Source organism: Spartinivicinus ruber, assembly GCF_011009015.1.
Taxonomy (GTDB): domain Bacteria; phylum Pseudomonadota; class Gammaproteobacteria; order Pseudomonadales; family Zooshikellaceae; genus Spartinivicinus; species Spartinivicinus ruber.
Genome location: NZ_CP048878.1, coordinates 1,462,258 through 1,519,928, shown reverse-complemented (window position 1 = coordinate 1,519,928; position 57,671 = coordinate 1,462,258). Strand labels below are relative to the sequence as shown.

Sequence of the window (57,671 nt, the reverse complement as noted above, 5' to 3'; positions counted from 1 at the left end):
CTAAGCAAACTTACTCTTTAACTATTGATGGAGTCAATGGAAGTCAAACCCATGAAACATCCCCCAACATAGTAAGTACAACAAAAGCAAACACTACAAAAGAAGGCTTAACTAATACAGAAGTAGTGCGTTCATCTGAAAAGAAGCAGGCCCCACTGATTTCCTCAGAGCACAACACTGTAAAAGCAGGTGTAGTTAAACACAATTCAGTACCTCAAACTCCGACCAACTCCACATTTAAAGAAGAGGGTGATTTACCCCCCACTATTGACTTAAGTAAGCCTTCTGACAACACAGAAAAACACTTGTTAGCTGTCAGCGCTGTTGGCACACTTGAAGCGACTGAACGCTCCATATCAGCCGAACAACACAGCAGCACTCAGCTTCTTGAAGATAAAAAACGATCCCATACGGTTAGAAAGGGGGAGTCACTTTCAACTATTTTTAAAAGGCTTGGCTTCAGTAGCTCAACCCTTTATAAAATTGTTTCGAGCAGTGAAGAGGCTAAACAGCTAGCTAACATAATGCCTGGTCAACAACTGGAATTTTTCGTTAGTCCTAGTGGAGAGCTTAAACAGGTTAAATATACCCGCAGCAACCTCGAAAGTTTAATAATTACTAAGGCTGATGATGCTTATAAAACTGAGGAAATTATCCGCAAGCCAGCTATTCGGCAAAAGATTTTAGCAGGGACAATCAACTCCTCTCTTTTTAATGCCAGCCAAAAAGCTGGTTTACCTCATCGCCTAACTATGCAGCTAGCCAATATTTTTGCCTGGGATATTGATTTTGCATTGGATATTCGCAAAGGAGACCACTTCAAAGTCATTATTGAAGAAAAATTTTTGGATGGTAAAAAAATTGGCGTTGGTAATATCCTGGCAGCAGAATTCACCAATCGTGGAGAAACTTTTAAAGCTATTCGTTATACTGACTCAAATAACCACGCTAGCTACTATACGCCTGACGGCTTAAGTATGAGAAAAGCTTTCATTCGTACTCCAGTTGCATTCAGCCGAATTAGCTCTCGTTTTAACCCCGGTAGACGACACCCAATACTAAACAAAATTCGCTCACATAAAGGGGTTGATTATGCGGCACCAACGGGAACTCCCATAAAAGCAAGCGGGGATGGTAAAGTGTATTTTGCTGGCAGAAAAGGTGGTTATGGTCGTGCAGTTATTCTACAACATGGCCAACGCTACAAAACCTTATACGGCCATATGAGCAGAATCAAAAAAGGAATTAGGAACGGGACTAGAGTCAAGCAAGGACAAGTGATTGGCTACGTAGGGCAATCTGGGTTAGCTACTGGACCTCACTTGCACTATGAGTTCCGTGTTAATGGGGTTCACAAAAACCCCTTAACTGTAAAATTTCCAAAAGCACTGCCTATTGCCAAAAAAGAGCGCTCTCGGTTTATTCTAGTTGCCCAGCAAATTCTAGCTAAATTGGAAAATGGTCGCTCAGGGTCAATAATTGCATTACAAAAATAATGATGACACCTCATCCTAACTATTATATTGGAATCATCTCAGGTACCAGCATGGATGCTGTAGATGCCGCAATAGTTTGCTTTGATCCAGAGTTTAAACTAGTAGCCACCCAAGAGATTCCGATTGGCGAACAATTAAAACAGCAAATTGCTCAGCTGGCCGATAGCAGTCTCATTCGCATTAAAGACCTAGCACAAATAGATATTGAGCTAGGTTTATTATTTGCCCAAGCCAGTTTATCACTTATTGAAAAATGCCAGATACCCTGTAAGCAAATTAAAGCTATTGGCTGTCATGGCCAAACCATACGTCATTACCCAGAGCTTGGTTTTAGCTGGCAGATTGGCGACCCCAATATTATCGCAGAGAAAACTAGTATCACTACAGTTGCTGACTTTCGTCGACGTGACCTAGCTGCAGGCGGCGAAGGTGCTCCTTTAGTACCAGCCTTTCATGCGAGTATTTTTCGCAACTATCAAACCGATCGGGTCATTGCCAATCTCGGTGGCATTGCCAATATTACGACCTTACCTAAAGACAACTCTCAACCTGTATTAGGATTCGATACTGGCCCTGCAAATGGTTTGTGCGACCTTTGGGTAAAAAAACACCTAGATCAATCTTATGATAAATCAGGGAATTGGGCTTCAAAAGGAAAGGTAAACTTGCCACTGTTAGAATCAATGCTAACTGAAAAGTATTTTCAGCAACCACCACCCAAAAGCACAGGACGAGAGTTATTTAACCTAGAGTGGCTTGAGCAGCACTTAAAAGGCTATCATGATGTGACTGCAAATGACGTACAAACAACGTTAGTTGAATTAACAGCTATCAGTTTAACTCAAGCCATTACTTCCTATGGGTTTAAAACAGGTGAGCTTTACCTGTGTGGCGGCGGTGCCTTTAATGAATACCTAACTTGCCGTATCAAGCACCACCTCCCTAGTTATCTCGTTACCACTACAGAAAAATTAGGCTTAAATCCTGCCTGGGTTGAAGCTGCTGCTTTTGCTTGGCTAGCGAAACAAGCTTTAACCAAACAACCAGGTAACTTATCAACAGTCACCAATGCTGCAGGACCAAGAGTTCTTGGTGCTATTTACCCTGGATGAGCTACTAGGTGGCAAAACTCAGTAAAAAAGATTAGAGAAGAGTTACATAAAACCTGCAGAACAGCAGGTTTTTTTATTTAAATAGAAAAAGATGAACCACAACCACAAGTAGTTGTAGCATTAGGGTTATTTACTACAAATTGAGACCCTTGCAAACCTTCAATGTAGTCAACCTCTGCACCAACTAAATACTGAAAGCTCAGAGCATCAACAACGAGCCTCACTCCATCGCGCTCTATTTGAGTATCATCATCAGCAATATCTTCATCAAAAGTAAAACCATACTGAAACCCCGAGCAGCCACCACCTGTAACAAAGACACGTAGCTTTAACTGTTCGTTGCCTTCTTCTTCAATTAGACTTTTTACTTTTGCTGCAGCATTGGCCGTAAAGGTCAAAGGGATGCCAGGATCAAAAGTCTCTGCTGTCATTTCCACTCCAGTCAGACAAATCACTTCTGGGTAACCATTATCCAAGTAACCAAGTAATTTGGTCAACTACAAAATTGCTATACGTACTACCCAACCCTACACCTACATACAGTGCCAAGAGCACTTGCGAGCCTACCTCTTTAGCCAGTTGACTCCAGCGCCGCTTTTGCCTGTTGCTTTAATGCTGCAGATGAAGCTGCCTGATCTTTTTTGCTAGTGACTACAGGCTTTTCTTTTTCTTTACTACGCCGCTCAGCAAGTTTAGTGGGTTTATGCTCCAGCTTGCCGTTGACTTGAGCACCCATCACCATTTCTACGCGGTTATAATAAACATTGCCCTCAATGAGCGCTTTGCTGGCTAACTCTAATTTATCACTGGCAAATACATCACCATGCACTTTCCCATTGATAACCACACTGGGTGCTCTAATTTCGCCATCAATTACGCCACTCTCAGCTAAGCGAATTTCACCTTCAGTGGAAGTGACATTACCTTTAATAATGCCTTCTACCTGCAACATGCCAGTAAAGGTAATATCACCCGTCACCGTCGTACAGCTCGCTATCAAGGTGGTATGTCCGTGTTTCTCAACACTGATTTTTCTTGGTTTAGCCTTGCCCCACATTTAACTGGGTCTCCGTATCAATCCACTTAACTCTTTTCGTTACCGTTTTTACTTTAGGTGCCTTTGACTGACCTGTAATTAATACATATTCAGGTTTAAAGCCAGCAGGCAAATCCATCACACCGAAACGGTCATCGGGTCCTGGGATATTCTGAAAATACTTAAAGCCTAGTTTTATATTTTGTTGTGAGATATCAGTTGAAACACTTTTTAGTGCTATTTTGTGCGCTTTACCTGACTGCTTACCTACAATAGTAATGTTGACGTGGCCATGAAGCGTTGCACTATTTTCTGCCACCTGAGTGACCAGCACCTTATATTGATAACGACGCGGATGCTGGGTGGGCTTAAGGATAAACCTTTCAATTTGCAGCCCTTTGTCCTCACTTTCTGGTGACATGATTTTTTTATAAAAAGCCAGACCCTGCTCTTGAGCAAGCTTGTCATTTTCCAACTGACGAATCTGCTCTTTAAGCGCTTTAACCAGCTCCTGATCAACCTGCTTCTCTCTCTGCAGTGATGCTTCCTGCTGTCTAAGTTGGGAAAGTTCTTGACGCTGCTCTTGCTCTGTCAGCCTGAGCCGATCCCTTTCGGCTATTACATCCTGCTGAGAACCAGTGCCTACAAACGCACCCAACACATAGCATGAAGCTGCAACCGCAAATAACAACAACCAATATAAAATACGCTGAAAAACCCGTTGTACAGGATGGTATGGCACTACAATTAGCTTTTCCTGCTTCGACCCTTTAACTGCGGCCATTAAACTCTCCCACTCTTTACGGCATTAACCCTGGCACGAGCAAACTTTGTGCCTCCTCAATGCCCAGCATAATATTCATATTTTGGATAGCTTGGCCAGCAGCGCCTTTTACCAAGTTATCAATAGCTGACAAAACTACCACAATTTCACCATTTTGTGGCCGATGTACTGCCATTCTACAGGTATTCGTACCTTTTACCGAGCGGGTATGAGGGTGTTCACCTTGGGGTAACACATCAACAAAAGGCTCATCCGCAAAGCGCTTTTCATAAAGAGCCTGTAGGTCAACTTGCTTATCCATCACCCTTATATATAAGGTAGCATGAATGCCACGAATCATTGGCGTCAGATGCGGCACAAAAGTTAACCCTATAGGCTTATCCTGCGCAGCCCGTTGTAGCCCTTGAGTTATTTCAGGCAAGTGGCGATGACCAGAGACGCCGTAAGCAGTCATATTCTCACTCGCCTCACATAACAGCGAACCTACTTTTGCCCCTCTACCAGCGCCACTGACTCCAGACTTTACATCGGCAATTAAGTAGTCAGTATCTGCTAGGTCTTGTTCAATTAACGGTAAAAGTCCAAGTTGCACAGCCGTTGGGTAGCAGCCAGGGTTTGCTACTAATTGGGCTTGCTTGATGAGCTTTCGGTTTACTTCAGGTAGCCCATAAACAGCTTGTTTTAACACCTCAGGGCAAGCATGGGGACAACCATACCATTGTTCCCACACTACAGGATCTTGTAGACGAAAATCAGCCGCTAAGTCTACTACCTTAATACCTTCTTTCAATAGTTCAGGCACTAGCTTCATTGCCACCCCATTCGGAGTAGCAAAAAATACCAGGTCACACTCTGCTAGTGTTTCAATGGAGGGGTTGGTAAAGCTCAGGTCAACAAAGCCTCTTAAACTCGGAAACATGTCCTCAACAGCAATGCCTTGTTCCGAGCGAGACGTAATTACATGCAACTTTACTTGTGGATGACTGACCAACAAACGCATTAACTCAGCGCCAGTGTAGCCAGTGCCTCCAACCAAACCAATCTTATACACCCCATCAACCTCATATTACGAAATGGATGAATGGTTGGCATGATATAGCCTACAGCAGAATTTTAAAGTATTTTCTGACAACAGGTTTCGTATGCAAAACCAATTAGGAATTCAAATAACAGCCAGCCTCTTGGCAACTACTGCGATTAGCTCAGTGACTTTACTTTATTTATGAATCAACAGCCGCTACCTCAAAGACTATTACAACGATTTCGTCACCAATTAGCAAATGTCGATGCCCTTCCTCAATTGGCCATTCTCGGTTTCGCCGCTGGTTTATTCACAGGGATTGTCATTGTACTTTTTCGCGCAGCAGTAGAGTTCCCATTAAGCTTGTTATTACCTTTTAAAGACCACGAAAATTTTGAAGGAATAGGGCCATTATGGAGAATCCTACTTCCTTGCATTGGCGTAGTTGTATTAGTACTAGTGTTTTCACGTATAGCAACTCAACATCGCAAAGTAGGCATTGCTCATGTGATTGAACGCCTGGGTTTTCATCAAGGCCACTTACCTTGGAAAAACTTCACCAACCAATTTATTGGTGGTGTCATCACCTTAATGTCAGGACAATCCTGTGGCCGTGAAGGCCCTGCCGTTCATTTGGGAGCATCAGGCAGCAGCTTAATTGGTCAGTGGTTAAAGCTTCCTAACAATAGTATTCGCACTCTTGTTGGCTGTGGCAGTGCCGCTGCTATTGCAGCCTGTTTTAATACACCTATGGCTGGAGTAATCTTTGCCATGGAAGTTATCATGATGGAGTACACTATCATTGGCTTTACTCCAGTCATAATCGCTTCAGTTACTGCAGCGGTAGTATCGCAGGCAGTTTATGGTGCCGAGCCAGCATTTATTGTACCCCAGCTACAAATGGGCTCATTAACAGAATTACCCTTAATGATTACGGAAGCAGTAGTGATTGGCTCTCTTGCTGCTGCTTTTATTTGGCTGGTACGATTTTTTTCTCGATTGAAATTTAGCTGGTGGCAAAAATTTCTTGCGGTTGGTTTAGCTACTGGAGCTATTGGTTTTTATATTCCGGAAGTATTAGGTATTGGTTACGACACTGTTAATGAAATTTTAGTTGGCAACCTTAGCTGGCAGTTACTTCTATTATTACTGCCGTGCAAGTTAATTATAACTGCTGCTGCTTGCGGTGCTGGCATACCTGGAGGCATCATCGGCCCTTCTTTGTTAGTAGGTGCTACATTTGGCGCTTTAACTGGGCTTGCGAGTTTTACCTTATTTCCATCAAATACAGCTAGCGAAGGGTTTTATGCCATGCTAGGCATGGGAGCTATGATGGGGGCAGTTTTACAAGCACCTTTAGCGGCACTAATTGCTGTACTAGAACTAACTCAAAATCCAAATATTATCTTGCCTGCCATGCTTATTATCGTGGTTGCTAACTTAACCAGCAGTGAAATATTTAAACAGCCTTCAATCTTTACTGCCTTACTAAAAGAGCAAGGGGTAGATCCCACCAGTGATCCACTCAGCCAAGCCTTACGGCGCATTGGCGTAGCCAGTATGATGGATCGGCGCTTTGTTCGCTTGCCAAGACATTGTAGTTACGATGATGCTTGCCATGCATTAGACAGCAAGCCTGTATGGATAGTTATTGACGATAAACAACCACGCGCTATTTTACTTGCTGCAGATCTAGCTCGCTATTTAGAGGCCAAACGGACCAATAAGACAGATGAAGCAACTGATCAGGTTGACGAAGAAGCCCCTTTATTAGATTTACTTGGCCTACCTGGCCAACGAAAAGATATCGCTCCACTTTACATTCAAGCGACTTTACAAGAGGCCCGAGAAAAGCTCCGACAAACAGGGGTTGAGGCACTGTATATTCAAAATGTTGGTGCACCACTGATTTCCCCCATTAATGGCATCTTAACCAAAGAAGATATCGAGCGTTATTATCACTTGCGAAAATAGCCTACAGGAGATGAATTAAATGTTATATCTAGGCATTAAAGCCTTTCATATTATTGCGATGGTCTGCTGGTTTGCTGGCCTGTTTTACTTACCAAGACTATTTGTATATCACGCTATGTCTAAAGACCAAACCAGTATTGACCGCTTTAAAGTTATGGAACGGAAACTATATCGGGGCATCACCACACCAGCTATGATTGCAACTGTATTGCTTGGCATCTGGTTATTAACCTTCAACTTCCAGGGGTTTATGTCAGTGGGTTGGATGCACACCAAACTAACACTGGTTATTTTACTGATTATATATCACTTCACTTGCGGCTACTTTGTGAAGCAATTTCGCGAAGATAAGAACCATAAAAATCATATCTTTTTTCGTTTTTTTAATGAAGCTCCAGTATTACTACTCATCGGGATTGTCTTGCTGGTAGAGATGCAACCTTTTTAATATTCCAAAAAAGTAAAGCGAGCAACGCTCGCTTTACATGATGACTAATTGAAACACACAGCTTAAAGACCCTTCAGCACTTGTCGGGCATCATTGTAATTTGGATTAATTGAAATAGCTCTTTGCAAAAAAAACTTGGCTTTTTCTGCTTGCTCTAACTTTTGATAAATCACCCCCAATTGATAATGTATCTCCGCATTATCATCCTCTTGTCCAATAAACTGCTTGATTAAATTCAATGCTTCTTCAAACTTACCTTGCGCCTGATAAATCCAAGCTAACGTCTGCCTAAATATCAACTTGTGAGGTGCTAGTAAAATCGCTTGCCTTGCCCATTCCTCCGCTTTAACTAGCTGATTTTTTTTCATGGTTAATTTTGCCAGATTGTTATATACCTCTGCCTCTGTTGGCCGAATAGCAACTATTTTCTGGTATGCATTAATTGCTTGCGTGTCTGCCCCTAACTGCTCATGCAATGAGGCTATTTTCATCCAAGCTGTCGATAAGTCATCTTGCAAAGTTATTGCCTGATGGTATGCGGAAAGCGCTTTGGTATATTGTTTTTTCTTTCTGAATAAGTCCCCCAACAAAATATATGCTGGTGCAAACCCTGGCTGATAATCTAATAACTTATCCAGAAACTGTTGTGCTTTGTTTAAATTCCCTTCTGCCATAGCAATATGTCCCATTGCAAGCCACGACTGTGCATACCAAGGTGCAATAATTGCGGCCTGCAAGAAGTGTAGCTTAGCTTTATCTAACTGATTGTCATTAATATAAGCAACTGCTAAGGCATAATGCACCTGCCCATGATCAGGCTTGATTGCTAATGCTTTCTTATAAGAGTCAATTGCCAGGTCTGCCCGCTTAAATACTTTTATATACAGGTCAGCCGCATCGACATAAGCAGGAAAATAATCGGGATCTAAATACTGCGCTAATAAAAATTCTTTCAGACTCATCTGAAAGTCATGTACATAAAAATAATAACGGCCAAGCGCCGCATGCGCGGCCGCCAAATCGGGTGAGTCAGCTAATACATTATCAATGGCTGCCTTTGCCCGTTTGATGTCACTTTGACCAAAATAGCGCTCTGCCTGCCATAAATAAAAGCCATTTACGACATCATCGTAGTATGCTTTATTATCCTCAGATTCAAATAGATCCGCTTTACTTGAATCAGGTGGTACTTCAATATCATGAGAAAAACTAACTAGCGTATCTAGAGTGGAATTAGAATAACCTGCAGCAAAAGGACTTAAGAAAGAAATTAACAATAAGCTGATGTACTTATTAACTGCCATAGCAAACCCTCTTTTAATAAGGGAGCTCCCTGCCACTTCAAACTCCAAACTGACGAATACGGATAACCCCATTGAAATCAGGTCTGGAAATAATTGACTTATTCCAAACTTAAGAGGGTAATGCAGCTATTACACCAATTACTTTATTGATGCTATTTTCAACAGTTCATTACTAAGGTTTAATCGCTGGAAGTGATTTTTGTAAAGAAAAATAACGGTTAAATAAGAATAAATCGCAAAGGAAGTTTTTTTATATCAAAACTAATTAACTTCCTGACTGATTGCTAATAAGGGCGACTGTGTTTATAGTCGATTTATAATAATCGCTTTATTATCAGTGCTAATAGAGAAAAATCACTTGTATTAATATCAGACAGTTTTGGTACTTCAAATCAACTAATCAGCTGTAGGCTCTTCCTCCTTCGGGGCTTCATTATGAATATATCTCCACCCATTATCTGCGTAAGACCAGGCAGAACCATTAATCGCACTAAACCTAAAAATAACTAAACCACTATCTGAATCTGTTAGCGAAAGTCGGTAACTTGCTTGCTTATAGATATTTTTAGCACCAGTTTCTTTCATCTGCTGCCAGTACTCACCATTAAAGAACCAACTGTCGCCAGTATAAGTATCAAGCTTTAACGCTATTGGCCTGCCGTCTTTAGTTGAACTTGCTGTATAAATCTGAAACCTCCCAATATTATCATTTCCCCAACAAACAGGCACAATAATCAACCAACCCAACAGTAGCACCCATAAGCGCTTAGTCATCCGCCTTCACCTTCCAAAGTAAGTTAATGAATATAAAGAAGAGTTGCTATTAATGATGTGCATCTTAATGCAAAGAAACCATCGCGAATAATACGTATGCCTTTAACAAAAAGATCGACCTTATTTCCAAACTGGCATGCATTACCTTTCCCCAAGAAATACAGTTTTTGGTTTACACTTAAGCTGTAACAAATTACTTATCTTATAAAGAATGATAGATAACCATTTGGAAAGCGAATACCCTCAACATACTGTCAAACGATATTAATGACAAACCATTCACCCCAACAAACAGCCACAGCCATAAACCCAGATGTCGTCACTGATGAACCATCAAGTCATAAACCTGAAGTGATTGCCGAACTTTATGATGTTGGCCTAACCGATGCGTGCCACATTCTTGAACAACTAGACTATGATTTACTCAGCATGAAACAAATTCCTACTGATAAGGCATTAGAAAATGCCAAAAATATTCGCGTTCTCTGGTTTATTTGTTGTTACATAGCAAGTGTATTGTTTTTGTTTGCCTTGTTGGGGTTCTTTCCTAGGTGGACAGGTGGCCTCTTAGGCGCAGTTTTATTTCTATTAGGCCTAACTTATATAGATAATTTACTCCCCCTGATACCAGGAGCAAACCGCTTCATCTTACTCACCACAAAAAGAAAGCAACTTGAGCTTGAACTAAAGAAATACATTAAGACTATTGAGGGAAGCCTTGGCTATATCCATTTACTCCAACCACTCAGTTGCTTTAATTCAAGCATGGAAAAGCATTATTTTAAGCGGCTGTGTGCTGCTTCTGAGCAACATCTCTTAATGAAACATTTAATTAACTACAAAGAGTTTCAGTTATATTATCAGTATCTTATCGAAGCCTTAGCGGCTAACGAAAAGCGAAAAGCCTGGTTAAAAAAACACCCTGAACCCAACCAAACCAATAATAAGCCAAATGATTTTGCAGCATAGCCTGGCTAGTGCATAATGTAATTATTTCAATTTGCTAACACCGTTCTATTATTAGCCCACTCTCTTAAATATTGAACATCCTCAGCCATTACTACGGATAATGGACTTGTGGCCTTAATTGCAGCCACCAAATGATGCATCTGTAATTGTTGTTGCTCTGCCGCTGCTGAATAGAATGCTCCAACTACAGCCTGCTCAATTTCTGCACCAGAGAAGCCTTCGGTAATATTAGCCAGCATTTCTATATCAAACTCCTGGCAATCTTGATCCCGCTTAGACAGGTGTATTTCAAAAATAGTCCGCCTTATTTTTGCATCAGGCAAATCAACAAAAAATATCTCATCCATGCGTCCCTTTCGAACTAGCTCAGGAGGCAGCTGAGAAATATCATTAGAAGTCGCCACAATAAATACTTTAGTAGTGCGCTCCGCCATCCAGGTAAGTAAAGTACCCAACACCCGCCGCGAAGTACCTTGGTCATTTAACCCAGTAGCAATACCTTTTTCAATCTCATCCATCCACAACACACAAGGTGACATTAAGTCTGCTAATTTAAGGGCTTCGCGTAAATTACGTTCTGTTTCGCCAAAATACTTATTATATAAAGCCCCAAAATCCAGCCGTAGCAGTGGCACTCCCCACACCCCTGCTACGGCCTTAGCAGCCAAACTTTTACCACTCCCTTGAATGCCTAACAACATCACTCCTTTTGGCGGGTCTAACGCTTTATCATCTTCTAAAAATGCCTTTTGCCGATCCCGTAACCATTGCTTGAAGTTTTCCAACCCTCCTACCTCAGAGAATTTAGCAGTGTCATATTCAAAACTTAAAATCCCCTCCATATCCATCAAAGTAAATTTAGCTTTATTGACTTCTGGCAAGTCATCAACTGTAATTGCACCGCCATCAAAAATAACACTACGAGCCAACTGCCTAGCTTCTCCTGCTGACAGCCCTCTTAGATTAGCCACTAGTTTTTTCAGGGTTTTATTATCAGTTTTAACCTTTTGCCCACGATGCTTATTCGACCAGTTGGCTGCTTCCTCACGCACAATATTCAGGAGTTGGTCATCTGAAGGTAATGCAAGCTCAAAATGGGCACCGTAGCGTTTAAGTTCAGGAGGAAGCTCAAGACGGTGACTTAAAAACACGACTGTATGCTTTAACTTGTCGTATTGGAGTGCAATTTCTTTAAGCAGCCGGATATTTTTCGGCTCATCCACCAAGTAAGGGTGAAAGTCACATAGCACATACAGCCCAGGTTCAGGTGATTGCTTAATTAACTGTAATGCCGCTTCTGGCTTATCAAAACCCTGATCCTGATCAAGATCAATGCCGAAACCTAGTCGCTGCATCCCAGTCGTAATAGACCAAGAGAATAATGCTAACTGTCGCTTAATCGCGAGCCGTGTCATCATCTGTAGGACCCGAGGCTCTTCATAGGACTCTATCACTACTAATGGGATTCCTGAGTCAAGTACCAAACAAAGGTCATGGATATCGGTTTTCAAGGGCCCCTCCCAACACAGCATGCATGGTCACTCTTAACAATACACATAACAATACACAACAGTTGCGTTTCCAAGTGACTGTCGTAAACTGCAGCTCTAGCACAGTTATGATTAGCAACAGCAAGGAGCAACATAGTGGATTGTTTATTCTGCAAAATTGCAGCAGGGGAAATCCCCTCCAATAAAGTATATGAAGACGAACAGATATATGCATTTCATGACATTAATCCAGGGGCTCCTACGCACTTTTTAATTATACCTAAACAACATATTGCTACGCTTAATGAGGCAAGCACAGAACACCAGACATTGCTTGGGCATATGCAGCTCATGGCGAGTAAACTGTGCAAAGAAATGGGGCTGGCAGAAGAGGGCTATCGCACTGTGATTAATTGCAATAAGCAGGCAGGCCAGACTATATTTCATATCCATTTGCATGTTTTAGGCGGTCGAGCCTTGCGCTGGCCTCCCGGTTAAACACTAACAATAGGAAAGCAGTAGTATGTCCAAAGACACAAGGCGACTATCCATTCTTGATAAACTTATCAGCCAGTCTGATCAAGTGTTACGCACTCTTAGCCGACATGCTCACCAGCCCTCTCGCTCATCACCAGGTAATAAAGCCAAGGAGGAAATCCTTTCTGAACCGGAGCAGCGTCATGCAGCGGGCTTGATGCGGGTCAACCATACAGGTGAGGTTTGTGCCCAGGCCCTTTATCAAGGACAGGGGCTTACCGCTAAGTTACCTAATGTTAGAGAAGAAATGGAGCAAGCAGCTCAAGAAGAAGTCGACCACCTTGCTTGGTGTGAAGAGCGATTAGAGCAACTCAATAGCCGACCAAGTTTACTCAACCCTGTTTGGTATGGCTTATCTTTTTCTATTGGCGCACTTGCAGGTGTGGTTGGAGACAAATGGAGTTTAGGGTTTGTAGCCGCAACAGAAAACCAAGTCTGCAAACATCTTTCAGGACACCTTCAATCGTTACCAGCTCAAGATGCTAAAAGCCGTGCTATTGTTGAGCAAATGTTGGTTGATGAAGCCATACACGAAGAAAAAGCCCTAGCAGCAGGTGGTTTTGATTTTCCAAAACCAGTAAAGCTATTTATGACTTCTGCTTCTAAATTTATGACAAAAACTGCTTATCATATTTAAATGACAACTTTGCAATTTCTATTTTCACTTTTTAGTTAAAAATTTTACTGTCTACTAGCTAAGCATCTAAATAATTAAACTTAGATGCTTGTTGTTATCATTTAAGTTCAATCATCTGTTTGAATTTCATAGTCATGACTAATTTCAACTCCCGCTTTACTCAGCATAATTGATGCTGAGCAGTATTTTTCTGCAGACAACTGCACAGCACGTTTGACATGAGCCTCTTTAAGATCTTTGCCCTTAACTACAAAATGCAAATGAATTTTACTGAATACTGCTGGCACAGCATCAACTCGCTCAGCATTAATATCAACGTAACAATCAGTTACCTGCTGCTTCGATTTTTGTAATATCGTCATTACATCAAACGAAGAACAGCCACCAACACCTAATAGCAGCATCTCCATTGGACGAATACCTAAATTGCGTCCACCCTGGTCCGGAGGCCCATCCATAACGGCTGTATGACCACTAGCAGACTCACCCAAGAACATTACTCCATCAATCCATCTTACTTTTGCTTGCATTCTGTTACCTTAACGTACTACTTTTGATAATAAAGAGATTGAAAGAACCACTTAAAAATTCATCCATATTTAGTAAAGTGTTAAGTTTCACGGCAAAGAAATGATCTATCTCCGCAAAAAGATGGACGAACATCATAATTTAAACACTTAACCTTTAATCAAACTAGAACAAAACGAATTTTGTGGTAATAATGAAAACTAAAAATAATAGGATGTTATTGATAATTTTTTTGGACCCGCTATATGGTTGCAATTACCCCAACACCAAAGATTAAAGATTTAGACAAGTTTCTTTCACTATGCCACCGTCGGCGTTACAGTGCGAAAAGCACTATTATTTACGCAGGTGACAGTAGTGATTCTTTATACTACATCGTTAAAGGCTCAGTCACTATCCTCATTGAGGATGATGATGGTCGGGATATTATTATTGCCTACCTCAATGAAGGAGACTTCTTTGGCGAGATGGGCTTATTCCTTGACGAAAAAGATAGCTCACGAAGCGCCTGGGTTAGAGCTAAAACAGAGTGTGAAGTCGCAGAAATCAGTTACAGCAAATTCCGCGAATACTGCGATGATGACCCAGAAATGCTGTTTGCTATTGGTAAGCAAATCGCTAGCCGCCTCAGAAATACCACTCGTAAAGTGGGCGACTTAGCTTTCTTGGATGTAACTGGACGCGTTGCTCGCACTTTACTTGACTTATGTAAAGAACCTGATGCGATGACTCACCCAGACGGCATGCAAATCAAAATTACTCGCCAAGAAATTGGTCGTATCGTCGGCTGTTCTCGAGAAATGGTTGGCCGAGTATTAAAAACTCTCGAAGAGCAAGGCTTAGTGTCAGTAAAAGGAAAGACAATGGTGGTCTACGGCACCCGTTAGCACAAAGCCAGCGTGTATAAAACCAACATCCTATCAGTAAAAAAGGCGACAATGTCGCCTTTTTATTTTTGTATAATCAACTACCTGCGTAAACAGCAACGTTAGATAATAAACAGTGGAAAAATTGTCAATTTATTCCACAGGCAAGATCACTAACTAAATAATTTTTTTAACTGCTCTCCAGGCTCATCAGCACGCATAAACGTCTCACCAACCAAAAATGCATAGACATTGTGATCCAGCATGGCTTTAACATCATTAACTGTGTGAATACCGCTTTCTGTAACAACCAAGCGATCAGCTGACAACTGTTTTAACAGTTCAAAAGTAGTATCTAAGCTGACATCAAATGTATGCAAGTTACGGTTATTAATCCCCAACAAAAACTCTCCAGACAGCTGTAGCGCTCTTGCTAGTTCATCTGCATCATGCACTTCCACCAGCACATCTAAGCCCAGCTTTTGCGCAAGCCGATTGAGCCCCTCAAGCTGTTCATTATTAAGTGCTGACACAATCAGTAAAATACAGTCTGCCCCGAGCCAGCGAGCTTCATAAACCTGATAGGGATCAATGATAAAATCTTTCCGCAATACCGGTAGATCACAAGCAGCTTTTGCTTGTTGTAAATAGCTATCGTGGCCCTGAAAAAAATCCTGGTCAGTTAATACCGATAAACAAGTAGCCCCACCTTGCTGATAGCTTGTTGCAATGGCTGATGGGCTAAAGTTCTCTCGCAAAACCCCTTTACTAGGAGATGCTTTTTTGATCTCCGCAATCACTGCTGGCTGTTTAGCCTTCACTTTTGCTTCAATAGCCGCTTTGAAACCACGACACTCTGAAGCATCACCAGCCAGCTCGATTAACTGCTCAAGTGACTTCTTTTGCAAACGTTCTGAAACCTCCTCAGCTTTACGAGCAAGGATTTTTTTTAACACAGTCGGTGTATTCATTAATTACTCATCATCCTTCTGGGTTGCATAACGGGTGAAGCTTGCAAGCTCAGCCATTTTTTCTTTAGCTAGGCCACTGTAAATAGCGTCTTGCGCATCCTTCACTCCTTCAGCTAAGTAATCCGCCAAGCCTGAAACATAAATAGCAGCACCTGCATTTAATGCAATAATATCTGCTGCCTTGCCAGCATTAGGGCCTTTTTGCTTACCCAATGCATCCTGAATCAGTGCATAGCTTTCTTCTGGGCCAGCCACTTCCAAGCCAATCAAGCTTTGGCTGTTAATCCCAAAGTCTTCAGGCTTAATCGTATATTCCTCCACTTCACCATTTTTTAGTTCAGCTACATAAGTTTGATTAGCAATTGAAATTTCGTCCAAGCCATCAGCCGAATGCACTACCATTACATGCTCGCTTCCCAAACGTTTCATCACACTGGCCATATGTTTAGCCAGGGGTTTGCTAAATACCCCGATTACCTGCCGCGTCACTTTAGCAGGATTGGTCATTGGCCCTAGCATATTAAACAGGGTGCGAACCCCCATTTCTTTTCGTGGACCAATCGCATACTTCATAGCACCGTGATGTAAAGGGGCAAACATAAAGCCAAGGCCAACATGCTCAACAGCACGAGCAATTTGCTCACTGGTCAGCTCTAACTGAATTCCCGCAGCCTCCAGCAAATCAGCACTACCTGATTTACCTGAAACCGAGCGATTGCCATGCTTAGCTACATGACCACCTGCTGCAGCAACCACAAAAGCAGCTGCAGTAGACACATTAAAGATATTAGCGCCGTCACCACCTGTGCCACAGGTGTCAACTAAATTTTCTACCTCAATCTCAACAGGAGAGACCAGCTCTCGCATAACCTGAGCGGCTCCAGTAATTTCATCTATGCTTTCGCTTTTCATGCGCAGCCCCACCAAAAAGGCGGCAATTTGCGCATCAGTTGCCTGCCCAGTCATGATTTGCCGCATGACCAAGACCATCTCTTCGGTACTTAAATCACGATGATCAATCACCGTCGCTATTGCTTGCTTAATATCCATAATGCGTACCTCAGCAGGTCTGTTGCAGGAAGTTATTCAACAGTTCATGTCCCTGTCTAGTCATAATTGACTCTGGGTGAAACTGAACCCCTTCAATGGCCAGCAATTTATGCCGGACTCCCATGATCTCCTCCAGCTCACCTTGTTCAGTTTCAGTCCAGGCAGTTACTTCAAGACAGTCTGGTAATGAGTCAGCTTCTAACACTAGGGAGTGATAGCGAGTTGCTTGTAATGGATTTTTCAGCCCCTGAAACACCCCTTTATTAGCATGTTTTACTGGTGAAACTTTACCATGCATTACTTGCTTAGCACGTATTACCTTGCCACCAAATACCTGACCAATGCTTTGATGGCCTAGACAAACTCCTAAGATGGGTAGCTTTCCTGCAAAGTGTTCAATAACAGCCATTGAAACACCAGCCTCATTGGGTGTACAAGGCCCAGGCGAGATCACAATTCTTTCTGGATTCAGTTGTTCGATATCAGCTAGTGAAATTTCATCATTTCGATACACCTGAACGTCTGCACCAAGCTCAGCCAAATATTGGACGATGTTGTAGGTAAAAGAGTCGTAATTATCAATCATCAATAACATTGCATACCCCCAATTATTCCACTAAACCTTTTTCGGCCATTGCTACTGCACTAAACATGGCACGCCCTTTATTGAGGGTTTCTTTCCATTCAAGGTTTGGATCTGAGTCAGCTACCACCCCTGCCCCTGCCTGGATATATAAATGCTGATCTTTTATCACTGCGGTACGAATCGCAATGGCGGTATCCATATTGCCATGCCAGGATAAATATCCTACTGCACCCCCATAGACACCTCGCTTAGTAGTCTCTAGCTCATCAATTATCTCCATTGCTCGGACTTTTGGGGCACCACTTAACGTTCCAGCAGGCAGGGTAGCTTTGAGGACATCCAATGCCGATAACTCTGGTTTCACCTGCCCAATTACATTGGAAACAATGTGCATCACATGAGAGTAACGCTCAATCACCATTTGGTCAGTGAGCTTAACTGTGCCTGTTTGAGCAACCCGCCCAACATCATTCCGACCTAAATCAATCAGCATAAGGTGTTCAGCTAATTCTTTAGGATCAGCTAATAGCTCTTTCTCTAATGCTAAATCCTGCTCTTCCGTTTTTCCTCGCTTGCGAGTACCTGCAATTGGCCTAACGGTAACCTGCCCCTTTTCTACATGGGCCAAAATTTCTGGGGAGGAGCCCACTATATGAAACTCTCCCAAATCGAGATAATACATATAAGGCGAAGGGTTTAAACAACGCAAGGCACGATATAAGTTTAAGGGCGGTGACTTAAATGGCACACTCATTCTTTGGGAAAGCACGACCTGCATTGAATCGCCAGCTAAGATATATTCTTTAATTTTCTCAACTGAGGCCTCGAATTTTTCCTGACCAACTGATGATTTAAAGTCAGACTCAGTTACTTCTCGCTGCTGCTCCGAAACTGGTGCAGTAAAAGATTTAGAGTGCAGAGATTCCACAAGCTCAGCTAAGCGTTGCTTCGCTGCATTAAAACTATCTGGCTGGGCTGGATCAGCCATTACCACAAACAAAATTTTGCCCGTTAAGTTGTCAAAAATAACCACTTCCTCGGACAACATAAGAAATATATCAGGCGTATTCAACTCATCAGTTGGAGTGGACTGCTGTAGTTTGGGCTCGATATAACGCACAGTATCGTAAGCAAAATAGCCAACCAAACCACCAAAAAACCTTGGTAAGCCTGGCAATATTGGCACTTTAAACTGCGCTTGATAATTTGCGATATAATCCAGTGGATGCGGCTCTTGTCGGGTCTCAACTACCTGGCCATTAACAAAGCGTTTAACCTCAAAGCCATTGACAAGAATTTGTTCTTTGGCAGGCAGGCCAATTATGGAGTAACGCCCCCACTTTTCGCCCCCTTGGACAGATTCTAATAAATAACTAAAGGGCTGATTGGCAAGCTTTAAATAGGTGCTAAGTGGTGTATCAAGATCAGCCAGCACCTCATGGGTGACAGGAATACGGTTGTAGCCTGCCGTTACTAGGCTGGAAAATTGCTCCGGGGTCATACTGCCTCCTATTGTTAAACACGGTGATCAGTCTGCTGCGTTAAACAAGCCACCAATTACGCCATCGCCAGCTATGTACAATCTCAATAGTCATAGTTAGACGTGGTTTAACAATAAAGCCGTTATGACTCACGTGTGTCTCCAGTTCACTAGTAAAAAGTCAATTAACTATCTTTTGTTTGCTAAATAGTTATCAAGTCAGTTATCGTCTTGTTAACACCTATATAAGCAACCTAATCAGCTACTTAGGTTATTTCACAGAAGTAGCTAATTCGTTCCATCATACCCTATTAAAGTACTCAGCTAGAAGCAACAAAAAATTAAAGTACGATCAAGCAGTTACCTGAGATAACTCTGCACGCATAGTATCTATAACTGCCTTATAATCTGGTGCATTAAAAATAGCCGACCCAGCAACAAAGGTATCCGCACCCGCCTCTGCTATTTCACGAATATTGCCAGTAGATACGCCACCATCAATTTCCAAGCGAATGTCTAAACCACTTGCATCAATTAGCTGACGAGCCTGACGAAGCTTGTTAAGGGTTTGTGGTATGAATTTTTGCCCACCAAATCCTGGGTTAACCGACATTAGCAGCACCATATCCACTTTATCGATAACATACTCCAGGTGATCTAATCGAGTGGCAGGATTAAATACCAAACCCGCCTTACAACCACCTGCTTTAATCATTTGCAACGAGCGATCAATATGCTCCGAAGCTTCAGGGTGAAATGTAATATAGCTTGCTCCTGCCTCAATAAAATCACCAATAATGCGATCAACAGGCTTCACCATTAGATGGACATCAATTGGCGCCTTAATGCCATAATCGCGCAAAGCTTTACATACCATTGGACCTATAGTCAGATTAGGTACATAGTGATTATCCATCACATCAAAATGCACCATATCTGCGCCAGCAGCTAACACTTGGTCCACTTCTTCACCTAAACGGGCAAAATCAGCAGACAGAATGCTCGGTGCAATCAAAAAGTCTTTCATTAGTTAAGTTTCCAGGCAAATCAACATAGCGAGTTAATTTTAACTGATACTCAACTAGAATTCATGGAAGATAAAAAATACCCTGCTACTTCATAGCTATTTGCATTTATGGCAGCTTAAATTGAATGAATAAATCGAGCTAATCAGTGTTTGGAAAATTTTTTTGGATTGCTGTTTTTATACCACTCTGTTTTTTTGCAGAAGTAACACGTTTTTGCCTAGCTCAACAACAAACAAATGAGTCCACCGAAAGCCAAACGGAAACAACGCCCTCTCCAAAAACAGAAGAGCAAGACAGCACAACCAATCCTGCACCTAACCAACCAATTAAACGACCCAGCCTACCAACAATAGAACAGTTTCAAGTTCAGTCTTTAAAAGAGCAGTTACCCAGCGATGAGATATTAATGCTCCCAAAAGAGGAGGAAGGAAAGTCCTTTTTAGCTGCTTATTTGCGAGAAAATACAGGTTCTCCTAAAGGAGGAATACTAATAATCCCCGCAGAGGGGCAGCATGTTAACTGGCCAAAAGCTATCCTAACACTACGTAAAAAGCTACCTGATGCTGGCTGGCATACCTTAGCTATAATGCCTATCGTCAGTGAGCCACCCTCACCACCAAAAAGAACATTTTTGCCCAAAGGTAGCGTCACCTTAGCTTCTGACCAGCAGCAAGGCTCCACCAAACCAGAAGCAACCGAGCAGTCAGAAGAGAAAGCAAAGGAAAAAGAGAGTTCCTCTGCTGACACAAAGGAAAATGATCAAACTACAGACAAACTAGCTGACAATGAAAAGCAACCAGAAGATACTAATAAGCCGGAGGAAACAGCTCCCCCCCCTAAAGCTTCAAAAGAAACCAAGCAAGATCACCCCACTCAAACCTATGACCCCATTCAAGATATGTATAACCGAACTAGCCAAGGACTTGCCCATTTTGCTAAGCAAGGCTTACTATTTCAGGTACTCATTGGACAAGGAGAAGGCGCTCATTGGGCACTGGCATTTTTAGCAGAGCAAAAACCAGAAAATGTGCACGCCCTTATCTTGCTGAACCCTGCTCCTAGTCAAAGCTTAAAAGCTACTGTTCCCCAACTGTTGGAAAAAACCGCTGTGCTCACCCTGGACATTTATATTACACAGTTTCCAGGCCCCTCACCGGAAGCAAAGGAGCGAGTTGCAGCTGCCCATCGAGGTAAAAATTACAACTATTTCCAGTACCATCTGCCTGCTGTACCAGGCAGCCAAGATACGACCAATGACTGGTTATTAAAACGAGTAAAAAGCTGGTTAAAGCGACGAGCTAAAACAACTGAGCTGTCAACGAAAAAGAAAAATAAAGAATAACTGACACCACTAAAAACACTTAAGAGTTAATAGTTTTCCGGTGATTTTTGATCAAATCATAAGCCATCTGAATTTCCTGGGTTTTTTCTTTAGCCAGTTGCACCATTTCCCCAGGCAATCCCTTGGCTAATAATTTATCTGGATGGTGCTGACTCATTAACCGGCGATAAGCCTTCTTTAAAGTTTTGTCATCAGCTGTTGGGCTTACCCCCATCACGGCATAAGCATTATCAACCCGTTTACCTAGCGAATTCTTGTTACGCCGTTGATAAAACTGCTGCTGCGCTAAAAACCTTTGATGAATAAGCTTTAGCTTTAACGGGCTGATTTTTAGCACAGCAGCCGCCTCTTCAAGTACTTGCCATTCAGATGTGGTAATAACACCATCAGAATAGGCTGCTTGAAGCTGCAGCTCAATAAACATATCCAGCAGACTGTGATTACCTTTTAGCTGATATGCAAACTCTGCTAATGCTTGTTGAACAGCCTGACTATCAGCATTTTTACCTTGATTAAACAAAGCGATAGCTGCCTTGCGCTGTTCTTGACTCAAACGCATGTTGGCCATAATAGATGATGCTTGCTGGATTTCCCGCTCTGATACTCTGCCATCTGCTTTTGCCAACTTACCCATCACCAAAAATGTCGCTTTAAAGAAAGCTGTTTGAACCTGTTGTGAGTGCCCTTGCTGGTAAGTGGCAGAGCCTTCTGTAGAGCCTTGCTTTCCCCCTTGCAATACCTGCCAGTTAGTTTGCCGACTAAATACCCATACCAAACCACCCAGCATTAATGCACCTAGCCAGCCACCGTAGCGCCAGCCAACTAGTAACGCGATAAATAAACCAACCCAACGAAACATTTACAGTTTTTCTCTATCACTCTTGTTCTCAGCTGCTGCTTTTTTTAGCTGCAATCACTTATTTTTTACTCCTGAAACGAGCCAGAGCCAGCTAAATCATGCTCTAGCTGCCCGAGTCGCTCAGGCGTACCCACATCCAGCCAATAGCCTTTATATTGTTCACCTGATACTAGGCCCTGTTTAATTGCAGCCTCTAATATAGGCGCCAGAGGCCATTTAGCTTGCGGTAATTCTTTAAATAATGCCGGACTCAACACACTTATGCCAGCAAAAGTAAAGCGCTGGCTATTACAATCAAATCCCACCTGCCCATCAACCAGCGAAAAGTCACCTGTTGGGTTATGAGCTGGATTATCTACCAATATTAAGTGGGCTAATTCGCTCTCAGGTAAATACAGTTGCTCCAAAGGGTAATCACACCAAATATCACCATTAATCACAATAAAAGGATTATCTCCCAATAATGGTAAGGCATGGGCAATGCCACCAGCAGTTTCTAGAGGCTCTGGCTCATGAGAGTAACTAATACTCACCCCCCAGTGGCTACCATCTTTTAATTTGGCCTCAATTTGTTCCCCCAGATAAGCATGATTAATCACCAGCTGGTTTATCCCTGCTGCTGCAAGTCGCTCAAGATGATATTCAATCAATGGTTTACCTAAAACAGGTAACAGCGGCTTTGGGGTTTTTAAAGTAAGTGGCCGCATCCGGGTGCCTAGCCCAGCAGCTAAAATCATGGCATTCATGAGATAACAAGGGGCTCCTGGTATACATCAGGTTTAAACCAAGGCTGTGTAGCTATACGCGGCAGTAGAGTTTTTTCAAACAACTGCTGAAGTTCAGTAAACTCATCATAGAGCGCTAATACCTCCATAACATAAGCCAGCACTAGTGATAAATCATCAAGGTAACGGCTTTTTTTATCTCGAAGCGTTAGTCTGGCAAACAGACCCAACACTTTAAGATGGCGTTGCAAGCCAATCCAGTCAAACCACTTAATCACTTGTGAAAGTGGATAAGGTTGCAATAATGGCAGTTGCGGTATCGTTTTTTCCAGCCAGATTAACACCTGTTGTCTTGGCCAACGAATATAGCAATCTTTAAATAATGAGGCTAAATCATAACAGGCAGGCCCCCAAACCATTCCTTGAAAATCAATCACCGCCAACTGCTGCTGCCAGATCATTAAATTACGGCTATGGTAATCTCTATGAACACAAGTAAAGGGTTGATTTAACGCTTCTTTCACGATTTTCTGCTTAGCTAGACTAATGACATCAACAGCGGCTTTATCCAAAGAAATATTGAGTAAATTCTCGATAAACCACGGCTCCAGCAAATCCACTTCTCGTTGCAAAAAAGCTTCATCATAATGAGGAATGGCCAGTTCTCCTGGCAACTGATCTACCTGAAATTTAGCCATTTCAGTTATTGCCTGCTGATATAAGTCAGTTGCTGATGATAAATTCAATTGATCCAACAGCAGAATGTCACCTAAATCTTCTAGCAGTAAAAAACCGTTAGAAATATCACTTGCATAAACCTTTGGCACTTTTACATTTTTTTTAAGTAAATACTCAGCAAAATAGATAAATGCTTTACAGTCTTCAAACTCGGGCGGCGCATCAACGGCAATTAGCGTACAATTAGAAGCAGGCTGAATGCGGTAATATTTCCGAAAACTTGCATCACCGTATAATAAAACAAGTGGTACTTGATGATTTTGATGATGCCAGTTAAATTGGCTCTCGATGGTCGGCAACACCTGATTAAGCCAAACTGAAAGCATTTGCCGCCTATTATTCATACAGCCTTTTTACCATTTACAAATTTACTAGTGATTGTTAATTAATCTTATTCGTAGACCAAGTTTAGAAAACAAAATCTACAACTCAGGTCTCAAATATAGAATAATTTGTGCACAGGGTAGCCTACATTACCTCGCATAGATTATTATGCTTCGGTTTTTTGTTGTTTATTATTTTAAGCACTTATAAACTCGACGGTTATTTCCTTGAATTGCACCACTGAGCAATCTTATCCGACAGGAAGCCTGGACTGAATAGCGATGGCAGTAAAAAAGTTACAATTCACAAACAACTTACATTGGCTACTAACAACCGGCTTGTTAGCAGGCTCCACCAGCTTTTCTTATGCTGCAACTCAGCAAACAGGCCAGGAAAGCGAGTGGCACTGTCTACCAGGACCGAATGGTCAAGGCTGGGACTGTAATACCCAGTCAAAGCAGCCAAGCGCTGTAAAGCGGGCACCACTCCCTGTTAAACAAGCCAACACAGTTGATACAACTCCAACAACAGTTGCTAATCAAGAGGCTGCTGCAGGTAGTAGTAGCCCTGTTAGCGAAGAAGAAGTATTTGGCCCACTAGCCTTACCCCAATTAGACTGGGTTAAACTAGACCAGCTAACTGAGGAACAGCGACAAAAAGTAGCTCCTCACTGCTCCGGAGCTTATATCGAGCCCTATCGACTTGGCATGGACTACCAGGGCAACCCTGCAGATGCACCAATTTATGCAGAAGCGCAAGACTCTGAATACGATCAAGATGGTACCGCTAAATTCAAAGGCAACGTCCTAATTCGCCAAGGCTATCGCCAGTTGCAGAGTAATCAAGCCACGCTTTACCAAAATACAGATACTGCCGAATTTAAAGGCAATGTAATTTTAAGAGAACCCAACTTATTACTGGTTGGTCAACAAGCAGCTGTAAACCTGCAATCTGGCCGCATGGATGTTAAAGATGCGCGCTATGCATTCCACAAAAATCACTCACGCGGTGAAGCTACAACCATTACACGCCGAGAAGATGAGTTAGTGGTTTTAGAAAGTGCTAATTATACGACCTGCCCACCTGATAGTAACGCCTGGACCTTATCAGGCAATGACATAACTTTAAATAAGTTCACTGGTTTTGGCACAGCCAAACACGCCACTATTCGTGTTGCTGGCATACCAGTTTTTTATACCCCCTATATTTATTTCCCCATTGATGATCGACGACAGTCAGGTTTCTTAGCCCCAACGATTGGCTCTTCAGGGGATAATGGGTTTGACATCACAACTCCGTATTATTTCAACTTAGCACCTAATTATGATGCCACACTTTATCCACGTTATATGGCTGAGCGAGGTTTCTTATTAGAAGGTGAGTTTCGGTATTTAACCCCAGATAGCTCTGGTGAAGTTGGTGGTGCTTATTTAGGCAGTGACGATCTTAAAAAAGGCAACCGCCAAGCTGGTGAAGACCGCTGGTATGCCAACTGGATTCATGAACAGAGATTAACCAAACGCTGGCACTTTGACATTGACTACACAAAAGCCAGCGATAAAGATTATTTTAGGGATTTTGGCACCTCCCTAGAGGTTTCCAGCCAAGATAACCTGAATCAAACCTTCAAGACAGTCTATAACGGTGGTGATGGTAACCATAGCTGGACTTTTACAACTGCCGTACAAAAATATCAAAACATGAGTCATGATCGTGATGACTCCTATGAAAAAGTCCCTCAATTTGAGTTTAAAGGCAATTTATTCACAGATAGCGGCTTTGAAGTTGATTACCTCGCGGATGCTACCTACTTCACTCGGGATAACGACTGGAAATACCTACGTAAAGAAAGAACTCGTCCTGAAGACATTGAAAATGAGGTCAATCGTAGCGTCTATGGTGAAGGAATCAATGAATTCACCAATGCTGAAGGCACCCGACTTTATGCAGAAACTGGTGTTAAGTATAAATTTGAGTGGCCATATGCCTTCGTTACTCCAGGCTTAAAGTTCAAGCATGTGCAATATAATTTAAGCAACCTGGACAGAGAAGGCTTCGTTGGACCAAATGACCCAGACCACCGCAGAAAAAATCCATTTAATCTAAAATACGACACCAACCCTAGCACGACTACTCCAGTATTTACTGTAGATAGCGGCTTGTTCTTTGAACGTAAGACTTTATTTGGCGAAGCAGAGTTTACCCAAACATTAGAGCCTCGCGCTTTATATGTATACTCTCCAGAGCGTGGTGACCAGGAACAAAACCCCATATTTGACACCTCAAATAACAGCTTTAGTTATGCCCAGCTATGGAGAGATAATCGCTTTAGCGGCTATGACCGCTTAGGTGATGCCAACCAAATTGCTTTGGGTGTAACTTCACGCTTTATTGAAGACAATGGTTTTGAACGCTTTCGAGTAGGAACCGGCCAAATTTTCTATTTTAAAGATCGCGATGTTCAAGTTAACCCTTACTACTCCGAGGTCATCAATAGCGAAAGTAACGATGTTAATATTAACGAAAGTACTCGTCGTTATTTAGATAATCAAAAAGCCTCGACTTCTCCCCTTGCATCTGAATTAGTGTGGAATATTTCTACAGCACTCACTCTCAGACAGGACTGGATTTACAACACTAACGAGGGGCGCAATGAAGAGTTTGCCACCAGCCTTCGCTACCATCCTGACTACGATCGTCTGCTTAACTTCAGCTATCGATTCCGCGATCAAGTAGACCGCACTAGAAAGAATGAGCAAGGTAATGCCATTCCTGGCCAATTTGCAGATGGTGATATTGAACAGGCTGACCTGTCGTTTATCTGGCCTGTAGCATCAAACTGGAGTGCATTAGGTCGCTGGAATTACGATGTCACCAACAGTCGCCGACTTGAAGCCATGTTTGGAGCAGAATATGATAGCTGCTGCTACAAAATACGCTTTATTGGTCGTCAGTGGATTGATGGTGACGATGATATAGATAATGCAGAAACTGATAATGGTGTATTTGTTCAGTTTGTCATGAAAGGTTTAGGTAACTTGTTTGGTAGTAAAGTCGAAGGCTTCTTAGAAGGGATTGACGGTTACCAAGAACGGGAAGAGCGCAACAAGCTATAATTTATGAAGTGGTATAAACAACTTATCTTAGCCACCTGTATTGGGGTGGCGTTTAATGCATTAAACGCTAGTTCAGAAACTCTAGACCGAATTGTTGCTGTTGTTGATAGTGACGTCGTTACTGCCAGCCAACTACAAGAGCGGCTGGCTATGGTACGGCGCAAGTTAAGGCAACGTAATACCGAACTCCCTCCAGAGGAAGCCCTAACAAAACAGGTTTTGGAAAAGCTTATTATTGAAAGCCTGCAGTTACAAATGGGTGATCGAGCAAATATTCGAATTAGCGAACAAACGTTAAGTGATACAGTTAACCGTATTGCTCAGCGCAATAATATGTCACTCAGAGAATTTCAACAGGCACTAGTCCAAGATGGCGTTTCTTTTGAAAAAGCACGAGAGCAAATCCGTCGTGACTTAATTATTAATCGTGTTCGAAAACGCAGGGTTGCAGATCGAATACAAGTTACCCAACAAGAAATTAAAAACTTTCTTCAGTCTGAGCAAGGTAAATACCAACTTTCTGCAGACTATCGATTAGGCCATATATTAATTGCAGTGCCAGAGTCAGCTACTGCAAACCAGATAAACCAAGCCAAACAGAAAGCAACCGCCGTTTATCAAAAACTTAAACAAGGGGCTAATTTTGGCCAAATGGCAGTTACCGTATCTGATGGTCAAAAAGCATTAGAAGGCGGTGACCTTGGTTGGCGTAAAACTAATCAGCTCCCTTCTTTGTTTGCTAGCCAAGTACAGGCAATGAATGAAAACGACATTAGCAAGCCTATTCGTAGCCCCAGTGGTTTTCATATTATCAAGCTAATCGCTAAACGAGGCGGTAGCGAACAATTAATGCAAACCCAATTTAAAGCACGTCATATATTACTTAAACCTAGTGAAATTCGTTCTGAAAAACAGACCAAAGAACTAGCAGATCGGCTTTATTTACGACTAGAAAATGGTGAAGACTTTGCTCAATTAGCCAAGGCTTTTTCTGATGATTCTGGTTCAGCCTTAAATGGTGGTAGTTTAGATTGGGTAAATCCAAACGACATGGTTCCCGCCTTTCGCGATAAATTACCAGAAGTACCTGTCAACACTATCAGCAAGCCTTTCAAAAGCCGCTATGGGTGGCATATTCTTCAAGTCCTAGACACTCGTCAGCAGGATATGAGTAAGCTGGTTCAGGAAAATAGAGCCAGAATCATTTTACGCAATCGCAAGTACGAAGAAGAACTGCAAAACTGGCTGCGACAAATTCGCGCTGAAGCTTATGTAGAAATAAAGCTGTGAACATATACCCCCGGATTATTGTCACTTCCGGAGAACCTGCTGGCATAGGCCCAGACCTATGCCTAGCACTAGCCAAACAACACTTTGATGCTCAATTGGTTATAGCTGCAGATCCAGCTATTCTGTCTGCCCGAGCAAAAGTGTTAGGCCTAACAACCATAGATTTACAAACTTATCACCCAACCTTGCCGGCTAAGCCAACAGCTGAGAATCAACTACTAGTTTTACCCATTAAAAGCACCCAGCCAGTCACTCCAGGTCAACTTAACCCGGCTAATGCGAGTTATGTTCTAAAAGTGCTGGACGCAGCTATTAAAGGCTGCCAACAACTAGAATTTGCAGCCATGGTCACAGCCCCTATTCATAAAGGGGTCATTAATGACTGTGGCATTACTTTTAGCGGTCACACTGAGTACCTAGCAACAGTAACTAACACTCAACAAGTTGTGATGATGTTAGCCAGCAAACAGCTAAGAGTTGCCTTAACAACAACCCATCTACCTTTAAAAGATGTACCCACTGCAATTACCTCTACACTGCTTGAGCAGATAATTACTGTATTACATCAAGACCTTCAGCAAAAATTTGGCATCATTCAGCCACGTATTTTAGTTTGTGGGCTAAATCCACATGCAGGTGAAGGTGGACACTTAGGTAAAGAAGAACTTGAAACTATTACGCCTACCATAAACCGATTAACTAATCAGTTTGGCTTTAATCTAACTGGCCCATTGCCTGCTGATACTGCTTTTACTGAAAAGCCACTTTCCCAAGCGGATGCCGTTTTAGCCATGTATCATGACCAAGGCTTACCTGTGCTGAAATATGCTGGCTTTGGTCATGCTGTTAATATCACTCTAGGCCTACCCTTCATTAGAACCTCTGTTGATCATGGTACTGCTTTAGACTTGGCAGGCACTGGCACAGCAGATTCAGGAAGCTTGTTTACTGCAATTGAGTACGCGATTAATATGTCGCAATCTCAACAAGGCTGAAAAATTTATTCTTTATGGCTAATCCTCCTACTTTTCACCATAAGGCGCGAAAGCGTTTTGGGCAGAACTTTTTACATGACCCTGGTGTTATTCAGCGTATTATCCAAGCTATTGCTCCACAACAAGATCAACATTTAGTTGAAATTGGCCCTGGTCAAGGAGCCTTAACTGCCAGTTTAGTGACCTCGGGCGGACAAACTCATGTTATTGAACTCGACCGTGACCTGGTACCTGGTTTATTAGCCAGCTTTACTAGTTACAATAATTTTCATTTACATCAAGGTGATGCTCTTAAGTTCAACTTTAGCCAGCTAGCTGATACCAATCAAAAAATTCGCGTAATTGGCAACCTGCCCTACAATATTTCTACGCCCCTATTATTCCACCTATTAAGTTTTCGCCACATAATTAGTGACATGCACTTTATGCTGCAAAAAGAAGTAGTGGAAAGGCTAGCAGCCCAGCCAGGTGAAAAAGCATACGGCAGGCTGGGTATAATGGCCCAATATTATTGTCAGGTTGATTACTTATTTACAGTCAGCCCTGGAGCATTTAAGCCAGCACCTAAAGTGGATTCTGCTATTGTCAAACTAACCCCTCATCAGCAAATTGATAGCCCTGCTGATGATATTCGACAATTAGAGCAAGTAGTCAAATTAGCTTTTAGCCAACGCCGCAAAACAATTCGAAATACGCTTAAGTCATTATTTACCACTGAAGATTTTCATCAGCTGGCTATTGATCCTACCCTACGCCCAGAACAAATTACTTTACCGCAATTTATTAGCCTGGCTAATTATTTGGCTAAACGCTAAACAATTTAGAGCACTATACTTAACATCATGACAGACATTTGCCCTCACCCAATTAAAATTGAAGTGGTTACAGAATACCTGCCTCATGAATCTGAGCCTAACGAGTCTGAGTTTGTATTTCGTTATACCATTACTATTACGAACGAAAGCGATCAAACAATAAAACTGTTATCTAGACACTGGATAATTACAGATGGAGAAAACCAAGTAGAACATATTCAAGGGGATGGAGTTGTTGGTCAACAGCCTTCCATAGCGCCAGGTACCAGCTATACCTATAGTAGCGGCTGTATTTTACCAACGCCAGTTGGCAGTATGTACGGCAGCTATCAGATGCAAGCTAAAGATGGCCAACTGTTTAACGCTCCAATAAACCCTTTTACTTTAGCGGTTCCCAACATAGTTCACTGAAAAAAACGGGCGAACGATGGCGACTTATGTAATTGGCGATATTCAAGGATGCTTTTATCAACTAAAGTGCGTACTGAAAAAAGCGAGTTTTAACCCAGCTGAAGACAAGCTTTGGGTTGTAGGCGATTTAGTTAATAGAGGGCCGGCCTCCCTGGAAACCCTACGATACATTTATAATCTGGGTGATCACTGTAAAATTGTTCTTGGTAACCATGACTTACATTTATTGGCCATTGCTCATGGGGTACACCCTCAAAAAAAACAAGACACATTAAATGACATTTTAACTGCTCCAGACAGAGATCAATTACTTGATTGGCTACGTCACCAGCCGTTAGTTTATTATGATGAAACTAATAATGTTGCAATGGTGCATGCAGGCATTCCCCCGCAATGGTCAATAAAAAAAGCACTGGCCCGCGCAGCCGAAGTTGAAGAAGTATTGCAAGGTGAGCACTTTGTTGATTTTTTAAGTAACATGTATGGTAACCAGCCTAATCGCTGGGACAAAAACTTAAAAGGTTGGCCACGCTTGCGCCTAATTACCAATTATTTTACCCGCATGCGGTTTTGTAACTGGCAGGGTGAGCTTGAGTTATCTGCTAAAGGCTCTCCTAAAGAAGGTCCTAAAGGTTATAAACCCTGGTATTTACATACAAAACGCAAAGCTAGAGAAACCACTATTTTATTTGGTCACTGGGCAGCTTTAGAAGGCAAAACTAACAGTAGCAGTCACAATGTTTTCGCACTCGACACAGGTTGCGTTTGGGGCAACCATTTAACTTTAATGAATTTAGAATCTAAAAAAACCACTACCTGCCGATGTAAAACGCAATGAGTGAATTTAAACGAATTTCTACCAACGAAGCTTTTAATCACTTTCAACAAAATGCTACTTTTGTTGATATCCGCGATCTTGATAGTTACCAACAAGCCCATATTCCCTCAGCTACTCATTTAGATAACCAAAGTATTCACGAGTTTTTAGCTAATGCCGAATTAGAAGACACCATTATTATCTATTGTTATCACGGCCATAGTAGCTTAGCTGCAGCACACTTCGTTGCAGAACAAGGCTTCAGCAACGTATGCAGTTTGGATGGTGGTTTTACTGCCTGGCAACAGTCTTATCCTGAAGCATGTGCCAATACAATCAAAGAGTAGTGTTTGTTTAAGTCATTTTATGAAAGTATTTTTAGTCGGTGGCGCTGTTCGTGATCAGCTGCTAGGCAAACCTGTTAAAGATAAAGACTGGGTAGTCGTTGGCAGTACCCCTGAAGAAATGCTTGCAAATGGTTTTGAGCAAGTTGGCAAAGATTTTCCTGTTTTTCTTCACCCCCAAACCCACGAAGAGTATGCACTAGCACGTACTGAGCGAAAACAAGGTAAAGGCTATACAGGCTTTGTATGTCATGCTGCTCCTGATGTCACTCTTGAAGAAGATTTGCTCAGACGAGATTTAACTATCAATGCGATAGCCCAAACCCTTGATGGCGAATTAATAGATCCTTTTAATGGCTGTGAAGACTTAGAAAAAGGAGTTTTACGGCATGTGTCGCCTGCATTTGCTGAAGACCCATTACGAATTCTACGCGTCGCGCGCTTTGCAGCCAGGTATCACCACTTAGGTTTTACCATTGCACCAGAAACCCTGGTATTAATGATTGAGATGGTTAATTCAGGAGAAGCCAGCCATCTAGTGGCAGAACGAGTATGGCAAGAAACTGAACGAGCATTAGCAGAGCCGCACCCTGCTATTTATTTTCAAACGCTTCATCAATGCGGTGCACTCAACCTATTAATTTCACCCTTAGCTATCACTAAGCAAGCAATTCCGGATGCTGCACTAAATGCCATAGAAATAGCTGTTACTGGAAAGCAACCCGTAGTCGTACGTTTTGCTGCTTTTATTATTAGCTTAATTACTTCTATTCATTCAATACAACAAACATCTACACTTGCTTGCTTTGAGCAATTTGCAGAAAATATAAAGCTACCCAACCAGTTTAAAGCTATCACTAAAGCTGGCATTCAATTATTGAAACCACTAACCACCCCACCTTTATCTGCCAATACTATCTGGCAATGCTTAAAACAAGCCGATGCAGCTAGACGCGCAGAACGTTTTGAACATATCATCACAGCTCTTAACTGTGCCGCAACTAGCTTGCAGCAACCACTCGCATTAACTGCTGACAAGCTGCTAATTATTAGCCAGAAAGTTAAGCAAATTGATATCCATGCATTACAGTCGCAAGGGAAAAAAGGGAAAGCGCTAGGCAACGCAATTGCTGAACAACAACTTTCAATTATCAGTCAAACACTAGCTAGCCAACAATAGTTAGAGGACAGTTGCTTTATTACCTACATTTCCTCCATTAGGGCCTAACACTTGTAATACCTCAATAATATAATTGGCAGTTGTTTTTATATCTCCCTCCGGAGCCAACTGCCCCACGAGCGCCAATACTTCTTGTGCAGGTTGTAGATAGTAACTTTCCTTAATTATTTCACTTGGGTTAAGTACTTGCTGAGAATCACCACACCACAATAAATCCAGGTCTGCAATTTGTTTTGATTTACAGTCCTGAGGTGTTCGGCCAATTTTTAGCTCTAACTGCTTGCACCACACATTTAGCGCTTCCTCAGATAAGTCCGAGTAAAAATAAAGTACGCCATTACAGAAATCGGCAGCATTTTCCACACCGACGGGTTTGGTCATTACCAGTGAACTCAGCCAAACAGCCTCAAACCTTGTCACCAGTGCATTAAGAATTTTTGGAATTTGAATAGCAGGTTGCACATTACAACCTATACCGAGCAATACTGCTTGCTTCATTAGCCTATCAATAATTAGTTAGTCATTTGCTCACGGGTACGGAAGCACGTAATTGCAGCGATTCCATTTTCAATAGCTTGAGGCTTACGAATCGTTACCTTGACTGCAGCAACTGGAAATTCAGTGAATATCAAATTAATTAATTTCCCAGCCAGCTTTTCCAATAATTTAAATTGCTTTCTATAACAGTATTGAGTGACTAGTTCTGCAACTCTGGAATAATCCAACGCATCAGTTAAATCATCAGACAACATTGCAGCAGAGCAATCTATATTCATTTCCAGATCAATAATCAGTGGTTGAGGTTGCAGCTGTTCCCACTCATAAACACCAATAACCGCTGAAACCTCTAGCTGTTCAATTAATACTTTATCCATTCAATACCTGTTACATCGATCAAAGAAATAATGGTTGAACATTAATCTGGTTATCTACTCACGGCAGATAGGCTTTCCATTGGCCAACGCGGCTTCGGCTGAATAGGGGCAATATCCTGCTCTCCTGCCAACAACCGCTGACACCCGGCATACGCAATCATCGCACCATTATCAGTACAAAACGCTGGGCGCGGGTAAAACAAGGTTGCCGACTCTTTTATAGCCACTTCTGCCAGCCTGTCACGCAACATTTTGTTAGCACTCACCCCGCCAGCAATAACCAAGCGTTTATGCTGCGTAGCTCGTAGAGCTCTACGACATTTAATAGCTAATGTTTCCACCACTGCTTCCTGAAACGCATAGGCAATATCAGCTAAAGTTTGCTGGTTTAAGTCACCGTCTTGCTTCGCAGCCTGAATAGTGTTCAAGGTAAATGTTTTAAGCCCACTAAAGCTAAATGCTAAACCAGGTCGATCAGTCATGGGCTTAGGAAATTTAAACCGTCCTGGTATACCCTTTTCTGCCAGTTTGGCAATCCTTGGCCCTCCAGGATAGTCAAGCCCCATCATTTTAGCGGCTTTGTCAAATGCCTCACCTGCTGCATCATCAACCGAGTCACCTAATAACTCGTATTGACCAATGCCATTCACATCCACTAGTTGAGTATGCCCACCTGAAACCAACAGTGCCACGAAGGGGAAAGCTGGTGGCTGTTCTTCTAACATAGGCGCTAACAGATGGCCCTCCATGTGGTGCACCGCAACTGCGGGGATATTAAGGGTATAACTTAACGAACGGGCAAACGCAGCCCCTACCATCAAAGCACCGATTAGCCCAGGACCATTAGTATAAGCCACCGCATCAAGATCTTGCTTAGTAAGTGATGCCTGCTCCAGTACTCGATCCAACAACGGCACAAGCCGCCTGATATGGTCACGAGATGCCAACTCAGGTACCACCCCCCCATAGTCAGCATGCATGGCCACCTGGCTAAACAATGCCTCAGCCAGCAGCCCTCTGTCACTATCATAGACAGCAACACCTGTTTCATCACAGGATGTTTCTATACCTACTACTATCATCTTGAACGAATACCAATGGGAAAAGCCAATAATAAAATAACCGCCGTGTAAATACGATTTAACTTTTACAATTCCTTCATCTTAAACAGATCGCCAACCTACCCTTTGCATTTCTTGACGGAACCCTTTAATATTCGCCACCTTCATCGTGGTCTAAACTGTGTGATGACCACTTAACAAACATTAACCATAGACTTATGAAAGGAAGGTGTAATCTGCATGCCTGCGGTAAAAGTTAAAGAAAACGAGCCTTTTGATATTGCCCTACGTCGTTTCAAGCGTTCTTGCGAAAAGGCAGGTGTATTGGCTGAAGTGCGTCGTCGTGAGCACTATGAAAAGCCAACAACTGTACGTAAGCGTAAAGCAGCTGCAGCTGTTAAGCGTCACGCTAAAAAACTGCAAAGAGAGCAGCGTCGTCGCGAGCGTTTATATTAATTCATCATTCTGTTGCCAATAACCTGTCAGATATAAGCAAATAACAACATGGCAAACTCAATTAAAGATCGCTTAACTCAAGCTATCAAAGACGCAATGCGAGCCAAAGATAAACCTCGCTTGTCTGCCCTTCGTCTCGCTTCTGCGGAATTCAAACGTATCGAGGTAGATGAACGGATTGAGGTTGATGATGCCAGGGCTATTACCATCTTAGACAAGATGGTTAAGCAGCGCCGGGACTCAATCAATCAATATCAGCAAGCGGGTCGTCAGGAACTGGCTGAGCAAGAAGCATTCGAAATTGAGATTATCCAGGAGTTTCTGCCAGAGCAGCTAACTGCAGCAGAGCTCGATCAGTTGGTTGCTGAAGCTGTTGCCACCACAGGGGCAGTCAGTATGCAGGATATGGGCAAAGTAATGGGTATTCTGAAGTCAAAAGTGCAAGGCCGTGCAGATATGGGGGAGGTGAGTAAATTAATCAAATGTAAGTTAAGTTAACAGACTTACTACTTACCCTTGCCTACCTTTGACAGCGGCGGTAGATTCAATTGACTACCACCGCTTATCTAACAATAGCTCAAATATTCAACACTCATAGAAATCATATATGGCGGGACTAATTCCTCGCACCTTCATTGATGACCTGTTAGCTCGCATTGATATAGTCGATGTGATTGCCTCACGTATTGAACTCAAAAAAGCCGGAAAAAATTACACTGCACTTTGTCCCTTTCACCACGAAAAAACCCCTTCTTTTTCGGTAAATTCAAGCAAACAGTTTTATTACTGCTTTGGCTGTGGCGCTACAGGTAATGCACTGAAATTTGTCAGCGAATTTGAGCACTTAGACTTTGTTGAAACAGTAGACTCTCTCGCCCGATCACTTGGGCTGGATGTTCCTCGAGAGCAGCAACATCATCAGCAGCCAGATCATCAAGCTTATTATCAGCTACTCAATGCTGCTGCCGATTATTATCAACAACAGTTAGCTAGCCACCCTCAAGCCAAACTAGCAACCGACTATTTAAAAACTCGCGGCGTCAGTCGTTCCATTTCACAACAATACGGCCTGGGTTTTGCCCCAGCTGGTTGGAACAATTTGATTAATACTCTCGCATCTCAGCAAAATAATTTAACCAAACTTGAGGAAGTGGGATTAGTTATCCATCAACCAGAAAAAAACTCCCATTACGATAGATTTCGTAATCGCTTAATGTTTCCCATCAGAGACCAGCGGGGCCGAGTGATAGCCTTTGGTGGCAGAGTATTTTCTGATGAAAAACCCAAATACCTTAACTCACCAGAAACTTCTGTCTTTCAAAAAAGCAAAGAATTATATGGGCTTTATGAGGCTAAACAGCAAAATCGTCAGCTTACCAGTCTAATTGTGGTTGAAGGCTATATGGATGTTATTGCTCTAGCCCAACATGGTATTACTCACTCAGTTGCTACCCTAGGCACCTCTGTTACTGTTGAACATGTCCGGAAATTATTTAAGCAAACCAATGAAATTGTCTTTTGCTTTGATGGTGATGAAGCAGGTAAAAAGGCTGCATGGAGAGCATTAGAAAACTCCTTCAGCAGCATGGATGATGGCTATGGTGCTAAATTTTTATTTCTACCTCAAGGAGAAGACCCAGACTCCATTATTCGTAATGAAGGACCAAAGCAGTTTCAACAACGCATTGAAAAACAAAGCCTGACTTTAACCGAGTATTTTTTTCAACAATTAGAAGCACAAGTCAACCTTCATAGCCTGGAAGGTCGAGCCAAACTAGCGAAGCTGGCCTCCCCTTACTTAGATAATTTAAAACCCAGCACTTTTAAACAACTTATTAATCAACGCCTAGCAGAACTAACTGGGATTAAACCTACAAATACTACACCAGCAGCTTTAACCAGTCAGTCCTCTGTATCCAGCAACACCAACAGTATTACACAACGGTCTGAAACCCCATACTCACCACCACAAACAACTAAAACAGTACGCTCTCCAATAGAAACAGCACTGTTATTACTATTTATGGAGCCAAGCTTGGCTAGCCAGGTGAATCTTGACGAATTTTCGCAATGCATTTCTGATCAGGATATGCAGCTGCTACTTGATGCTATGCACTATTTCCATAATCACCAGAAAAGTGAGTCATTAGGAGAATTTATTGGCCGTTACTATGGAACTACTGCAGGCACTCGATTAAAAGAAATCTTGAACAATTCTGCACCAGAAACAACTAAAGAAACAAACCAGTTATTTATTGACAGTATTAAGCGAGTCCAATCAAAACTTGCAACTGCCACTTCAAGTCAACAGCTCAACGAGTTAGCAAGCAAAGTAGCAACGCTCAATGATGAAACGAGCAAAGCTGATTATTTAAAAGCATTTGCAAGACTAAGGCAGCAAAAAGGCAAAAATGATTGAAGAAAAAATGAAGGTTATTTTTCGATACTGCAAAAATACAGCTAAACTGCTAGAACAGCGATTGAGAAATGGGCTATAATTTCGCTCTTACCGTCGGCACATCTGATTTCGTTGTTAAAGGGTAACTATGTCCGAAAATTCGCAGCAACAATCTCGCCTTAAAGAGCTTATCGCGCGCGGCAAGGAACAAGGCTATCTTACTTATGCCGAAGTAAATGACCACCTACCAGAGGATATCTCAGATCCAGATCAAGTGGAAGACATAATCCGCATGATCAACGATATGGGTATTACGGTTTATGAAACTGCGCCCGATGCTGACACCCTGCTACTAAACGAAGCGGATACAGATGAAGCTGCTGCTGAAGAAGCAGCAGCAGCACTGGCAGCCGTTGAGCAGGAAGCTGGACGCACAACTGACCCAGTTCGTATGTATATGCGGGAAATGGGAACTGTTGAACTACTAACCCGTGAAGGTGAGATCAGCATAGCCAAGCGTATTGAAGAAGGTACGCGTGATGTAATGAATGCCCTTGCCTACTTTCCAGGCTCAGTTTCAAGCATCCTGAACGAATATGACAAAATAGTAGAAGAAGAAGGCCGTCTCAGCGACTTATTCAATGGCTTCATTGACCCTGACTCTGAAACAGAATCAACTGTTCCAACTACAGAGGAAGAGGAAGATGAAGCAATGATGGCTGACCTCGACGACGATGAGGATAGCGACGACGAGGATAAAGAATCTGGCCCAGACCCAGAAGAAGCAAGAATTCGTTTCACGGAAATACGAGTACAACTAGGAAAAGTCGTTGATGCGACTGACAAGCACGGCAGAAGTAGTAAAGAAACAGGAAAAGAGCTTGAGCAGTTGGCAGCCTTGTTTATGCCAGTCAAATTAACGCCTAAGCTTTTTGACTTTTTGGTTTTTCGGGTACGTAATGCCCTGGAACACATCCGTGCGAGCGAAAAAGCAATCATGCATTTATGTGTTCGTTCTGCCAAAATGCCACGAAAAGAGTTTTTGAAAAACTTCCCAGGCAATGAAACCAATCTTGATTGGTGCGATAAGCTAATAGGCAAAAAAGCTAAATATGCTGAAGGCATTGATATATTCAAACCAGAAATTCAGCGTGCTCAGAAAAAATTGATACTTATTGAGGAAGAATTTACTTTAACCATTCCAGAAGTAAAAGAAATCAATCGTCGTATGTCGATTGGTGAAGCGCGAGCCCGCCGAGCCAAAAAAGAAATGGTCGAGGCAAACTTACGTTTGGTCATTTCTATTGCTAAAAAGTATACCAACCGCGGTCTACAGTTCCTTGACCTGATTCAGGAAGGCAACATCGGCTTGATGAAAGCAGTTGATAAATTCGAATATCGTCGTGGTTATAAGTTTTCAACCTATGCCACCTGGTGGATTCGACAAGCTATTACTCGGTCAATTGCTGACCAGGCAAGAACCATTCGTATCCCAGTTCATATGATCGAAACTATTAACAAGCTGAACCGTATTTCACGGCAAATGCTACAAGAAATGGGACGCGAGCCAACCCCAGAAGAGCTAGCTGAGCGGATGGAAATGCCAGAAGACAAAATCCGCAAAGTGCTTAAAATATCTAAAGAGCCTATTTCAATGGAAACTCCGATTGGTGATGATGAAGACTCTCACCTGGGTGACTTTATTGAAGATGGCACCATCGAGTTACCGGTTGACTCTGCCACTATTGGCGGCTTGAGAGATGCAACTCGAGAAGTTCTGGCAGGCCTAACAGCACGAGAAGCCAAAGTACTAAGAATGCGTTTTGGTATCGACATGAATACTGACCACACCCTGGAAGAAGTGGGTAAACAGTTTGATGTTACTCGTGAGCGGATCAGACAAATCGAAGCCAAGGCCCTACGCAAACTTCGACACCCTACTCGCTCTGACCACCTCAGAAGCTTCCTTGACGAATAAACTTTAACCAAAACTCAAAGGCGCCCTCTCGGCGCCTTTTTTATTGTCTAAAATAAACTTGCACAAGATCACATAACGACATAATATGTCGTTATGTGATCTTGTGCAAGTCATTAATCACTGCAAATTCAACTCGTCATTTCTTTCACTTAGAAGTAAGGAACACATATGGATGTAACCAAGCTGGCAGAAAAGTTTAATGCTTTGTCTTACCACGAAACCTATCATTTCGACTGTCAGCCTATACCAGGTAGCCCTCCTGTATTGCAAGTTACTGTGAAAGAGCTGGATGAGCTACCTGTCTACGTCACTATTACCCGCCAGCAAATATTATGTATTGTATATTTATGGACTGAGCAAGAAGTTAACCCTGATAATAAAGAGGCATTATTAAATACCTTACTAGAGCTTAATGTACCTATGCCACTGTCTTCCTTTGCCAAAACAGACGACAAGTACATGATATTTGGTGCACTTTCACTTCAGTCTAGTTTTGAAGATATTTTGCATGAAATTATTACGTTGCATGACAACGCCATGGAAGCCACTAGTGCATTAGCTGAATATTTAGTGTAACCAAGGTGCATTATGAATCTTATTAAAGCATTCTTAAATAAATTAGAAGAGTCGCTCAACAGTCTGGAACAGCCCACCATTCATACGGCTGAAGAAATCAGTGTCATTATCAAAGAAAATGTTGCCACATTAAAAAAACTCAAGACCACTCTGGCAGCCAAACAACCTCAGGTAACGGAACTGAAGCAGCACCGAGATGAAAAAGCCAAGCAGCTTGCACACTTGGAAAAAGAAATTGAACACTTATTAGCAACCGGCCACGAAAGCAAAGCTTTATTGAAGTCAGAGCAAACTGCAACCCTTGCCGTTACATTAGAAGCCTTGGATGCTCAATATAATGATTTAACTAACTTAATCAAGAAAACCCAACTGGCAATCGAAAGAAGTGAGCACGCTATTATAGAAGCACAACGAGAGCGATTGATTCAAACTAATGTTAATGATGTTAGCCAAGTGAACAAAGCCGTTGTCGAACATTTAACGAAAACCAGTCGATCATTAATAACCGCCAGCTGTATCAAAGAAAAAGTGCTTTCTTGCGATAAAACAGCAAAGAGCGATCAACCCTACTGGTGCAATGACACAATGAAAAACATTGCCAGCAATACAGAAGTTAAAACGATTCGCCAACTAATGCGACGCAAAACATAACCTAATCAACTCATTTAATTAACAATACACTTATTTTGTTTTATGACTAAAGACACTAAGCTTCCAGAAAAATGGCAACAGGAAAAAAAAGCCCTTAAAGCCGTACAAGTTGCATTCGACTTGGGAGCTGAAATTCAGTTACAAATTCGTCGTGAAGCCGTAGATAGAGGCATTAACCCATCAGACCGAGTTAGGCAAATACTTGGGTTACCTGTTCACCGGAAACCACAGCGGCTTAGACTATCTATATCACTAACAGAAGACGATTTTTTATTTCTCGCAGAAAAATTTAATCTCGACCCTGGCAATAAAGTCGAAATCAAACATTTAGCTGCTGAATTGCTAGTAGAGCATGTTGCAAAACCAAAATCCGAATAGCAAGGAATAATATATGGAAACATTTTTAAATATAATTATTTCATTTCCTACTGCTATCTATACAACACTTATAGGCATAGTGATCTGTTATTGGCTGTTTGCACTTGTAGGAATGATGGATATCGATATTTTAGATGGCGATATAGATATTGATGCTGACGGCGATATTGAAGGGATAGGGGGTATCAGCGGCTTAATGGTTACCTTAGGGTTAACTGGAGTGCCTATTACTATCGTAATTTCACTTTTAGCCCTATGGGGCTGGCTAATCACTTATTTTGCTTCATTATTTTTACTGCAGTTATTACCTTTTGAGTGGCTAAAATGGATCATCGGAGTGGTCATTATTGCAATAAGTTTTGGACTATCAATTATTTTAACTGCACACTGCATCAGGCCTATAAAACCTTTTTTCAAAAGTAATTATGAAAAGATTACTTTAGTAGGCAGAGAGTGTACTGTTAGCACTAGCAAAGTAACTGAAAAATTTGGCCAAGCTATTTGCGATCTAGGAAGCACTGAACTCATCCTTAATATCCGTCATAAAGAGCCTAATACTATAAAAAAAGGTGATAAAGTGACAATTCTAGAACATAACAAAGATGAAAATACTTATCTTGTTGGTAACTTAGATATCAATAACTAACCTTCTAAAATACATTCAATAAAACAAAGGAGTAAAAAATGGATCTATCTGGCGCAATTCCAATAGCAGTTATTATTCTATTAGCACTAATTGTATTTATTGCCACTGTAGTTGCAATAAATAAATTTTACGTCAAAGTCGAGCAAGGTGTTGCCATGATTGTAAACACCATGCGCAAAGAGCCTGAAGTTACTTTTACAGGAAGGTTTGTATGGCCCGTTGTCCATAAAAAAGAGTTTATGGATATTTCGCTTAAAACCATCGAAATCAGCCGTAAAGGTACTGATGGTTTAATTTGTAAAGATAATATTCGCGCTGATATTGTTGTGGCTTTTTTTGTTAGAGTTAACAAGAATGCTAATGACGTATTAAAAGTAGCAGAACGAATTGGCTGTAACCGTGCATCAGACCAGACTACTCTGGAGGAGATGTTTAGCGCCAAGTTTTCTGAAGCATTGAAAACAGTAGGTAAACAAATGGACTTTGAGGACCTGTATCGAGAGCGCGCTTTATTTAGAGAGCAAATTATCGAACAGTTAAGCCCTCCGGATAATGATTTAGGTGGTTATGATCTCAGTGATGTGGCTATTGACTACATCGAACAAACACCACTAACCCAACTTGATGATCATAATATTCTTGATGCTCAGGGTATCAGAAAGATTACTGAGTTAACTGCACAGCAACATGTCCGCACTAATGAGCTTCAACGTGAAGAAGAAATGCAGATCAAAAAGAAAAATGTTGAAGCCAAAGAAATGATTTTAGAGCTTGAACGTCAACAGGCAGATGCAGAGGCCAAACAACAACGGGAAATATCCTCTGTAAAAGCCCGAGAGCAAGCTGAAATTGAGAAAGTCCAAGCTGAAGAGCGGCTAAAATCAGAACGAGCAAGAATAGAAACCGACCAGGAAATTGAGGTTCAAGAGCAAAACAAACAACGTGAAGTAGAGGTTGCAGAAAAAAACCGCGAGCGTGCTTTAGCCATTGAAACAGAAAAAGTAGAACGAGTAAGACAGCTAGAAGTTATTTCCCGTGAAAAAGAAGTTGAGCTACAACGTATAGCCAAAGAAAAAGCCCTAGAGGAAGAACGTAAAGCGATAGCAGATGTTGTTAGAGAACGTGTTGCTGTTGACCGAACAGTTGCTGAAGAAGAAGAACAAATTAAAACCTTGCGGGTAGTTGCTGAAGCAGATCGTCAAAAACAAGTAACCGTAACTGACGCGGAAGCAGAAGCTGAAGAAGCATTAGTTAAACAAATTAAAGCTTCAGAAGCTGCAGAACAATGTGCGCAACATGAAGCCAAACAAAAGCTCACGTTAGCTCAAGCGAAACTGGAAATTTCAGAAAAAGAAGCACAAGCAAAAATTAGAATCGCAGAAGGTGTTAAAGCTGAAGTAGCAGCACCAGGCTTAGCGAAAGCAGAAGTTGAAGAAGCACAAGCGCTTGCATTAGAGAAAACAGGTCTCGCTGAAGCCAAAGTGATTGCTGAAAAAATGTCTGCTGAAGCCAAAGGCCAGGAAATGCAAGGCATGGCTGAAGTCAGAATAAAAGATGCTGATGCTGTCAGTGAAGAAAAACAAGCATTAGTGCAGGTAAAAGTGAAAGTCGCTGAAGCGGAAGCAATTGAAAAACAAGGTCATGCAGAAGCAGAAGCCATTCGTCAGCGCTTTAAAGCAGAAGCAGATGGATTACGCGAGAAATTTGATGCTATGGCCAGCATGAGTGAAGTTGCTCGTGAGCACGAAGAATTCAGAATGAAGCTGGATACTTCTCATGCTGAAAAAATGGCTGAAATTGATATCAGTAAAGACATTGCGGCCCATCAAGCACAAGTGCTGTCTGAAGCAATGAAACAAGCCAAAATTGATATTGTTGGTGGTGGTGGCGATTACTTCGACTCGTTTGTTAAGTCACTTTCTGTTGGTAAAGCTATTGATGGCGCAGTAGAGAAATCTTCAACTATCCAACAGGTGGCGGGTATTCTCACCCACTTTTTAGCTAATGCAACCAATAAAAAAGACACCGAAGCAGCTAAGAAACTACTCGAAGCAGCTAAAGAAAAGCTACAACCTGGTGATGAGAGTTAATCACTAGATTTTAAGAGCAATGTTAATAAGTGAATTATCATTGCTCTCTTATTTTCTTTTATTAGTGTCTTTTTACAACATCTCCATTGCATGGCAAAGAGGTATATTACAGTGGAAGTCAACTCAGCAGATCAACAACTTGCTCAAGCCGTAAGCCAAGACGGTGCTTATGATATTTTACGCAAGCGGTTAGAAGAACAAGCAGAACAATTAAAACAAAAATCGGCTTCCCTCAACCAGCAAAGAATTAATACATTTGGCCAAACCCAGTTAGAAGTTATTGGCCGTACTCGCGCCCGAACTGAAAATAACTGTGTTGCTAGGGATATTGTCCGCATTGGAAAAAAATTACTATTTGGTTATAACGTTTACATAGGCCTAAAACAAGAAACCAGTATTGAAGATGTTTTTGCTTTATATCAATTAAATGAAGAAAGTAACGAGTTTCAGCTTGAAGAAGTGCCCATTAAAAGCAGCTTTTTAGAGGATCCAAAGTTTCAAGAAGACTTCAACGAGCTTTACACCTATTACAAACAAGCTACGCTGATTCAGCTACGAGTAACTGATTCACTATTATTAGCCGCTTTTCAAATCGGTAAAAAGATTTCTGACATCCGAGTATTTCGCTGGCAAGTAAAAAAAGATCAGATTCAATATGTTGATAATCGTGGAGAACGAGATTTTACCCTCCCTCCTTCACATGACTTTGAATGGGCCAAAACAGGTCGAGAAGATCATGTATTAGGTGACCATCCACATATTAATATACTAAACAAACTCTTTGTCGAAACTATTAATGGCGATTTAACCGTAAAAATAGAGGATAATACCGATACAGGACAAGGTATCTATAGTGAACCAGTAGAAGATAAACATCAATCGCTAGATGATGCTGAAGTTTATTTTGCTGAATTAGGTCAATTAATTCTATTAAAAATAAAACCCTATCGTGAACAGCAAACCAGATACCTGGTCTATAACTCCCTGTTGGATACTGTCGTAAGAATTGACCAAATAGGACAATCCTGCCTACAACTGCCTGAAGATCATGGCATTATTTACCCTGGTGGCTACTATTTACCCAGCGGTGAACACAAAACTTTTAGCTCAATCAATACCGATAATCTTGAATATAAACGTACCATTAAAGCTCCCAATGGTGAAGATGTACTTTATGTGTTTTATGAAGAAGAAGAAGGTCGGTTTGTACTTTGCTCCTATAACCTTATTCAAAAAGAGTTGGCTAATCCTATTGAATGTCATGGTTATGGATTATACACCGATGGAAAAATGGTAATTTTTTCCACTTCTAGTAGCGAGCCAACCCGAATTCATCCAATGCAGGTTTGGCAAACCCCCTACTCTTCAGATGAGTACGCAGCAACCCAAGAAACAGGTGGTGGATTTCTGGCAACCATTGGTAATGCTGAATTAGTTCGTGCGGTTTCAGATATTTTTAGTATTTCTAAAGCTGTTTTACATTTAAGTCCCAGTACCAATGTATACGAAGGGTTAATTGCTCAGTGTAAAGTACTGTTTGATAACTACTACTGGCTTGATGAAGAAGCGGTTGATCATCTAGCTAAAGATATTCATACCATTATTGAAACAGCCGAGATGGTATTGGATGAATTTGAAAAAGTTCAACACATTCAAAAAACTGCTAAGAATGTGTTAGTCAAAGCAGAAAACCAGCAGCAAGCACTGGTTCGCAGCCTCACGCCAGAACGCTGGGACACACCTGAATTATTTGTTAATGCCCTTGATAGCTTAAAAAAGCACAAGGGGCACTTATTAACTATCCAAGATACCCGTTATATTAATCAAGAACGTCTAAAAGAGCTTAATAAACTACTTGATGAAAAACTGGCTGAAATCAGTCAAGCAACCGTTAACTTTGTCAGTTCAGATCAGGCTTTAACCCCTTATCATGATAAAATTGCAGATTTAGATGCCGAAGCATCTAAATCCGAGAATGTAAAAATCCTTCAAGAAACCTTAAGCAGTATAGAGGAAACCGCTAGTGGCTTAGACTTACTGACGAATATGCTTTCTACATTAGATGTAGAAGATGCCCCCCAACGCACTGAAATTTTAGAAACCATTTCAGAAATTTATGCTAAGCTCAACCAAACCAAGGCAAGAGCCAATAACCGTCTCAAAGAGTTAGGAAGTAAAGAATCGGTTGCTGAGTTTGGTGCACAGTTTAGGCTATTTTCATTATCTATTACCAATGCGTTAAGCCTGGCTGATACACCAGAGCGTTGCGACGAAGAACTATCTAAACTGGCAATTCAATTAGAAGAAATAGAAAGCCAGTTTGCTGAACATGACCAGTTTTTAGCAGATATCCTGCAGAAGCGTGAAGAGTTATACGACACTTTTGAAGCTAGAAAACAAACCTTATTAGAAGAGCGTCAACGCCGAGCACAAAGTCTTTATGATTCAGCAAAACGCGTACTCACGGGCATTGAACGACGTAGTCAAACCTTTACTGACACAGACCAAATAAACACTTTTTTTGCGTCAGATACGATGATTCTTAAAGTTCATGACCTGGTAAAACGACTGGTTGAACTCAAAGAGTCAGTTAAAGCCGATGAACTAAGCACTGAATTAAAAAGCATTAAAGACCAAGCACTAAAAACCCTACGCGATAAGCAAGACATTTATGAAGAAAGCGGTCAAGTCATAAAACTGGGGAAACATAAATTCAGTGTTAATACCCAAACCTTAGATACAGCTATTCTTCCTCGTCAAGATGGACTTTATTTACATTTAACGGGTACCAACTTTTATCAACCATTAGAATCAGAAGAGCTAGGTCAGTTAAAAGCCTATTGGCAACAAAACCTTATCTCAGAAAATGAGTGTATTTATCGCGCAGAGTATTTAGCCTATCAGTTTTTACAAGCAGTCGAGCAACAACAAGAAGGTTTAAGCAATGAAAAGCTAAGCCAATTACTATTGAATGATACAGACTTACTGAAATCTGTTCGTGATTTTGCTAGCCCTCTCTATCAGGAAGGTTATGAAAAAGGTGTGCATGACCATGATGCAGTAAAAATTATTCAAAAATATACCAGCCTTAAAGATACCCAGCAACGCCTTAAATATTCTGCACGTGCTAGAGCTTTTGCTGCATTATTCTGGGTTCATGGCCTGGATAAAGAACAGCAGGCCAGTCTTAAAAGCCACGGATATACTGCCAAGTTACTCATTGATAACCTGAACAGTAATCAGGCTTATTTGCAAGCTAAAAATCTTATTAGTGAACAACTGAAACAGTTTAATGATAATCAAGAATTAGCTTTTTCCAACTCAGAAACTGATAACGCAGCAAACTATTTAATTGAGTCATTGGGTGACAGTGATTTAAAATTTACTATCAGTCAACAAGGAATTGAGCTTGGCCAGCAATGCATGCAGTTTCTGGAAAAAATTAATCACCGCCGTCAATTATTGGACACATTAAACCAGCTAAAAAACCAATTAAAAGAACAATGGCAGCTGGTTAATGCCTGGTTAGTTGCTTATAGTCAGCAACAAGCAACTGAACATGCTGATATTATTCTGGCAGATGCGGTCAGCTACATTCTACTGGAGCATGATATTTCATTCATGACTGTATCTTTCCAGGCTGACCAACAAATTAATGATTTATTAGGCGACCATTATCTAATCAGCAACAGCACTTTAAATTTTAACTTGGCAGCATTTAATGACCGCTTGGCTCATTTTGCATTAACCGATGTACCAGCGTTTAAACGCTTTGGCGAGTTACGTCATCAATTAATGGAAGAACAACGGGAAGCACTACGATTAGAAGAGTTTAAGCCTAAGCCTTTAGCTTCTTTTGTTCGCAACAAATTAATTAATGACGTTTACTTTCCTATTATTGGCGATAACCTGGCCAAACAAATGGGCACCATTGGCGATACTAAACGTACCGATTTAATGGGGTTGTTATTACTCATTTCACCACCGGGTTATGGTAAAACCACTCTAATGGAATACGTAGCCAATCGGTTAGGGTTGATTTTTATGAAAATCAACTGCCCAGCATTAGGCCATAATGTGATGTCTCTGGACCCACAGGAAGCACCTAATGCGACAGCAGCACAAGAACTACAGAAACTGAATTTAGCTTTAGAAATGGGTAATAATGTCATGCTCTATTTGGATGACATTCAACATACCCACCCAGAGTTTTTGCAAAAATTTATTTCCCTTTGTGATGGCACCCGCCGTATTGAAGGCGTTTGGCAAGGTAAAACTAAAACCTATGATATGCGTGGCAAAAAGTTCTGCGTGATCATGGCTGGTAACCCCTATACTGAATCAGGCGAAGTATTTAAGATTCCTGATATGTTGGCAAACCGGGCAGATATTTATAACTTAGGTGATGTATTAAGTGGCAGCGATCAACAGTTTAAATTAAGTTACATTGAGAATTCCCTTACTTCTAATCCAGTATTGGCCCCATTAGCCAACCGTGATATGGCTGATATCTATAAAATTATCGCCATGGCACAAAACAAAGAGCAATCATCCAGTGAGCTTAGTTATCAATATAGTGCTGCTGAATTGGATGAAATTATTGCTGTCTTGCAACGCCTATTTAAAATTCAGGATGTTGTACTTAAAGTTAACCAAGAATATATTCGCTCAGCCGCCACTGCCGATAAATATCGAACAGAGCCCCCCTTTAAACTACAAGGTAGCTATCGAAACATGAATAAAATGGCTGAAAAAATCGTGGCCATTATGAATGAAGATGAATTACAGCAACTGATTGGTGATCATTACCTGGGTGAAGCCCAAACCTTAACCAGTGGTGCAGAAGAAAACCTGTTAAAGTTAGGTGCCTTACGCAACAGCTTAAACGAAACCGAAAAAGCCCGCTGGCAGAAAATATTAGAAGAGTTTCAACGTATTCAATCGCTGGGAGGAGATGAAGCTGATAGTATTACCCAAATGGCCAATCAGGTGGTTACTATTAACCGTAGCCTGCAATCCATAAATAGTACCTTGGCCAACCAGCAAGGTACCAGTACCTGGTTAGAACAGCTAACAGATCAACTACAAACCGTCGGCCAACATTTACAGCAATCCAGCCAGCAACAAGATCAAAGCATGACAGTGCTTAATAAGCAAGTAAATGGTCTCGTTACTGTATTAAGCCAGGTAGGTAAACACCTCGCAAAAACAGATAACAGTGATAATTTAGCCCAAGGTATGCAGGCATTAAGTCAGGCAATTACTGAAAAACAAGCTAAAATCGAAATAGTTAATCAACCAGGAGAAACATTAGAAGATATTATCCGTACTTTAGCTATGACTATTGAGACTAGCTTTATGCCGGTAGTGACTTCGATGAATCATAAAATTGGTCTTGATCAAAATATACTACGCAAGGTGAATGAGCTTACTCATCGTCTGCAACGTTACCAAACGCCAAAGACAGGTCCAAAACCTGTAAAACCCTAACTATTAACGAACAACTAACACTATACTCGTCAAAAATGATTGCTAGGCCTTGTTTCCAACTCTAAATGCCAAGAATGGTAACAGGGCCTAAAAATCATAATCATCTTTTACTAACTCAAAGCCTGCATAGTGATAGTCAAATGCTTCTTCTGCACGACCAGCCCGTTCAAAGGCATTACCCAGCAAACGTAGTAAATAAAGGTCCTTATTATATAATTCATAAGCTTTTAATAAATAATGCAGGGCTTTATCAAGGTGGTTATTTAATAATGCCTGTTGTCCAGCCCAACGTAATTCTAGATAACGGTCTGAGAGTTGGCTGGGCAACTCTTGTAAAAATTCAAAACTGGCAAATCCCAACGCTTGCTTCATTAAAGCAAACAGCCTCTCCACATCAGCTTCATTATAACGCTTTATTAACTGTAGCTGCTGCTCATCCCAGGCAAACTGTTGCTCCAGATAAAGTAAAATTTTTGGCGGCAAATAGTAATTTTCTAATAGGAAGCCAAATAATACATCACTTATAGTCTGTTTTCTATCAAGAGTCCAATCAGGTAAATCAGCCAACAACTGCTTCCATTCATCTAATTGAATTCGACTCGGAAAATCTGCATATAAGACTTCGAGCTGAATAACAAAGTCATCCAGCTGGGTTACCGACGAGTTCTGTACTTTAGAATTTTGCTTGCTGCTATCAAATCGCAACGGTAGATTTTGTTGGGCTAACTGAGCCTGCTCCCTTGCATCTTCAAGCGCACTGCGAAGCCCTTCAAACAAATCCTGCTGTGTCGCTATATCCAATTGTTTCAGTTTGCTGGCATAGGCACTCTTGATCTTTTTAAGATCATCAGTAGGGTCAATACCCAGAATTTTCCAACAATTCATCATGAATGTAACTCTGTTTCTACTTCATCAAATAACTGGCTTAAAGCCCTATTTATCTGCCGTATTTTTTTAGTGTCTTGATGTGCTAATACCCCTTCAAACTCAGTTAACAGCTCACCAATATAATCTCGTTGTTCTCCCAACGCTTGTTCATAAAGTCGCTCGCCACGTGCCATTAATAAGCGATTCTCCATCGTATCCCTTGGATGAATTTTAATATCAGACAATGCAGCCAACCTGACAGCAATTTCTTCTTGGGTTATAAGACCAGGGTATTCCTCAATTACAGCAGTGGTTTGTAGGCCAGTTGATACGACCGTTACCTCTATTTCCAAAATGCCATTTACATCATAGGTAAACCGAATATCTACCGCCTCTTCACCAGCAGGTTTGGCTGGTACATCAACAAGCAAATTACCTAATTTGATATTATCCTGCACCCGTCGGCTTTCACCCTGATAAATTTTTATATTCACTTGGGTTTGTTGATCAGAGGAAGTAATAAAACGCTCAACCCGAGAAATGGGTATAACTGTATTACGCTCCAGAATAGGCTGAAAAAGTCCAGTATTATAATACCCACTTCGACTCGACACGATTTCTATGCCTAGAGAATAAGGAGACACATCGGTCATTACTACTTCACTTAATGCAAGATCCTTTTGCTTTAACCCAGCCTGAACCGCAGCCCCCATTGCGACTACCTGATCTGGATTTAAATGACAGCTAGGTAAACGTCCAAACAATTTTGCGACCAATGAACGCACTAATGGCATTCTAGTTGCGCCACCAACCAGGATTAATTCATCCACATCAGCAGGTTTAATTTTGGCATCACGAAGCGCTCTTTCTACTGGTAACCGCAGTCGATTAATTAATGGTTCACAGAGTTTTTCAAATTCATCACGGGTAATGGTCAATAATGCCTGCTCATTGTTATTCCTAAACTGAATAGTAATTTGATAATCACGAGCAAGCTGATGTATGGCTTTACTGACCTGGTTGCGTAAATGAGTATAAGCAGCCTGGCTTAAGGCTTCTTGATCAATATTCACTTTCTGGCAAAAGTGCTGAGCCAGTAAATCAAGAAAGTTTTCTCCACCTAAATGGTTATCGCCTGCGCTGGCTTTAACCTCCATCACACCATCAAATAATTCCAACACTGATATATCAAATGTTCCCCCACCTAAATCAAATATCATGTAATGCTTTTCAACGGTTGGGTTAACCACCCCATAAGCCAGTGCAGCAGCAGTTGGCTCACTGATCAGGCGTTCTACTTTTAAACCCGCCAACTGTCCCGCCAGCTGGGTGGCACGCCGTTGATGTTCACTAAAATAGGCAGGTACACTAATAATTGCTTCTGTAATTGGGTGACCTAAATAAGTTTCTACATCTACTTTAAGCGCGCGTAAAACAAAAGACGCCAAATCCTGTGGTTTAAAAGTATGATTAGCTAACGGGTATTCCTTTTCACTCCCCATATAGCGTTTGAATAATTCGACAGTAACTGCTGGGTGGGTATACAAACGCTCTTTAGCCGCTTTACCCACCAATATTTCCCCACTATCATCCAAACCCACCACTGATGGGGTTAAAGCATCACCCAACACATTCGGGATAATTACAGCTTGGCCATCTTGCCAGACACATACCAGGCTGTTAGTGGTTCCCAAATCAATACCGATGATACTCATACTTCCAACTCCCTCTATCATGCAACAATCAAATCACAACAACAGCTCACTAAAAACTGATTGATTAATGTAACAAATATTTAAGAGCAAGAAGCAGAAGACAATCTGGTTTCTATTTATTTAAGTGATGCAATAGAATAAAAAGTAGAATAAGCTTGCACTTATCTATACTGTTTATCACTATCTAGAAAGCACACTCGAAGGTGTCAAAAAACTAGCGGTAACATGTTAATCCAACGTATTAATCAAAATCGTTATGTGACGCATATCACATAATATGCCGAGCTACTTTTGCGCATATAATCACAAAAGCGTAACGTCATCATTTTAATTCATTTACTTTCCCAAAAAACACACAAACACACTTCCTTCTTAAACCTAAAATATTTGTTATGGTGATAAAAATATTTATTCTTAACTTGTTTTTACAGGTTTAAACTTTCTCAGCCTTCTTGCATATTGAATAATAATTATCTAACTTAAAGTATCATCATAGACTAAACGAAAAATACCCAGCTATACCCCAAGTTAGGCATATATTATATTTATAATTATTTTAACTGAACATGGTAACCTTATGTTTTATAAAATACTTGCCTTACCATTAGCCGCTAACATTGGATTTATGGTGACTATGGCGCTACTGCCTTATAAGCTCTTTTTTTCAAAAATGGCACAATATCAATGGAGAGATGATTTTCCCAATCTAAATGGTGTGCCCTTATCTAAACGCGTACCATACAACGATACCCCCACTTTTGAATGGCTTACCTTATTAACTCCTGTCATAATTGATTTAGCTGGAAATACCATAGCAATACTTAAGTCATTAAATAAACCTCCAAGCCTATATCGTGACATAGAGAAAGAGCTTCATAAGCTGACACAGCTTTGCGGAAAAGCCGATAATGCGCTTAAAGACTTACAACAAGGCAAAGAGGTAAATATTTTCTTAAATCTTGATGAACTATCTGATACTTTTACCAAAGGTGCTGGCATAAAGGGATTACGCCGCATCATCACTTTTATTCACAATATTGGTCCAGAAATACAAAAAGAATGGGTTAAGTCTGGTAATTTTGAGGAATACCAGACCCTCTTTAAAACCATTAAATTACCAAAAGTAGCCAGCCTTATTGAATCAAATAAAGTATTTGCAGAGTTACGAGTTGCTGGCCCAAACCCTATGTTGATAGAAAGCATCTCAACATTACCCAGCAATTTCCCACTGGATAAAGCAAACTTGGACAGCTTATTTGAGCAAGATGACTCTTTATCAAAGGCATTACAAGACCAGCGTATTTTTATCTGTAATTATAAAGAGCTGGCCACTCTAGCAAAAAATACTGGTAGCTTTATGGGTAGAGAAAAATATCTCTATGCACCAATTGCAGCATTTTTACTTTCTCGTGACAGAAAAACGCTAAAACCGATTGCCATTCAGTGCCACCAGAATTCAACCCAATCCCCCATTATTACTCCGAAACCGGATACCACAACGGATTATCGTTGGCAGCTGGCAAAAACAATCGTTAATTATGCTGATGGCAACTATCATGAACTGTTTGTCCACTTAAGCAGAACCCATTTAGTTATAGAAGCCTTTGCGGTAGCAACCCATAGAACCTTGAATGAAGGACATCCACTTTTTAAATTATTAGTTCCGCATTTTGAAGGCACTTTATTTATTAATAGCCAGGCAGAGTCCTCGTTAATTGCGCCACATGGCCCTATTGACCAAATTTTTGCCGGCAACATAAGTTCTACTCAGCAAGCCGCCGCTGAAAACAGATTAAATTTTGATTTTCAAGCAGCTATGCTACACAACCAATTAAAAGCCCGTAATATTAATGACGATAAGGTCTTGCCGTATTTTCCTTACCGTGATGATGCTACCCAGGTTTGGCAAACTATCCAAACCTGGGTTCAGGATTATATTGATATATATTATGAGTCTGATGAAAGTGTTATTAAAGATTTAGAATTAAAAGACTGGTATAACGAAGTCACTGAGTCAGGAAAAATTCACAATATCCCAGCCATTACAAATAAAGCCACATTAATCGAAGTGTTGACAATGGTAATCTTCACTGCAAGCGCCCAACATGCCGCTGTCAACTTTCCCCAACGCTCGCTGATGACTTATGCTCCTGTCATTACGGGAGCTGTTTGGGAAAAAATAATTAATGACCAGGTTACCAAGAAAGACTGGTTAAATGCCATGCCACCATTGGTACTTGCTTTCTTGCAACAGGCAGTCCTTTATACATTAGGCTCAGTATATTATCGTCCATTAGGTGAATATAAACAAAACCATGTTCCCTATAAGGATTGGTTTAAAGATCCTAAAGTAACCAATGGTCCCCTACCCAAATTCCAAAACAGCTTAAAGCAATTGGAAAAAGAAATGCTGCAAACAATAACGACTCGCAATAAAAAATTTAATGTTGATTTATCCTATGGTTATTTACTACCCAGCCGGATACCAACAAGCATTAATATTTAAAGCTTATTTTCGATGCAGTACCTCTGCCAGTATCTTCTTTTCAACTTGCTGATAAGCGCCCGATCTCTCATCAGCTATTTCATGTATAAAGGTAAATACTGGTTCCACGCGTGGAACCGCTCTTTGCAACTGAAAATAATAATCCACCACATCATCTGTCGGGTTATCACTCATGCTAAAAGCGCTCAAATCAACCACAGCGATAGATTTTTCTTGTGACATAATTTTTGAATCAGCTTTCGGTACCAACATCAAGTCCACTTTTTGCTTTGGATTACCAATGATAATATTAAAAAATGGGTCATAGATACTCCCAGCAGGTATAGAGCGGCAACTCCATAAATGGGCTAGAATAGAAATCATTGAATGCCCAGCTCTTCTATCAGCCCCAACATAGGTATGATTAGACCGAATCCTGGTACTTTTCTTATTTTGTAAACGAAAAGTATCCCACAAGTAATTGGTGATTGTAGCAGTATTATGATTTAACTTTTCAAAATCTCTATGAAGGTAGTGGAAAGCTCTTACCTTTGGTCTGCTCATCAATACATTGAGTTCACCCTTCCTTTTATCAGGATCATCTCCTTGCCTAAATGCCGCCAAGTTTGAACTACTAATATCCCAATAGTAAAATATATAATCTCTTTCTTTACCCTGAAGGGCTGCACCAGCGCCATCTAATACATCACGGCCTCGATCAAGCTTTGTTAGAAACTTTGATTTATTGTCTTTTATATATTGCTCATTTTTCAAAAGAAAATAGCAAATAGCCACATCAGTTTCCATATTAATAGGCTGTTTAGTTTCTCTTTCTATTTTCTTTATTGTTTTCACAATAAAATTAAAGAATCGATTAACCATTTCCGTCTCGATTCCTTTATATTTCCAACTGGTGGTTTTTTTATTGCTGGTAGCAACTTTTTCACTATAATCTACGACAACAGAAGGATTTGAATTAGGCAACTGCCACTGCATAATTTTCAAGTCATTATTATAAACATATTCATTTGAGTAGGAGATTATTGATGGAGGACACCGATAATGTTCGTCCAGTAACACCCCTCCTTGCTTGATAGACTTAACCAGTTCAAATAGGTTTGATCCTCCCCCTTTAACCCCACGTGCCTGAATGCTACGTAAATGTTCCTCTAATTCTGCTTCACGAAACAGGTAGTCATCTATAATTGAGTTTTTATTAAACACAGTTTGTTTGTCATCACCCACCACCATTAGCTTTTTCGCTCGATATAACAGAGGTAACGCATCATCAACCCTGCACTGTCCTGCTTCATCGACGACTACCAAGTCAATCATGTTTTCTTGAGAAGGAAACAAAAAGGGAACTGCTTGCTTGCGACAAATCCATATGGGGAAGCTATCCCATAGCGCATCTTGAAGGTCTTTTAAAATGGATGCGCCACTACCGATATCAATGGAATTACACGATTTCAAAGATTCCAAAAGATTGATAATTTTAGTCGCTTTATTCGTTCCACTTTCCTGATTCGCAATTGTCTGTTTAGATATGCCGGTTAACTTCAGCAGACACATTTCTTTTATCAGCATATCTCGCTTTTGTTGAATTTTTACCAATTGCTCAAGATGATAGTTTATTGAAGCTTCCCTATAACCACTTGAAAGGTACTGGCAGATATCAAATGCCAAACAATATTCAACTTCAACCTGGTTAGGATCAAGAAAATGGTGGATTTGATCAAATTGGCGTAGTAGTTTGTCAGGGTCTCCACATTTTTTAATGATAGCAATGAATTCTTGATGGAATAGCAGTTGTTTTAAAAGTGACTTCCATACATCAAGACAAGGATGTATAAAGGTAGCCATAACCTTTCTGGTAATAGAACTATTAGTAAGCACACTAAAGCATTTGGTCCAATGGTCCACTAAAAAAGAGCATATATAAGACTCTACCTCAGTTTGAAATAGATTATAAAATTCATCCTCCTTTCTAGGCTTTTCCTTAATAAGTAACTGCAAAATATTAATATGATCTGAAACAATGGACTCCAGTTTTTCTATAGTTCCCCTTCTAAACTCAAAATCCGGATAGCAAGTAGCATAGTAACTGTTTAGCATTTCTTGCCTACATTCAATAAACTGCTTTGCTAATAACAAATGCTTGCGATAATCATTTGACTTATTCGCTTTGGATAAATCTCCCGAGCCAATAAACACCAAAAATGCAGTGAGGTCTGATATATCATCGTGATTACTAGGGTGATGAATTTTTGGTAAGATTTGGTTTTTTCGATTAACCAAATCAAAGCTTTTATCAAGCACTCTTGCAATACTTTCTTTGGTTTCCTGATACTCTACATCCAGCTGTTGTATAGCTTCTAGTATTTTCGGATTATCATTTGGCCAGTCCTGCTCTCGAGATAAATCCATCACTAGCATTTGGGACAACTTGTTTATCCACAACCCCAAATCATCTGTACTTGAAGGAACTTCATCAACAACCTTAATTGCACTCTTCCATAAGTTTATTGTGCTCGCAGCAGTCAGCGCTGTAGCATCTTTACCGACTAAGTATTCTTGAATTTTCTCATTAAGTGCATGAATCGCTGCTTGCTGATCACTTACAATCAGCAACTTTTTATTAGAATTTAAACAATGAATTAATAAGTTTCGAATGGTAAAGGTTTTACCTGTGCCAGGTGGGCCCTCCAACAGTACTAGATCATGATTATTTAAGTTCTGTAGTAATGCCTTAGATGACTTTGTTAATGTGCCAGGGCTAAGTGGTGTAGAACAAAATTTATCAACATTAACGGCATTCGTTTTTAATTCCGGGTTTAAAAATTTCCCTAACAAGGATGAATAAAATTTATGCGGGTATTCATGAGCAGTACGCTGAATTTTCTTTAAATCCAGATCTAATGCCCTGGTTAAGGGCGAAGGGTTTCGATCAGCTCGATA

The 57,671-nt window shown here is 41.1% G+C and carries 50 protein-coding genes (2 of these 50 only partly in view); 28 read left to right on the top strand and 22 right to left on the bottom strand.

All coding sequences use genetic code 11. The features are described from left to right. Both G4Y78_RS07340 and G4Y78_RS07335 read left to right on the top strand, forming a co-directional pair. A protein-coding gene (locus G4Y78_RS07340; protein WP_163832418.1) for a peptidoglycan DD-metalloendopeptidase family protein crosses the window boundary here: on the top strand, window positions 1–1,496 show its 3' portion. It extends 142 nt beyond the left edge of the window; only the last 1,496 of its 1,638 coding nucleotides appear in the window; its start codon lies off the left edge, out of view; the stop codon is at window positions 1,494–1,496. After that, the gene (locus G4Y78_RS07335) at window positions 1,496–2,608 is read left to right on the top strand and encodes an anhydro-N-acetylmuramic acid kinase (RefSeq protein ID WP_329604951.1); all 1,113 of its coding nucleotides are present in this window, start codon (window positions 1,496–1,498) and stop codon (window positions 2,606–2,608) included. Before G4Y78_RS07340 ends, G4Y78_RS07335 begins: the two co-directional genes overlap by 1 nt. 77 nt (window positions 2,609–2,685) lie before the next feature. Here the strand turns inward: G4Y78_RS07335 and erpA are convergent, their stop codons facing one another. The 4 genes from erpA to argC form a co-directional block, all read right to left on the bottom strand. Continuing rightward, the gene (gene erpA, locus G4Y78_RS07330) at window positions 2,686–3,039 is read right to left on the bottom strand and encodes an iron-sulfur cluster insertion protein ErpA (protein WP_163836401.1); all 354 of its coding nucleotides are present in this window, start codon (window positions 3,037–3,039) and stop codon (window positions 2,686–2,688) included. 140 nt (window positions 3,040–3,179) lie between these two features. Next, on the bottom strand, window positions 3,180–3,665 hold the full coding sequence (locus tag G4Y78_RS07325) for a bactofilin family protein (RefSeq protein WP_163832417.1): 486 nt from the start codon (window positions 3,663–3,665) through the stop codon (window positions 3,180–3,182). Then, a complete protein-coding gene (locus G4Y78_RS07320; protein ID WP_163832416.1) occupies window positions 3,649–4,428 on the bottom strand; it encodes a DUF6776 family protein in 780 nt (259 codons plus the stop codon). The genes G4Y78_RS07325 and G4Y78_RS07320 overlap by 17 nt, the downstream gene beginning before the upstream one ends. Before the next feature lie 16 nt (window positions 4,429–4,444). Next, a complete protein-coding gene (gene argC / locus G4Y78_RS07315) occupies window positions 4,445–5,479 on the bottom strand; it encodes an N-acetyl-gamma-glutamyl-phosphate reductase (protein WP_163832415.1) in 1,035 nt (344 codons plus the stop codon). A 171-nt stretch (window positions 5,480–5,650) separates the two neighbouring features. On the opposite strand from argC, the gene G4Y78_RS07310 reads away from it, so the two are divergent. Next, the gene (locus G4Y78_RS07310) at window positions 5,651–7,423 is read left to right on the top strand and encodes a chloride channel protein (RefSeq protein WP_163832414.1); all 1,773 of its coding nucleotides are present in this window, start codon (window positions 5,651–5,653) and stop codon (window positions 7,421–7,423) included. 19 nt (window positions 7,424–7,442) lie between these two features. Further along, entirely contained in the window at window positions 7,443–7,871 is a 429-nt protein-coding gene (gene hemJ, locus G4Y78_RS07305; protein WP_163832413.1) for a protoporphyrinogen oxidase HemJ, read from the top strand. Between the two features lie 62 nt (window positions 7,872–7,933). Here the strand turns inward: hemJ and G4Y78_RS07300 are convergent, their stop codons facing one another. After that, window positions 7,934–9,175: a tetratricopeptide repeat protein gene (locus G4Y78_RS07300; RefSeq protein ID WP_163832412.1), complete on the bottom strand. Its 1,242-nt coding sequence runs from the start codon at window positions 9,173–9,175 to the stop codon at window positions 7,934–7,936. Window positions 9,176–9,571: 396 nt separating this feature from the next. Continuing rightward, window positions 9,572–9,949 (bottom strand): hypothetical protein, encoded by a 378-nt coding sequence (locus G4Y78_RS07295; RefSeq protein ID WP_163832411.1) that lies wholly within the window; start codon window positions 9,947–9,949, stop codon window positions 9,572–9,574. A gap of 267 nt (window positions 9,950–10,216) precedes the next feature. Here G4Y78_RS07295 and G4Y78_RS07290 point away from each other — a divergent pair, with 267 nt between their 5' ends. Next, window positions 10,217–10,918: a hypothetical protein gene (locus G4Y78_RS07290; protein ID WP_163832410.1), complete on the top strand. Its 702-nt coding sequence runs from the start codon at window positions 10,217–10,219 to the stop codon at window positions 10,916–10,918. A 26-nt stretch (window positions 10,919–10,944) separates the two neighbouring features. Here the strand turns inward: G4Y78_RS07290 and G4Y78_RS07285 are convergent, their stop codons facing one another. Continuing rightward, complete coding sequence (locus tag G4Y78_RS07285; RefSeq protein WP_230425708.1) at window positions 10,945–12,429, bottom strand: AAA family ATPase; 1,485 nt, start codon at window positions 12,427–12,429, stop codon at window positions 10,945–10,947. A 135-nt stretch (window positions 12,430–12,564) separates the two neighbouring features. Here G4Y78_RS07285 and G4Y78_RS07280 point away from each other — a divergent pair, with 135 nt between their 5' ends. Together G4Y78_RS07280 and coq7 are read left to right on the top strand one after the other, a co-directional pair. After that, window positions 12,565–12,906, top strand: coding sequence for a histidine triad nucleotide-binding protein (locus tag G4Y78_RS07280; RefSeq protein WP_163832408.1), 342 nt, complete (start codon window positions 12,565–12,567; stop codon window positions 12,904–12,906). Between the two features lie 25 nt (window positions 12,907–12,931). Next, complete coding sequence (gene coq7, locus G4Y78_RS07275; RefSeq protein WP_163832407.1) at window positions 12,932–13,582, top strand: 2-polyprenyl-3-methyl-6-methoxy-1,4-benzoquinone monooxygenase; 651 nt, start codon at window positions 12,932–12,934, stop codon at window positions 13,580–13,582. Window positions 13,583–13,689: 107 nt separating this feature from the next. On the opposite strand, the gene G4Y78_RS07270 is transcribed toward coq7, so the two are convergent. Beyond that, on the bottom strand, window positions 13,690–14,112 hold the full coding sequence (locus tag G4Y78_RS07270) for an OsmC family protein (RefSeq protein WP_163832406.1): 423 nt from the start codon (window positions 14,110–14,112) through the stop codon (window positions 13,690–13,692). 243 nt (window positions 14,113–14,355) lie between these two features. Between G4Y78_RS07270 and crp the strand changes: the two genes are divergently transcribed. Then, a complete protein-coding gene (gene crp / locus G4Y78_RS07265) occupies window positions 14,356–14,997 on the top strand; it encodes a cAMP-activated global transcriptional regulator CRP (protein ID WP_163832405.1) in 642 nt (213 codons plus the stop codon). Window positions 14,998–15,149: 152 nt separating this feature from the next. Here the strand turns inward: crp and trpC are convergent, their stop codons facing one another. The 5 genes from trpC to rpe form a co-directional block, all read right to left on the bottom strand. Beyond that, window positions 15,150–15,947, bottom strand: coding sequence for an indole-3-glycerol phosphate synthase TrpC (gene trpC, locus G4Y78_RS07260; protein WP_163832404.1), 798 nt, complete (start codon window positions 15,945–15,947; stop codon window positions 15,150–15,152). A gap of 3 nt (window positions 15,948–15,950) precedes the next feature. Then, complete coding sequence (gene trpD, locus G4Y78_RS07255; RefSeq protein WP_163832403.1) at window positions 15,951–16,997, bottom strand: anthranilate phosphoribosyltransferase; 1,047 nt, start codon at window positions 16,995–16,997, stop codon at window positions 15,951–15,953. 10 nt (window positions 16,998–17,007) lie between these two features. Further along, window positions 17,008–17,592, bottom strand: coding sequence for an anthranilate synthase component II (locus G4Y78_RS07250; RefSeq protein ID WP_163832402.1), 585 nt, complete (start codon window positions 17,590–17,592; stop codon window positions 17,008–17,010). A gap of 13 nt (window positions 17,593–17,605) precedes the next feature. After that, window positions 17,606–19,084, bottom strand: coding sequence for an anthranilate synthase component I (gene trpE, locus G4Y78_RS07245; RefSeq protein ID WP_163832401.1), 1,479 nt, complete (start codon window positions 19,082–19,084; stop codon window positions 17,606–17,608). 331 nt (window positions 19,085–19,415) lie between these two features. Beyond that, window positions 19,416–20,090: a ribulose-phosphate 3-epimerase gene (rpe, locus tag G4Y78_RS07240; RefSeq protein WP_163832400.1), complete on the bottom strand. Its 675-nt coding sequence runs from the start codon at window positions 20,088–20,090 to the stop codon at window positions 19,416–19,418. Window positions 20,091–20,236: 146 nt separating this feature from the next. Between rpe and G4Y78_RS07235 the strand changes: the two genes are divergently transcribed. Then, complete coding sequence (locus G4Y78_RS07235) at window positions 20,237–21,433, top strand: DUF3530 family protein (protein WP_163832399.1); 1,197 nt, start codon at window positions 20,237–20,239, stop codon at window positions 21,431–21,433. 19 nt (window positions 21,434–21,452) lie between these two features. Here the strand turns inward: G4Y78_RS07235 and djlA are convergent, their stop codons facing one another. The 3 genes from djlA to G4Y78_RS07220 all read right to left on the bottom strand — a co-directional run bounded on the left by djlA (window position 21,453) and on the right by G4Y78_RS07220 (window position 24,081). Further along, on the bottom strand, window positions 21,453–22,292 hold the full coding sequence (gene djlA, locus G4Y78_RS07230) for a co-chaperone DjlA (RefSeq protein ID WP_163832398.1): 840 nt from the start codon (window positions 22,290–22,292) through the stop codon (window positions 21,453–21,455). A 65-nt stretch (window positions 22,293–22,357) separates the two neighbouring features. Further along, complete coding sequence (murU, locus tag G4Y78_RS07225) at window positions 22,358–23,038, bottom strand: N-acetylmuramate alpha-1-phosphate uridylyltransferase MurU (RefSeq protein ID WP_163832397.1); 681 nt, start codon at window positions 23,036–23,038, stop codon at window positions 22,358–22,360. Continuing rightward, entirely contained in the window at window positions 23,035–24,081 is a 1,047-nt protein-coding gene (locus tag G4Y78_RS07220) for an aminoglycoside phosphotransferase family protein (RefSeq protein ID WP_163832396.1), read from the bottom strand. The genes murU and G4Y78_RS07220 overlap by 4 nt, the downstream gene beginning before the upstream one ends. Before the next feature lie 279 nt (window positions 24,082–24,360). Between G4Y78_RS07220 and G4Y78_RS07215 the strand changes: the two genes are divergently transcribed. From G4Y78_RS07215 to G4Y78_RS07180, 8 genes are read left to right on the top strand one after another with little or no spacing between them, the layout of a single operon-like run. Beyond that, a complete protein-coding gene (locus tag G4Y78_RS07215) occupies window positions 24,361–27,195 on the top strand; it encodes an LPS-assembly protein LptD (RefSeq protein ID WP_163832395.1) in 2,835 nt (944 codons plus the stop codon). Between the two features lie 3 nt (window positions 27,196–27,198). Beyond that, window positions 27,199–28,485, top strand: coding sequence for a peptidylprolyl isomerase (locus tag G4Y78_RS07210; RefSeq protein WP_163832394.1), 1,287 nt, complete (start codon window positions 27,199–27,201; stop codon window positions 28,483–28,485). Beyond that, the gene (gene pdxA / locus G4Y78_RS07205) at window positions 28,482–29,480 is read left to right on the top strand and encodes a 4-hydroxythreonine-4-phosphate dehydrogenase PdxA (RefSeq protein ID WP_163832393.1); all 999 of its coding nucleotides are present in this window, start codon (window positions 28,482–28,484) and stop codon (window positions 29,478–29,480) included. The genes G4Y78_RS07210 and pdxA overlap by 4 nt, the downstream gene beginning before the upstream one ends. A 14-nt stretch (window positions 29,481–29,494) precedes the next feature. Further along, window positions 29,495–30,295 (top strand): 16S rRNA (adenine(1518)-N(6)/adenine(1519)-N(6))-dimethyltransferase RsmA, encoded by an 801-nt coding sequence (gene rsmA, locus G4Y78_RS07200; RefSeq protein WP_163832392.1) that lies wholly within the window; start codon window positions 29,495–29,497, stop codon window positions 30,293–30,295. Window positions 30,296–30,322: 27 nt separating this feature from the next. After that, window positions 30,323–30,706: a Co2+/Mg2+ efflux protein ApaG gene (apaG, locus tag G4Y78_RS07195; RefSeq protein WP_163832391.1), complete on the top strand. Its 384-nt coding sequence runs from the start codon at window positions 30,323–30,325 to the stop codon at window positions 30,704–30,706. 16 nt (window positions 30,707–30,722) lie between these two features. Beyond that, entirely contained in the window at window positions 30,723–31,544 is an 822-nt protein-coding gene (locus G4Y78_RS07190) for a symmetrical bis(5'-nucleosyl)-tetraphosphatase (protein WP_163832390.1), read from the top strand. After that, window positions 31,541–31,870, top strand: a complete 330-nt coding sequence (glpE, locus tag G4Y78_RS07185) for a thiosulfate sulfurtransferase GlpE (protein WP_163832389.1) — start codon at window positions 31,541–31,543, stop codon at window positions 31,868–31,870. The genes G4Y78_RS07190 and glpE overlap by 4 nt, the downstream gene beginning before the upstream one ends. 19 nt (window positions 31,871–31,889) lie before the next feature. Then, window positions 31,890–33,047, top strand: coding sequence for a multifunctional CCA tRNA nucleotidyl transferase/2'3'-cyclic phosphodiesterase/2'nucleotidase/phosphatase (locus G4Y78_RS07180; RefSeq protein WP_163832388.1), 1,158 nt, complete (start codon window positions 31,890–31,892; stop codon window positions 33,045–33,047). Here the strand turns inward: G4Y78_RS07180 and G4Y78_RS07175 are convergent, their stop codons facing one another. Genes G4Y78_RS07175 through tsaD form a run of 3 tightly spaced genes read right to left on the bottom strand, consistent with a single transcriptional unit; the run spans window position 33,048 to window position 35,004 of the window. Further along, window positions 33,048–33,545 (bottom strand): 2-amino-4-hydroxy-6-hydroxymethyldihydropteridine diphosphokinase, encoded by a 498-nt coding sequence (locus tag G4Y78_RS07175; RefSeq protein ID WP_163832387.1) that lies wholly within the window; start codon window positions 33,543–33,545, stop codon window positions 33,048–33,050. 14 nt (window positions 33,546–33,559) lie between these two features. Further along, complete coding sequence (gene folB, locus G4Y78_RS07170) at window positions 33,560–33,922, bottom strand: dihydroneopterin aldolase (RefSeq protein ID WP_163832386.1); 363 nt, start codon at window positions 33,920–33,922, stop codon at window positions 33,560–33,562. Between the two features lie 50 nt (window positions 33,923–33,972). Further along, window positions 33,973–35,004, bottom strand: a complete 1,032-nt coding sequence (gene tsaD, locus G4Y78_RS07165) for a tRNA (adenosine(37)-N6)-threonylcarbamoyltransferase complex transferase subunit TsaD (RefSeq protein WP_163832385.1) — start codon at window positions 35,002–35,004, stop codon at window positions 33,973–33,975. 219 nt (window positions 35,005–35,223) lie between these two features. Between tsaD and rpsU the strand changes: the two genes are divergently transcribed. The 10 genes from rpsU to G4Y78_RS07115 all read left to right on the top strand — a co-directional run bounded on the left by rpsU (window position 35,224) and on the right by G4Y78_RS07115 (window position 49,646). Then, entirely contained in the window at window positions 35,224–35,439 is a 216-nt protein-coding gene (gene rpsU / locus G4Y78_RS07160) for a 30S ribosomal protein S21 (protein ID WP_163832384.1), read from the top strand. A gap of 48 nt (window positions 35,440–35,487) precedes the next feature. After that, on the top strand, window positions 35,488–35,937 hold the full coding sequence (locus tag G4Y78_RS07155; RefSeq protein ID WP_163832383.1) for a GatB/YqeY domain-containing protein: 450 nt from the start codon (window positions 35,488–35,490) through the stop codon (window positions 35,935–35,937). A gap of 109 nt (window positions 35,938–36,046) precedes the next feature. Then, window positions 36,047–37,858: a DNA primase gene (dnaG, locus tag G4Y78_RS07150; RefSeq protein WP_163832382.1), complete on the top strand. Its 1,812-nt coding sequence runs from the start codon at window positions 36,047–36,049 to the stop codon at window positions 37,856–37,858. Window positions 37,859–37,985: 127 nt separating this feature from the next. Next, window positions 37,986–39,815, top strand: coding sequence for an RNA polymerase sigma factor RpoD (gene rpoD / locus G4Y78_RS07145; protein ID WP_163832381.1), 1,830 nt, complete (start codon window positions 37,986–37,988; stop codon window positions 39,813–39,815). A gap of 168 nt (window positions 39,816–39,983) precedes the next feature. Beyond that, window positions 39,984–40,391: a YjfI family protein gene (locus tag G4Y78_RS07140; protein WP_163832380.1), complete on the top strand. Its 408-nt coding sequence runs from the start codon at window positions 39,984–39,986 to the stop codon at window positions 40,389–40,391. Between the two features lie 12 nt (window positions 40,392–40,403). Beyond that, on the top strand, window positions 40,404–41,042 hold the full coding sequence (locus G4Y78_RS07135; RefSeq protein WP_163832379.1) for a hypothetical protein: 639 nt from the start codon (window positions 40,404–40,406) through the stop codon (window positions 41,040–41,042). Window positions 41,043–41,084: 42 nt separating this feature from the next. After that, window positions 41,085–41,420, top strand: coding sequence for a hypothetical protein (locus G4Y78_RS07130; protein WP_163832378.1), 336 nt, complete (start codon window positions 41,085–41,087; stop codon window positions 41,418–41,420). 13 nt (window positions 41,421–41,433) lie between these two features. Next, window positions 41,434–42,066: an OB-fold-containig protein gene (locus tag G4Y78_RS07125; RefSeq protein WP_163832377.1), complete on the top strand. Its 633-nt coding sequence runs from the start codon at window positions 41,434–41,436 to the stop codon at window positions 42,064–42,066. 38 nt (window positions 42,067–42,104) lie between these two features. After that, window positions 42,105–44,156, top strand: a complete 2,052-nt coding sequence (locus G4Y78_RS07120; RefSeq protein WP_163832376.1) for a hypothetical protein — start codon at window positions 42,105–42,107, stop codon at window positions 44,154–44,156. Window positions 44,157–44,267: 111 nt separating this feature from the next. After that, on the top strand, window positions 44,268–49,646 hold the full coding sequence (locus G4Y78_RS07115) for a DNA repair ATPase (RefSeq protein ID WP_230425707.1): 5,379 nt from the start codon (window positions 44,268–44,270) through the stop codon (window positions 49,644–49,646). 87 nt (window positions 49,647–49,733) lie between these two features. Here G4Y78_RS07115 and G4Y78_RS07110 read toward each other — a convergent pair whose 3' ends face one another. Together G4Y78_RS07110 and G4Y78_RS07105 are read right to left on the bottom strand one after the other, a co-directional pair. After that, the gene (locus G4Y78_RS07110; RefSeq protein ID WP_163832374.1) at window positions 49,734–50,534 is read right to left on the bottom strand and encodes a hypothetical protein; all 801 of its coding nucleotides are present in this window, start codon (window positions 50,532–50,534) and stop codon (window positions 49,734–49,736) included. Then, complete coding sequence (locus G4Y78_RS07105) at window positions 50,531–52,228, bottom strand: Hsp70 family protein (RefSeq protein WP_163832373.1); 1,698 nt, start codon at window positions 52,226–52,228, stop codon at window positions 50,531–50,533. Before G4Y78_RS07105 ends, G4Y78_RS07110 begins: the two co-directional genes overlap by 4 nt. A 577-nt stretch (window positions 52,229–52,805) precedes the next feature. Between G4Y78_RS07105 and G4Y78_RS07100 the strand changes: the two genes are divergently transcribed. Continuing rightward, window positions 52,806–54,734, top strand: a complete 1,929-nt coding sequence (locus tag G4Y78_RS07100; RefSeq protein ID WP_163832372.1) for a lipoxygenase family protein — start codon at window positions 52,806–52,808, stop codon at window positions 54,732–54,734. A 3-nt stretch (window positions 54,735–54,737) separates the two neighbouring features. On the opposite strand, the gene G4Y78_RS07095 is transcribed toward G4Y78_RS07100, so the two are convergent. Continuing rightward, window positions 54,738–57,671: the 3' portion of an AAA domain-containing protein gene (locus G4Y78_RS07095; RefSeq protein WP_163832371.1), read on the bottom strand. Its footprint extends 1,353 nt past the window's final position; 2,934 of the gene's 4,287 nt are visible here — the last part of the coding sequence; the start codon falls outside the window, past its right edge; the stop codon is at window positions 54,738–54,740.

Coding starts and splice junctions, on each gene's coding strand:
- G4Y78_RS07335 (WP_329604951.1), top strand. CDS start 1,496: ATGATGACACCTCATCCTAACTATTATATTGGAATCATCTCAGGTACC.
- erpA (WP_163836401.1), bottom strand. CDS start 3,039: ATGACAGCAGAGACTTTTGATCCTGGCATCCCTTTGACCTTTACGGCC.
- G4Y78_RS07325 (WP_163832417.1), bottom strand. CDS start 3,665: ATGTGGGGCAAGGCTAAACCAAGAAAAATCAGTGTTGAGAAACACGGA.
- G4Y78_RS07320 (WP_163832416.1), bottom strand. CDS start 4,428: ATGGCCGCAGTTAAAGGGTCGAAGCAGGAAAAGCTAATTGTAGTGCCA.
- G4Y78_RS07310 (WP_163832414.1), top strand. CDS start 5,651: ATGAATCAACAGCCGCTACCTCAAAGACTATTACAACGATTTCGTCAC.
- hemJ (WP_163832413.1), top strand. CDS start 7,443: ATGTTATATCTAGGCATTAAAGCCTTTCATATTATTGCGATGGTCTGC.
- G4Y78_RS07300 (WP_163832412.1), bottom strand. CDS start 9,175: ATGGCAGTTAATAAGTACATCAGCTTATTGTTAATTTCTTTCTTAAGT.
- G4Y78_RS07295 (WP_163832411.1), bottom strand. CDS start 9,949: ATGACTAAGCGCTTATGGGTGCTACTGTTGGGTTGGTTGATTATTGTG.
- G4Y78_RS07290 (WP_163832410.1), top strand. CDS start 10,217: ATGACAAACCATTCACCCCAACAAACAGCCACAGCCATAAACCCAGAT.
- coq7 (WP_163832407.1), top strand. CDS start 12,932: ATGTCCAAAGACACAAGGCGACTATCCATTCTTGATAAACTTATCAGC.
- G4Y78_RS07270 (WP_163832406.1), bottom strand. CDS start 14,112: ATGCAAGCAAAAGTAAGATGGATTGATGGAGTAATGTTCTTGGGTGAG.
- crp (WP_163832405.1), top strand. CDS start 14,356: ATGGTTGCAATTACCCCAACACCAAAGATTAAAGATTTAGACAAGTTT.
- trpC (WP_163832404.1), bottom strand. CDS start 15,947: ATGAATACACCGACTGTGTTAAAAAAAATCCTTGCTCGTAAAGCTGAG.
- trpD (WP_163832403.1), bottom strand. CDS start 16,997: ATGGATATTAAGCAAGCAATAGCGACGGTGATTGATCATCGTGATTTA.
- G4Y78_RS07250 (WP_163832402.1), bottom strand. CDS start 17,592: ATGTTATTGATGATTGATAATTACGACTCTTTTACCTACAACATCGTC.
- trpE (WP_163832401.1), bottom strand. CDS start 19,084: ATGACCCCGGAGCAATTTTCCAGCCTAGTAACGGCAGGCTACAACCGT.
- rpe (WP_163832400.1), bottom strand. CDS start 20,090: ATGAAAGACTTTTTGATTGCACCGAGCATTCTGTCTGCTGATTTTGCC.
- djlA (WP_163832398.1), bottom strand. CDS start 22,292: ATGTTTCGTTGGGTTGGTTTATTTATCGCGTTACTAGTTGGCTGGCGC.
- murU (WP_163832397.1), bottom strand. CDS start 23,038: ATGAATGCCATGATTTTAGCTGCTGGGCTAGGCACCCGGATGCGGCCA.
- G4Y78_RS07220 (WP_163832396.1), bottom strand. CDS start 24,081: ATGCTTTCAGTTTGGCTTAATCAGGTGTTGCCGACCATCGAGAGCCAA.
- G4Y78_RS07215 (WP_163832395.1), top strand. CDS start 24,361: ATGGCAGTAAAAAAGTTACAATTCACAAACAACTTACATTGGCTACTA.
- G4Y78_RS07210 (WP_163832394.1), top strand. CDS start 27,199: ATGAAGTGGTATAAACAACTTATCTTAGCCACCTGTATTGGGGTGGCG.
- rsmA (WP_163832392.1), top strand. CDS start 29,495: ATGGCTAATCCTCCTACTTTTCACCATAAGGCGCGAAAGCGTTTTGGG.
- apaG (WP_163832391.1), top strand. CDS start 30,323: ATGACAGACATTTGCCCTCACCCAATTAAAATTGAAGTGGTTACAGAA.
- G4Y78_RS07190 (WP_163832390.1), top strand. CDS start 30,723: ATGGCGACTTATGTAATTGGCGATATTCAAGGATGCTTTTATCAACTA.
- glpE (WP_163832389.1), top strand. CDS start 31,541: ATGAGTGAATTTAAACGAATTTCTACCAACGAAGCTTTTAATCACTTT.
- G4Y78_RS07180 (WP_163832388.1), top strand. CDS start 31,890: ATGAAAGTATTTTTAGTCGGTGGCGCTGTTCGTGATCAGCTGCTAGGC.
- G4Y78_RS07175 (WP_163832387.1), bottom strand. CDS start 33,545: ATGAAGCAAGCAGTATTGCTCGGTATAGGTTGTAATGTGCAACCTGCT.
- folB (WP_163832386.1), bottom strand. CDS start 33,922: ATGGATAAAGTATTAATTGAACAGCTAGAGGTTTCAGCGGTTATTGGT.
- tsaD (WP_163832385.1), bottom strand. CDS start 35,004: ATGATAGTAGTAGGTATAGAAACATCCTGTGATGAAACAGGTGTTGCT.
- rpsU (WP_163832384.1), top strand. CDS start 35,224: ATGCCTGCGGTAAAAGTTAAAGAAAACGAGCCTTTTGATATTGCCCTA.
- G4Y78_RS07155 (WP_163832383.1), top strand. CDS start 35,488: ATGGCAAACTCAATTAAAGATCGCTTAACTCAAGCTATCAAAGACGCA.
- dnaG (WP_163832382.1), top strand. CDS start 36,047: ATGGCGGGACTAATTCCTCGCACCTTCATTGATGACCTGTTAGCTCGC.
- rpoD (WP_163832381.1), top strand. CDS start 37,986: ATGTCCGAAAATTCGCAGCAACAATCTCGCCTTAAAGAGCTTATCGCG.
- G4Y78_RS07140 (WP_163832380.1), top strand. CDS start 39,984: ATGGATGTAACCAAGCTGGCAGAAAAGTTTAATGCTTTGTCTTACCAC.
- G4Y78_RS07135 (WP_163832379.1), top strand. CDS start 40,404: ATGAATCTTATTAAAGCATTCTTAAATAAATTAGAAGAGTCGCTCAAC.
- G4Y78_RS07130 (WP_163832378.1), top strand. CDS start 41,085: ATGACTAAAGACACTAAGCTTCCAGAAAAATGGCAACAGGAAAAAAAA.
- G4Y78_RS07125 (WP_163832377.1), top strand. CDS start 41,434: ATGGAAACATTTTTAAATATAATTATTTCATTTCCTACTGCTATCTAT.
- G4Y78_RS07120 (WP_163832376.1), top strand. CDS start 42,105: ATGGATCTATCTGGCGCAATTCCAATAGCAGTTATTATTCTATTAGCA.
- G4Y78_RS07110 (WP_163832374.1), bottom strand. CDS start 50,534: ATGATGAATTGTTGGAAAATTCTGGGTATTGACCCTACTGATGATCTT.
- G4Y78_RS07105 (WP_163832373.1), bottom strand. CDS start 52,228: ATGAGTATCATCGGTATTGATTTGGGAACCACTAACAGCCTGGTATGT.
- G4Y78_RS07100 (WP_163832372.1), top strand. CDS start 52,806: ATGTTTTATAAAATACTTGCCTTACCATTAGCCGCTAACATTGGATTT.